The sequence below is a fragment of the Paenibacillus sp. S28 genome (assembly GCF_016624415.1).
Lineage (GTDB): Bacteria > Bacillota > Bacilli > Paenibacillales > Paenibacillaceae > Paenibacillus_AQ > Paenibacillus_AQ favisporus.
The window spans coordinates 1-57,671 of the sequence record NZ_JACVTM010000017.1 but is presented as its reverse complement, the minus strand read 5'-3'; the positions used below and the strand labels follow the sequence as shown (position 1 = coordinate 57,671).

Below are 57,671 nucleotides of genomic sequence, written 5' to 3'. Positions count from 1 at the left end.
GTGTGACTGCCTTGGCGGGCGGGATGACGATCAAGCAGTCGCTGTCTTTGATCGTCACCATGACGCTCGATTCGTCCACCGCTGCCGGAACGGCATACACCAATCCATCGCGGACTTCCATTCTTCCGCGAACGTAGCGGGTAAAGGCGTTCACTTTGGTATAGTCGACGTCCAAGACGGCTGACCATTCCGTAAGGTAGGCATTCTTTCTTCCCATCATGCCCTGAATGGTCGGCCGAACGAACAGCTCGAAGCCGACGAAGCAGGCGCCGGGATTGCCGGACAGTGCAAAGAGCAGCTTGCCGTCCTTCACGGCCGCTGTCGTGACGCTGCCGGGACGCATGGCGATTTTGTTATACAGCATCTCCACCCCGCCGCCGCGGACGAGATCGCCCATAATGTCGTAGTCTCCGACCGACACACCGCCGCTGGTCACGACTGCATCGTATTCCCGCAGCGCCTCCTCGACCCGTGCTTGTGCCAGCTGCAAATCGTCCATAATGGCTTCCAGAATAAAGGGCTCGCCCCCCGCTTCCCGCACCTGGGCCGCGAGCATGTACGTGTTGCTGTTGCGGATTTTCCCCGGCTGCAGCGGCTCTTCGACGGACAGCAGCTCCGACCCCGTCGAGAAAATCGCGATCCGCGGCTTGCGGTACACCGGGACACGATGAATGCCGAACGTCGCCAGCACCGAGATTTCCCCGGCCGAAATACGGGTCCCCGGGCTAAGCAGCAGCTGTCCTTCCTGAACCTCCAGGCCGATTGGGGTAATGTTTTGCCCCTTATGGATTTTTCGCTTCAGTCCAACCCGAGCCGTTCCGTCCTCTTCCCGCTGCTCTGTCATCTCCAGCATGACGACGGCGTCCGCGCCGTCCGGCACTTCGGCGCCCGTCATGATCCGCGCAGCCGTCCCCGGCCGGATCACTTGGCTGGACACGCTGCCGCAAGGAATCTCATCGATGACTTCCAGCCAGACCGGATCGTCCGAGCTGCAAGAAGCGGTGTCGGCTGAACATATCGCGTACCCGTCCATTCCGGAGCGGCGGAACCGCGGAAACGGATGCGGGGCGGTAACGGGCTCGGCCAGAAAGCGCCCGACGCTCTCCGCCAGCGGTACCGTTTCTACAGCGCCTGCCTCGACATACCCGGCGATCAGCCTTTGGGCATCCTTGACCTGCATCGGTTTCCGGTGAAATTTATCGTAATCGGTTCGTGTCTGATCCATTATGTATCATCCTTCCGTTGCTGAATGTCTCCTCTGTCTATCATGACACAAAAAAACGCACGAATCCATGCTTCGTGCGTTTTCGTCTGCCGTGAACACGGCATCAGGATATTCGCTTGCAGCCAGCCGTCACCTGCGCCTTGTGATCTTGCCCGATCCGACGCGGGTTTTCGGCTTCGTGTACGACCGCTTCGGTGCATCAAACAGGCCGGAGCCGCTGCTGCCGCCCCTTGAAATGCTGCCCCTGCTCGGAGTCTTGGTATCCTTCTTCCGGTCAAAAATGCTGCCTCCGGAACCGACGCTCGGATTCGTGTCGCTGTTTTTGCCGCGGCGGAGAATCGAGCCCTTCTTCTCAACCGTCAGCGGCGGCGCCACTTTTTTATCGTTGGTCGTCGGCTTGTGGTAGGTTCCCTGCTTCGGCTGATAAATGTCTCTGCTCGTATACCCCCGGTAAGAGCCACCCCCGCCGAACGAATCAAAGAGTTGTCCGATGAGCGCGGCCGTCAGATATCCCTGAAGGAAGCTTGAATCGTAATTCCGCTGCACATACTGCTGCGAGTCGATTTCGATCAGCGTATCGCTTGGCTTGGCGGTATCTTTCTGCAGATGGTACCATTCGTTACCATACACCAGGAACATCCGGTCGGCATCTTCCGGCGACATCTGGTCGGGCTTCTTCTCGTCCGTCAGCTCCTTCGCAACCTCGGGAACCGTCTTGTCCGCGGCCCGGTACACATACGACGTAGCGTTACCGTCGCGGTTCACCGACTCCAGCGGATATGTCTCCTTGACGTTTGGCGAGCCGATGCCGCATCCGGTCAGCAGAGACAGCACAAGGCTGGCGACAAGCAGAAGCTTCAGGCCGAGAAACCTGTTTCTCTTCTTACCCATCATGTGCCCCACCTCTAATTGGCCCGGATGACTTTCACATCACCTGGGATTACTTTCTCTCCTTCATACAGCATAAAACGTCCGTTCTGCCACTCGATCCGCAGCAGATGATAATCGTCGGATTGGTACTGCCATACGTGCTGCTCTCCCCCTTGCGTAAACGGGGTTTTGCCTTGAATCAACACATGACCGATGTATTCTTCTTCCATATAGTAAACCCGGTCGTCCAGTTCGATTTCGGTTGGTACTTCGGCAGGGTTGTCAAGCCGGCCGTCGATGGGAGCGTACAATTCATACTCCAAGGTCTCGCGCTCTTCAATATGAAGGTAAGCGATCGTGTTCCCGTCCCGGAGCGTGAGCAGAACGGCGTTTCTTCCGCGGTTGTGCACGCGTCCGATGACTTCGTATGTGACCAGCGATACCTCGCAAATATCTCCCGGCATCAGCGCCAGCATGCTTTTCTCCGGTTTCGGCGGTTCCGGCTTGGCAAACAGGTTGCCGATTCTTTTAAATACACTCATATGCTATAACTCCTTAGGTAATCAAACTTTAATATATATTGGGGTCGTGCTACAGGCAGGCGGTAATGATGAGGGCGCCTACCAAATGGATCGTACCGGCAAACAGGCCATAACCCACTTTGCCCTGCTGTGTACCTGTATCCAGGTCAAGCTTTGCCCACCATCTCATCAAGACGCGCACGATCGCTTCCAGCACGAGTAAGATCAAGAAGGAGACGATCGATACGACAAGCGCTTCCAGCAGGTTATTCGAGGTCCGAATCGAAACGGACAGAATGTAACCCTGGGACAGCAGCTTGATGACCAGGCGCGAGGTGACCGCCATGTTGCCCGCCTTCACTTCTTCAAAATCTTTGTACTTGGTAAACAGCGAATCCACAAACATCAAAATAAAGAGCAGGATCGCCCCGGAACCTGTCCATACCAGAATCCCTTTAATGATATTAAAATCCATCCACCTTAGCCTCCACATCTTCTCAACGTCTCACTCATACATAATAAAAGCGAAGGAGAAATATGACAAATGTTCCCCTTCGCTATTCATCATACCCGGTTTATGGCAGATTATTTGTTATCGTACTGCTTCATGAGCGCTGCCAGCTCATCTTCGACCTCTTTATCCTTGCCGAGCTGTTCGAACTCGTCGTCGAGCGATTTGCCTTTGGCGGACATTTCGTTGCTGGCTTCGGCTTGCGCCTCCATCTGCAGCATCTTCTCTTCCATCCGCTTCATGCCGTTCGTCGCAGAATCGGTGCTGAAGCCGTTCATCGCCTTGTTGATTTCGGTTTGCGCTTTGGCCGCATTGTAGCGGGCTACCAGTGTCTCTCTTTTGTTCTTCATTTCGGTGAGCTGCTTGCGCATTTCCTCAAGCTTGGCACGGAGATTGTCGGCCGAAGCCTTGTTCTGGTCGTAGCTTGCTTTGTATTCGTTCATTTTCTGCTCAGCCGATTTTTTCTCTTCCAGCGCACGGCGGGCCAGCTCAACGTTCTGTGCCTGGGCTGCGGTGTGTGCCTGCTGGGTACGCTTCTCAACGAGCGCCTGCTGCTCTTCGTACAGCTGCTTGAATTTTTTCTCGATAGCGATTTGAGCGGCTACAGCCTTCTCCGCGTCTTCCAAATCTTCGGTCATATCGCGGATATATTGGTCCGTCATCTTGATCGGGTCTTCTGCCTTATCGATAATCGCATTAATATTGGACATTGTTAAATCGCGCAGTCTTTTGAAAATAGCCATGGTTTCTTGTTCCTCCTGAAAGGTTAATGTGTTCTTCTTGATACTCTTTTACGCAGCAGTTTTAGGACCGTTTCAAAAATCGCCAAAATTTTTTTCGGGTTTGTTCATCTTCCATAATATAGCAGCAATGAGCCTTCATTCAAGGCTATGTTTACCGTTTAAAAAAACGCGGGAGCCGATCCAACCGATCTGACTCCAGCGTTTTGTTGTGAATGCTTGATTAGCTTTATCTCCGCAGTGCCTCGTTAAAATGCGCGCAAGTACTGTTTCGGGATCTTCTGTTCTCCGTTCAGCTCTTGAGCCGCATGGAGCGCCCAGTAAGGATCCTTCAGCATGCCTCTGCCGACTGCGACCAGATCCGCCTTTCCTTCCAGCACCACCTGCTGCGCTTCCTCGTAATTTTCCAAGCGGCCGACAGCGATTACCGGCACATCCAGCTTTGCCTTCATTTGCTCCGCCAATTCCACCTGGTACCCCGAGCCGGCCTTCGGTCCGCCGTTCGATCCGATATGACCTTCACCGCCGGAGGAAATATGAAATACGTCCACGCCCGCATCCCGGTATCGTTGGCAGATTTCCGCGCAGTAATCGACGTCATAACCGCCGTCCACGTACTCCTTGGCTGACACTCTCATCAGAACAGGCATGTCTTCAGGGACCGCCTTCTTGACGGCTTTAACGACTTCTTCTCCGAACAAAGCCAGGTCTTTTCCATACGCATCGTCTCTTCGGTTGGTCAGCGGAGAATGGAACTGATGGATTAAATAGCCGTGAGCGCCGTGTATCTCCACCGTATCAAAGCCAGCCTCCACCGCGCGCCGGGCCGCTTCCCCATAGGCGGTAACTAAACTCTGGACCTCTTCGGTGGACAAAGCTCTCGGAATTTTATATTTTTCGTCAAAGCGGATGGCCGATGGAGCTACAGGCGGGTTCGCGTCTTCCGCCTTGCGGCCGGCATGGCCCAACTGGATGCCGATCCTTGTGCCATAGGCGTGCACTTCGTCGACGATTTTGCGGTAAGCAGGGATCTGCCCGTCATCCCATATTCCCGTATCCCGGTTCGTAATCCGTCCGTCGGGATGAACCCCCGTCATCTCTACGATAATCAATCCGGCTCCGCCGACTGCGCGGGATACATAATGGACATAATGCCAATTGTTAGGAATCCCGTCCTCAGCCTGTACCGAATATTGGCACATCGGAGGCATAACAATCCGGTTTTTCAGAGATAATCCTTTAAGTACATAAGGTGTAAATAGATCTGCCATTGCTTCGTGTCTCCTTTATGTTGTATGTGATTAAGCCTATATGACAACAGGGTTATATGATTGCAGCGCCGCCGCTCATTGTCCATACCTCGCGGTTACGGCCAACGTGCAGCGACCGTAATCCATCAGTTCTATTATACACGCTTTGCCGAACGATATGAAAATGTGGCCCAGCATCTGATTTAAAGCAACATAATTGCATCAACTTATGGACATAACAAGGATAATCATGTTTTCGCTGTTTGTCCGCGGTGGAAAGGAGTCGAGACGGATGAAAAAGAAGCTGTTATGCACATTGCTGTCTTCCCTGCTGATTTTGTTGTTGATCTGTCCTTGGCAGTCCGGGCGGCTGGCAGCCGCCGCTCAAGGCGGTGAACCCCCGAAACATCCGTCAGGTTCCGAACCTGCACGGGAAACCAGCAGCCGGGAGGCGAAAGAAAAGCGGAAGGAACAGCAGATCCTTACGCTCGGCCAGCTGATCAAAAAATATCCCGAAACGTTCAAAATTCACGGTCCGCGCGTCAAAGAGGTGGCCCTAACCTTTGATGACGTGCCGGATCCCAGGTTTACTCCTCAGATCCTGGATGTGCTCAAAGCCCATCATATTAAAGCCACCTTTTTTGTGATGGGCAGCCGGGCGAAGAAGCATCCCGAGCTGGTCGAGCGCATCGTCCGTGAAGGACATGTGATCGGAAACCACTCCTATAATCATCCCGTGTTTCACAAATTGGAGATGGACGAATATGTAGCCGAGATTAAGCGGACGGAGAACACGCTTTACGGCATCGTCGGTTATAAGCCCAAGCTGATCAGGCCGCCTTATGGAGACATCACGGAACGCCAACTGCGCTGGGCCAAGCAGCAGGGCTACAAAATCGTAAACTGGAACGTCGATTCGCTGGATTGGAAAGGAATCGGCAAGGAAGCGGTCAAGCGCAACGTGCTGTCCACCGTTGGGCAAGGCTCGATCATTCTTCAGCATGCGGGAGGCGGAACCACGTCCAATCTCAGCGGTACGATCGATGCCCTTCCGGACATTATTCGGACCTTGAAAAATAAAGGCTATTCATTCGTCACGCTGCCGAGGTTACTTCACGTTCCAAAAGACAAGTAACGCGCTGAGGGTACAAAAAAAACCGGCTTGAGTACAAAAGCCGGTTTTTCCGTGTTATTATGAATAGCATTGACTATTTAATGAAGTACAGCTCAACGTCCTGGAATCCGAAGGCACTGACGCTTTCCGGGCTGCCAGGCACGAAAATGTCGATGCGTTTCCCCTTAATCGCGCTGCCGGTATCCTTAGCTGTCGCTACGAAGGCTTTCTTCGGGAGGCCCGGGAAGCTGTGACCGGTAACGAGCACTTTCGTTCCCAATGGAATAACGGACGGGTCAACCGCGATCGTGCCCAGCTTCAGCGGGTTGCCGAAGTAATCCACTGCGCCCCACTTGCCGTTTTCGCTAGCTGCGGAAGAGTATGCCGTAGCTCGGACGTCCAGCGTTTTGGAGTAATCGAAGGTTTTACCCCATGCTTCCACGACTTTGTCATCGCCGTTGACGTTCAGGGAAGCAGCCGTGATGATGGAGCCGCTGTCCTCTGCGGCAAATGCCTTGGCTGTGCTTGCTCCGGGAACGTTTAATTTCAGGCCCGGATAAATATTGGTTGCTTGTACATTCGGATTTGCATTCATCAGTTGATTCAAATTAACGCCATATTGTTTAGATAGTGTATAGAAGGTGTCTCCATCCTTCGCTACATGGACCGAGTCCGCAAACGTGGGTACCGCCTGTACCGCCAGAGAAATGCCGATGATGGCTGCAAGTGTCTTGATTCCTTTAAGTCTTTTCATGGTTCCTCCTTAAGTCGTGATGCCTGCGAAGTTAGCTGTCGGATTCGGATTGAGGAGACAACCCTACGCCCTGTTGGTGCGATTCACCCCAAGCGTACTATGTACACAAATTACATCCCCCGCACTTTACCTTAAAAGTTTCGGCTCAACAAATATATCACAATTTTGTAACCTGTGCGCATGAAAATGTTACCAATACAAAAGCCTCGAAATATCAGGCTTTATATAGAGTTGTTAGCTGACTTAATCAAGGGAGCAACCGCTCAATTCCTTTCAAAAAAGTTACAACATCTTCATTCATTTTAACGATTTATTCATGAAAAGGTACAAAAAAAGCCCTGGATGAGTATTATTCTCGTCCAGGGCTTTATCATTTGTAGATGCAGGCTCTTGGTCAAAGGACCTTGCTCAGAAAATCTTTCGTGCGGCTGTTTTGCGGGTTACCGAACACTTCTGCAGGCGTCCCCTGCTCGACAATTTGTCCGCCGTCCATAAAGACGATCCGGTCGCCGACTTCCCGGGCAAATCCCATTTCATGGGTTACGATGACCATCGTCATGCCGCCCTCTGCGAGCTTCTTCATGACCTCCAGCACTTCGCCGACCATTTCCGGGTCCAGCGCCGAAGTCGGCTCGTCAAAGAGCATGACGTGGGGCTGCATGGCCAGCGCCCGCGCGATGGCGATCCGCTGCTTCTGCCCGCCTGACAGCTGGGACGGATACGCATCCTTCTTGTCGGATAATCCGACCGTGCGCAGCAGGTCAAGGGCAATCCGTTCCGCCTCGGCCGGCGGCTGCTTTTTCACCTTAACCGGCGCCAGCATGAGGTTCTGCAGCACCGATTTATGCGGGAACAGGTTGAAATGCTGGAACACCATGCCCATTTTTTCGCGTGTGGCATTGATGTTGTGACGTTTGTCCGTAATTGGCTCACCTTCAAACGTGATCTGTCCCCCTGTAGGAGTTTCGAGCAGATTCAAACAGCGGAGAAAGGTACTTTTTCCCGAGCCGCTGGGGCCGATCACGACGACGACCTCGCCTTTGGCGATGTCGATGTCGATCCCTTTCAGAATCTCCAGCTTGCCGAACGATTTGCGCAAATCTTTAACGCTGATCATCGGTATTCAGCCTCCTTTCAAATGCCCCCAGCAGCTTGGACAAGGTAAACGTCATAATGAAGTAGATGGCTGCAATGACCAGCAGCGGACTGAGGTAATCATACGTAATCCCTTGGATAGCCCCCGACTGGTACATCAAGTCGGTGACGCCGATAAACGATACGATGGATGATTCCTTGATAATCGTAATAAACTCGTTACCGATGGCCGGCAGCACGCTTTTTACAGCTTGGGGCAGCACGATGTACCGCATCGTCATGCTGCGCGTCATTCCCAGGGAACGGGCCGCTTCCGACTGGCCCCGGTCCACCCCTTGGATTCCGGCACGGAACACTTCCGCAAGGTACGCGGAGCTGTTAATGGACAACGTAATTGCACCGGACTCGATCGGCGTAAATTTGACCCCGAAGGCCACGAGGCCATAGTGAATAATAAACAGCTGAACAACCATCGGGGTACCGCGGAGAACTTCCACCCACACCGAACCGATCATCTTCGGCAGCCAAAAGCGGGACATCCGCATCAAGGATATAATAATGCCCAGCACGAAGCCGCATATGACGCCGATGGCCGCCAGGAGCAGTGTATACTGGATACCTGTCGCAAAATACGTCCGGTAATCCCAAAAAACGGAGAACATATTCATAAAGACCCAAGAACCTCCTTTGTCATCATACCTGCCTGTCCCATCCTTTCCCTGTATACAACAGATCGGGACATATTTGAAACAAGGTACCCATCATTGAACAGAAAAAATAGCGAATTCGCTTCGCTATTTTTTCCGATGTATAAAATGAGAACAGACAGCTTAACCTCTATTTCTGTGCAGCCAAATCGCTCGCTTCGGCAACGTACTGCTCAATCTTGTTTTCGGATTTCAGACGGTCCAGCGTTTTGTTGATTTGGTTCACGAGCTCAGTGTTACCTTTTTTGATCCCGATCGCGTAGCCGTCTTCCTTATAATCAGGAACCGCATCCGCAATTACCAGACCTTTGACGTTCTTGATGTATGCTTCGGCAACCGGCTTCTCCATGATGGAGGCATCCACGCGGCTCGAATTCAGCTGCAGCACGATGTCGGAAATTTTGCCCAGACCGGTGATCTTCGCGCCCGGAATCGTCTTGGCGATGTCCTCCTGGATCGAACCCTTCTGAATGCCGAGCGAAACTCCTTCCAGAGCTTTCATCGTGCTGTATTTGTCTTTGTCAGCCTCTCTGACGACAACGGCCTGCTCCGCCTTATAGTAGTTGTTCGAAAAATCGATTTGTTTCTTGCGTCCTTCGTTTGGTGTAAGGCCCGAAATGACAAAATCTACGCGGCCGGTGGACAGCTCGCCGAGAAGCGCATCAAAGCTCATGTCCTTGACTTCAAGCTGCGCCCCCATGTCTTTGGCGATTTCCTTAGCGATTTCGATATCGAAGCCGACGATTTGGTCCTTGCCGTTCACCATTTTATGAAATTCGTACGGCGGGAAGTCCGCGCTTGTTCCAAGCACGATTGTCTTGCCGCTGGCCGGCTGTTCGCCCGCTGCCGTGCCGCCTTCAGTCGAAGGTTTGCTACCACATCCGGCAAGCAGGGAGCCTACCAGCAGAATGCATGCCGTTAGAATACCCCATTTTTTCATATCTATCTCTCCTGTCCATTTCAATGATACTTATTGTTGTTCAAAGGCATGATCCGTATCCGGCCCAGCCCGAAAAACCACGGTTCTAATCATACAATAAAAATGCATGATTATGCAATGACATTTTCATACAGTGGTCAATACATTTCAAAATAGCCAGGATAAGGCGGATTACAGCTTTTTAATTCCATTTATTCCTAGTTCTATGGTTTCTTTTTGTCACCTCCCCCTCTTTTTCGGAATAAATATGTATTTACCGTTTCAAAGCCCGTCTCCTTCCTAATATGGATGCATAAATCCCTTCAAAAACCTGCACCCTTTGAAAGAAAAGCTTCTTATTATGTAATTACACGCAATGGGGACTCCTACGCAAAAAGTTCACCGAAACGTCAGATTAAGGCGGCAGCCATGGTTCATCATTCCGGGAATGAGGTATTAAATAGCTAGATATTTAGTGGAGGTGTAGTCATGCTGCTGGAAGCTTTATACCATGTCCCCCGGGACAAATGGGCCTATGCATACGATCCGAAGACGATACATCTGCGTGTCCGCACCAAACGAAACGACGTGGATACGGTAGTTGCGATGACCGGAGACAAATACGACTGGGATTCGACCTATTTTGAAATTACGATGGAAAAAGCCGCGACCGACGATATGTTCGATTATTGGGAGGCTGCCGTGCTGCCTAAATACAAGCGTCTTAGCTATGCGTTCCGGATCACTTCCGGCAAAGAAACGATTTACATGCTCGACAACGGGCTGTACCGAAATTGTCCGGCGCCGACGGGCGGCTATTACGAATTTTCTTACATACATGAGATCGACGTGTTTAAGGTGCCGGATTGGGCAAAGGATGCTATTTTTTACCAAATTATGCCCGAACGTTTTGCGAACGGGGATCCAAGCAATGATCCGAAAGGGACACAGCCTTGGGGAGGACAGCCGACAACGGACAATTTCTTCGGCGGCGACCTGCAGGGCGTCCTGGATCATCTGGACGACCTACTCGATCTGGGAATTAATGCGATATATTTCACACCTTTGTTTACGTCGCCGTCGAACCATAAATACGACATCGTCGATTATAGGCAGGTTGATCCGCATTTTGGGGATAACGAGCTGCTCAAGCAGGTCGTGGAAGCCTGTCACAGCAAAGGGATCCGCGTCATGCTCGATGCCGTGTTCAACCACTGCAGCGAACAGTTTCCACCGTTCCAGGACGTCCTTAAGCATGGGGAAAAGTCCAAATATGCCGATTGGTTTCATATCAACCAGTTTCCGGCACGGGTTGAGAACGGGATCGCCACGTATGACACGTTCGGCTTCTTCGGCAATATGCCGAAGTTCAACACGGCCAATCCCGAGGTGAAGCAGTATTTGCTGGACGTTGCCGAGTACTGGATCAAGGAAATCAAGCTGGACGGCTGGAGGCTGGACGTGGCGAACGAGGTCGACCACCATTTTTGGCGGGACTTCCGCATGGTCGTCAAAAACGCCAATCCGGATGCATATATCGTCGGGGAAGTGTGGAGCGATTCCCTGGCCTGGCTGGTAGGAGATCAGTTCGACTCTGTCATGAACTACCCTTTTGCCGACAAGGTGCTGGAGTTTTTCAACGGCGGCATGGACGGGCTGACGTTCGCCAACAAAATGGGCACCATCCTAATGCGCTATCCGCAGCAGACGAACGAAGTGGTGTTCAACATGCTGTGCAGCCATGACACACCGCGCCTCTTGACACGTGTCGGGCACGATAAGCGCCGGATGAAGCTGGCGGTCGTCTTCCTGTTCACGTTCATGGGGACGCCATGCATCTTCTACGGCGACGAGGTGGGCCTCACCGGAGGCGGCGATCCGGACTGCCGTAAATGCATGGAGTGGGATCCGAAGAAGCAGGACCGCGAGCTGTACGATTTTTACAAGCTGCTCATCGGTCTTCGCAAAAAAAACAAAGCGCTTCGCGAAGGCCGCTTCCGCTTTTTGAAGGCGGAACCGGGCAATCCCAACATTATTTACGAGCGCATGGACAGCCGGGTTCATTTCACCATCTGGATGAACAACACCGACAAGCCGCAAGTGCTGTCCCACCCGATGGTTACGAACGACTGGAAGGACGCCTTATCGGGCGACAAGGTGCCTACCCAGAACGGAACGATGAATGTCAGTCTGGACCCTTACGGGTACCGGATTTTGTACCGAAATCTCACCAAATAAATCGGTTTCTTCATAACGAAAAGCCTTCCGGAGTTCCGGAAGGCTTTTTCCAAATGGATTCTTGGCAGCTGTGGATATTACCACGGAGCCGGCCTGGACCAGCTCCTTGTGCTCAAACGGTGACGCGTTCATAAATGTCCATATATTCCTTGGCGGACATGTTCCAGCTGTAATCCCCGGCAAAGGCGTTCTTCACGATTTTGCTCCAATGCTCCGGCTGCTGGTAAAACGCTGCCGCGCGGTGGATCGTATGCATCATGTCGTGGGCGTTGAACGCCGTGAAGCTGAAACCGTTGCCCTCGCCCGTAAACTCGTTGTAAGACTGCACGGTGTCGTTCAGCCCCCCGGTCTCGCGAACGATCGGGATGCTGCCGTACCGCAGCGCCAGCAGCTGGCTGATGCCGCATGGCTCGAACTTCGACGGCATGAGGAACATGTCGCTGCCTGCATATATTTTGCGTGACAGGGCGTCGCTGAACGTAATCTGCGCCGACATGTTGTCCGGATGCCGCCCTGCCGCTTCGCGGAACCAATGCTCGTAGGCGGAGTCGCCCGTGCCGAGCAAGACGAACTGGAAGTCGTCGTGATCCAGCATTTCGTCCAGCACCCGCGTCACGAGGTCCAGCCCCTTGGACTCCACCAGCCGGGTTACCATTGCAATCAGTGGCACGTCCGGCTTAACCGGCAAGCCGAGCTCCTGCTGAAGCCCCGCTTTGTTTTCCCTCTTTTTCGCCAGGTTCGACCGGTATTTTACGTAGAGGCTCGCATCGTTAGCTGGATTGTAGCTCTTCGTGTCTACTCCGTTCACGATCCCGCTCAGCCGGTCACCGAGCGAATACAGCAGCCCTTCCAACCCATATCCGTAGTGGGCCGTCTGAATCTCCCTGGCGTAGGTCGGACTCACTGTCGTCACGTGATCGGCGTAGACGATCCCGCCTTTCATAAAGTTGACGTTTCCGTAAAACTCAAGGCCTTCTGGCGTAAAATATTGGTGCCCCAGCTCCAGCAGTTCGCCAAGTACCTCGTAAGGATAAATTCCCTGGTACAGCAAATTATGTATCGTAAACACGGTACGGATGTGCTGGTAGTACTCGTTATGGCGGTAGTGCGCCTGCAGCAACACCGGAATTAGCGCCGTATGCCAGTCATGGCAGTGGAGCACGTCCGGCTCGGAACCGATCAGCGGAAGCACTTCAAGCACGGCCCGGTTGAAAAAGGCAAAGCGTTCGCCGTCGTCCATGTATCCGTACACGCTGTCCCGTCCGAAATAGTATTCGTTATCGAGAAAATATACCGGAATGCCGTCGTACACGAGCTTTTCGATGCCGCAGTATTGATTTCTCCAGCCGACCGGCACTTTTATTTCCGTGAGATGCTGCATTTCATCCCTAAATTGCTGTGGTATCCCTTTATGTTTGGGCAAAATGACCTGCACATCCGCGCCGCTTCGCTTGAGCGCTTTGGGCAGGGCGCCAATTACATCGGCAAGTCCCCCTGTTTTAATAAACGGTGTCGATTCCGCTGCTGCAAATATGACTTTCATCTCTCCTGCCTCCTATTCATTGATCCGCGGGCCGTTCTTCCGTCACCGGTTTCCTTCCGGTGCCTCTGCCCGATCTTTTCTTTGTCTCTGCAGTAGGCATTTCTAACCCTTCCTTGGCTTTGGACGCCGACACCCGGGTGGTTTCACCGGATTTGCCGGACTTTGCCGCGGCACTTCGCTTGCTTGGCTTACTCTCTTTACCCGAAACCGCCTTTTTCGTACGGGGTTGCTCCCTTTTATATATCAGCATACTGAGCGGCGGCAGCGTTAATTCCAGACTGCACGTTTGTTCATGCCAAGCGATCTTCTCCGTCTGAACGGGTTCGGCGCTAAACTCGCCGCTTCCACCATATTGGGAATCCTCGCTGCAGAACACAGGCACGTACGTGCCGGCCTTGGCAATCCCGATCCGGTAATGCTCGCGCCGCACCGGTTGAAAATTAATAATGACGACAAGGGTGTCACCGGCTTTCTTCCCTTTTCTGAGGTACGAAATGACGCTTTGCGTGTTGTCATGCGGCGTGATCCATTGGTACCCTTCAAGCTCATGATCCCGCTCCCACAGCGCCGGTTCGTTCAGATACAGCCGGTTTAATTCCGCGGTATACCGCTGCATGTTGCGGTGGCTCTCGTAATCCAGCAGCAGCCAGTCGAGCTGCTCCTGGTCCTTCCATTCGATAAACTGGCCAAACTCCCCGCCCATGAACAACAGCTTTTTCCCGGGATGGGTCATCTGGTACCCAAGCAGCAGCCGAAGCCCGGCGAACTTCTGCCCGTAATCCCCAGGCATTTTGCTGAGCAGCGATTTTTTGCCGTGAACAACTTCATCATGGGATAAAGGCAGCGCATAATTCTCAGAATAAGCATAAGCAATCGGGAATGTCAGCAGATGATGCCGCCCGGGCCGCTGTTCAAACGGCGTTTCCACATAATCCAGCGTGTCGTTCATCCAGCCCATGTTCCATTTGTAATTAAAGCCGAGCCCGCCTTCGTGTACGGGTGCGGTAACCCCGGGCCAAGCGCTGGATTCTTCGGCCATCATCAGCGTATTTGGGAAATAGCTGAACACCACGGTGTTCAGCTGCTGCAGGAAAGCGATCGCCTCGGTGTTCTCGAGACCACCGTTCTCGTTGCGCTGGAACTGTCCTTCCTGCTTCTCGAAATCAAGCCGCAGCATGCTGGTGACCGCGTCGACCCGGAGCCCGTCAATGTGGAACATATCCAGCCAGAACAACGCGTTGGAAATCAGAAACGAGCGGACCTCCGGTTTGCCGAAGTCGAAGCTGAGCGTGCCCCAGCCGGGTTTTTCAGCCTTATAGGCATCGCTGTATTCAAACAGCGGTGTCCCGTCAAACCGGCGGAGTCCGTGGGCGTCCTTAGCGAAATGGGATGGCACCCAGTCCAGGATGACGCCGATATCGGCCTGGTGCAGGGCGTCCACTAAATACATAAAGTCATGCGGCGTCCCATAGCGGCTCGTCACGGCGAAATAGCCGGTTCCCTGATATCCCCAAGATAAATCGTATGGATGCTCCGCAAGCGGCATAAACTCGACATGGGTATAGTGCATTTCCTTCAAATAAGGAATGAGAAGATCAGCCATTTCCCGGTATGTATAAAAAGTCCCGTCCTCTTTCTGCCGCCACGTACCGAAATGGATCTCATATATATTCAGCGGCTTGCGGTAAGGTGCTTTTCTCTTCCTACGCCAGGGGCCGTCATTCCATACATATCCGGCAAGATCCGTGACCACCGACGCGGTAGCAGGGCGAAGCTCCGACCGAAACGCATAAGGATCGGCCTTCAGGAACCGTTCTCCGCCAGGTCCGGTCATGTCATATTTGTAAAAAGTACCTGAACGGATTCCGGGGAAAAAGCGAGTCCAAAAACCTGAATCGGGTATCTTATATAACGAATCCTTTTCTCCGTTCCAGTTGTTCCAGTCTGCCGCCAAGCCTACAGCCTGGGCATGGGGCGCCCAGACGGTGAACCGGACGCCTTCCTCGCCTTCTTCCACAGCAGGATGAGCGCCCAACATCCTGTGACTGTGATAGGAGGTCCCTTCATGAAACAAATAGATGTCTTCCGCAGACAGCGGCTGACCCGGCGCCTTATTCATGTTCTCCAAATGATCACCTGCTTTAGGAATATAGTGCATGTAAACCATTACCCCATTGTAGCCAAAATGAAAATAAAAATGACCGCTGAAAAATAAAATTGTAATTTTTCAGTGATATTTCAATATAATCGTTTCAGATGGGCGATAGTCGTTTATTTATGTACTACATTGACAATTTTGAATGGGAGGAAACGACATGAAGAGAAAAGAATGCATCGCCATGTTGCTTGCCGGAGGTGAAGGGCGCAGATTATCACCTCTGACATCGAAACTGGCAAAGCCCGCTGTTCCGTTCGGCGGTCGTTACCGTATTATCGATTTTCCTCTCAGTAACTGCGTAAACTCAGGCATTGACACCATCGGTGTGCTGACGCAGTACGAGGCAGAATCGCTTCATCTGCATATCGGGGAAGGCGAACCATGGGGCCTCCAAAAAAATGGAGAGGACGGAATCACCCTGCTGCCTTCTTACAACACAGGATCCTCAGAATACTTAGGAACTGCTGATGCCATTTATAAAAATATCGAATATATTGACCGTCACCAACCGGAGCATGTACTGGTTTTGTCCGGTGACCATATTTACCACATGGATTATAAACAAATGCTTCAATTTCACCAAAAGAACGGCGCCAAAGCCACCATCTCTGTCATGGAGGTGCCTTGGGAGGAAGCCAGCCGTTTCGGGGTCATGAGCGTGGACGAATCGCTTCGTATCTCGGACTTTGCCGAGAAACCGGCCGAACCCGAAAGTAACCTGGCATCCATGGGCATCTATTTGTTTGAATGGGAGTACCTCCGCAGACATTTGATGGAGGACGCCGCGAATGATGCCTCAAGCCATGACTTCGGCAAGGATATTATTCCGAAGATGCTGGCGGATCAGGATGAACTGTTCGCCTATCGCTTTGACGGGTATTGGAGAGATGTCGGCACTGTTGCCAGCCTTTGGGAAGCACACATGGACCTCTTGTCCGACGATCTAGACTGGAAGCTGCATAACAGTGAATGGCCAATGTACACCCGTCCATGGCGTACGAAGCTAGGGTCGACACGGAACCGCAGCGTGATGGCGACCAACTGCCTGATCTCGGAAACGTGCACGTTGGACGGCATAGCACATCAATCCGTGATGTTCTGTGGTGTCGAAGTCGGCAAAATGTCCGAGATTAAGGACAGCGTCGTGATGCCGAACGTCCGGATCGGACGCAACGTGCAGATTGAGCATGCCATTATTGGCGAAGGAGCGATCATTAAAGACGGCGCCGTCATCAAAGGAACGCCGGGTCAGGTAACGGTAGTCGGCCCTTACGAAACCGTTATGCCGAAACCAAGCATTCGTACCCAGCCTTCCCGACTCCTGCAGGATGTATACGAAAAAACCGGACGCCTGCGTGCCGAAGGCTTATCCTCTTAATACAATATGTGTGAATATACAAAGAGCGAACTCCTTTTTTCCGGGAGTTCGCTCTTTGATGTGTATGAACTTCATGAAAGTTTCTCGTCTGCGGGAGGCAGCTCGGGTGTACCGTCCGTTTGAGCGGTATTCTCCGGCAGCCGAGGCAGGGACACGACGATCGTCGTCCCCTCCCCCAACGTGCTCTGGATGAGCAAAATTCCTTTATGAAGCTCAACCAGCTGCTGGGAGATGGCAAGCCCAAGACCGGTGCCGCCGTTGAGCGGATCCACCTGAAAGAACCGGTCGCGCACTTTGACCAAGTGATCCTCGCTGATCCCGATTCCCGTATCCCTCACTTCGGTTACGACATTGTCGCCTTCGAAGTACACGACCAGATCAATTGCCGAATGCTCATGCGAAAATTTGATCGCATTGTCCACCAGGTTCAGGAACACCTGCTTCAAGCGGTTCGCGTCCCCGGCCACGAGCGGTCTGTCCTCGGACTTCAGCCGGAGCTCAATTTGCCTGCTCTCCGCCTTCGTCCACAGGTTCAGCATGATTTCCTGGAGCAGTTCTTTGATGTCGACACGGCCAATCGCAATCTTCATCTCATTCTGCTGCAGTTTGGAGAAGTCGAGGATTTCCTCAACGAGGCCGATCAGGCGCTCGGTCTCCTTCGTAATGATCTCCATGCCGATCCGGGTCTCCTCGGGGTCATAGCCTCCCGAATTGATCGTTTCGCTCCACCCTTTAATACTCGTCAGCGGCGTCCGCAGTTCGTGCGAAATCGACGAAATGAAATCGTCCTTGACCTGATTGCTTCGAACGATCTCCTGGGCCATATAGTTCAGCGTGGATGCCAGCTCGCCAAGCTCGTACTTGTAGTCGCCCTTGATCCGCTGGTTGAACTTGCCGCGGGCCATCTCGGCGGAGACGGCCGTAATCGTGTTCAGAGGCTGCACGATTGAGTTGGCCAGACCCATACTGAATACGAGCACGATGGCGAGTACAGCCGCTCCTACACCCGTGGCCAGCATGGTTAGATTAAACAATTTATCGTTGACCGTTTCCAACGAAGTGACATAACGGACGATATAGCCATCCTGCCCGCTGCTCTGCTCCAGCTTCGACACGGCCATGACATTCTCGCCGGTGCTGGCCTGACGCCCGACCCAACGGCCGACGTTGCCGGACAGCGCCTGGGAAATATCGGCCGTCTTCACAGACATATCGGGCTGAAACTCGGAAGAGTTGATCAGCACGTTACCCTGGGTATCCAGAATTTGCACGTTGGCCGAGTTCAGATCGTAGTAGGTCAGCATGGAAGCCAGGTCGCGGTTCCCGTCAAGTCCCGGGTTGATCCGCTGGTAATAATAATCCTCCACATTGTCGATATGGTTTTTAATATGACTATAAATGCTGTCATAGTAATACGTTCGTATGGCTAATAAAAAAATGACTTCCGCCAGCAGAAGCGCCGAGAACACTACGATAAAGTAGTGCAGGACAATCTGCCTGCGTATGCCTTTCTTGATCATTGTCCCTGACCCTTCCATTTATAACCGTGGCCCCATACAGTCTGTAAAAACTCGGGGTCCGACGGATTCTCCTCGATTTTTTGGCGGAGACGGCGGATATTCACGTCCACGATCTTAGGATCACCCATATATTCTTTGCCCCATACATGATCGAGCAGTACGTCCCTGCTGAGAGGTGTATTTTCTTTTTCGAGGAAAAATTGGATCAGCGAAAATTCCGTCGGCGTCAGTTCGATCGCATGCCCATTCTTCTTGAACTGCTTGGAGATCAGGTCCAGGCTGAACGGACCGGAGTGAAAGCTGACCTTCGCCGTCGTTTCGCGGTGAACGTTCACCCGGCGCAGCAGCGATTGAATCCGTGCGATTAATTCGGTCGGACTGAACGGCTTGCTCACATGGTCGTCCGCCCCGACGGACAGAGCGTACACCTTGTCCTGCTCCTGCACTTTCGCTGTCAAAAAGATAATACCGATCCGTTCGTTCGTTTCCCGGATACGGCGGCATACCTCAAAACCGTCGATCCCCGGAACCATAACGTCCAGCAGTGCGATATCGATATCGGGATTGGACGTCAGTTTATCGAGCGCCTCGTTCCCGTTTGCCGCCTCAAGCACATCGAAGCCGTTGCGTTTCAAGTTGATCACAATAAAACTGCGGATGGAATCCTCGTCTTCCAAAATTAAAACTTTACTCACTGATCTTTTCCTTCCTTTCAATCGGGGGTACCTCGTTCTTCAGCTGCTTCTTGCTGTTATCGATATCAAAGTCCCCGTATTTCTTGTAGCCGATCACCTTGTCGTTCGTCCGGTACAGGTACTTCCATTCATCATGCTGTTTATCCCACTCGGCCAGGGTGAAAAATTTGATCTCGGCCACCGTTTTGCCGGTATCAACCATCACGAAGCGCAAATACTGGTTCTTGATGGACTTGGTGTCCACCGTCACCTTGTTGTGCCACTCCGGCGGGAAGAAGCCCAGCTCGAAGCCGTTCTGTAAATCACGATATTGCTCGGCGACGAATTTTAGTCCTTGTTTGCCGTCCCACTGCGAATATACGAAGAAGTTCGGAATTTCATCCGGCTTGAAATAGTTCCAGCCGATCGGCGGCTCTACGGATCCGATTTCGATGATCCCGTCGTTGTTCACGTCGCCGCTCTTGACCGGCAGATCCTTGAATGTGGTGTCCTGATTGCCTCCGAACACGGACTTCAGCTTCCCGTCCTCCATCACGATGATGTTGGAATAAGAGGCGTCTCCCCCGCCGATCGAGGTGTCGATCACAATGCCTTCCTTGGCTTTACCTTCTGGATCCTTATAGACATTACCTGCGACAATATTGTAATAATTCGAAACGTACGGATCCATATCCAGCTTGTCAATTTCAACATAGCTGCCTTCTTCATACTGGTATGTTGCCACGAACGCCTGATCATTCTGCTTCAGGCTAATAATCGTCAGGTCGTTCTTTTTGTCCCCGTTCAGGTCCATAATGACGAAATTGGTGTAATCCTGCATCAGGTCTTTCTTGATGCTGCCCTCCGTGTACGTATAGACGTACAAACGGTTCACAGGGTTTTCGTCCCTTCTGGAATATCCGGCGATAATATCCGGTTTGCCGTCATTGTTCAGGTCCTTGAACTGAAGAGATTCCAGTACCCTGCCCTCTCCGTCGAAAGATGTTACCTTCGTCCACGTTCCGTTGACCAGCTTGAAAATCATGCAGTGGATGACCACCTGCTGATCCGGCGTTTCGTAGAATACGACCGCTTCGTTGACCTTATCTCCGTCCAGATCGACGAAATGGATCAGGTTTGTGTCGGTTTCTTCCCTCGAGCGGATGAGATCCGCTCCATCGGGAAGCTGCGCGTGGATGATCGAGCTCAGCGTCTCTTTATCCGCAGACAGCATCGGCGTCTTCATCAAGCTGACCGGGTCGCTGATAAACGTGCAGCCGCCCAGTACAAACGTCAGCAGGACCGCAGCTGCTGCACGTATCCAGTTTGTCTTCAACAAATGCATTGCATCACTCTTTTCTATACCAAGCCCGCAAGCGGGCGCAAAGTCTAAATCATATTCTTTTCCCTCATCGTCAGACGGCGGCCGCGGATGTCGAATGCGACCTCCCCGCCAGACAACCCGACGATACGGGTGGCAAATTTCTCGGCGAGCTCAATCGGAAGCACGGAAATGACGGTGACGCGCTCCTCCTCGCACAGATTTTTCAGCGTTTCCATGACGCTTTCCGCCGATTTCGGGTCCAGCCCGACCACCGGCTCATCGGCGAGAATAACCTTGGCCCCATGAACCAAAGCTCTTGCGATGGCTATGCGCTGCTTTTCACCGCCGCTCAGCGTGCCTGCCTTCATACGGGCTTTATCCAAGAGACCCATCTGCTCGATGACGTCCATCGCGCCCATATAATCGTCCGAGCGGACCATCCCCGTCACCATGCGCCAAAGCGGCGTCTGACTGGCTTGGCCGATCAGCACGTTCTTCAGTCCTGTCCGGTTCGGATAGAGCTGGGGATTCTGCTCTAAGTATGCCCATTCGCGTCTAATTTTTCGTTTTCCGCCGAGAGGTTCCTTCAGCACATCCTGGCCGTCGATGACAAACGTCCCTCCGTCCCATTTTTCCTTCAGTGCCAGGCACCGCAGCAGCATGCTCTTGCCGCTTCCGCTGGCACCGACAACGGCGATAAGCTCGCCCTTCTGGATATCGAGGGATACCCCTTTGAGTATCGGAATTCTGTCCACACCGACTGACTTGGTTAAATGCTGAATTCGTATCATGACATTTCTCCTCTTGTCCTGTGATCTCTATCTCTTCTTGGGTTTGAACAATACGTTTCTATTATATCGATTATATAGAGTTTTCGCACATTATTGAACCTTTTGGGAAAAACTATTCTATAGCGGCTCCTGACTGCGTCCCCCCGAAGTTCGAAAGGCGGTGCCGACGGCGCCGAATAAGGCGAAGGCGAGGCCCATCACGATGAACACGCCTCCGTTCCACCCATACTGCATCAGGGTCCCCCCGATGTTCGGCCCGGCGATGCTGCCTATATTAAAATGAAAGGATGCGACGACATTCGCTGCGGGAAGCAGCGCCTTCGGGAGAATATCCGCAGCGTAAGCCAGGCCAAGCGAAAAAAACGAGCCGACCATGCCCCCCGCCAGGCACAGGAGCAGAACGAGCCAGGCTGTCGCCGTTCCTGCCAGCGGCACGGCCATAAAGGCTGCGCCGCCGATGAGGCCGCAGGCGATGAGCACGTTTCTGCGGCCGAAGCGGTCGCTCAGCATGCCGAGCGGCAGCTGCAGAATCAATCCGCCAATGCCGATGAATGGAAGCAGGAATGCGATCTGGGACTCGCCCATCCCTGTTCTTAGCCCGTAGACCGGAAAATTGCTGTTAATCCCGGCTTCCATGTACCCGTACAGCAATGCGGGAAGAAGGGCGTACCAGGCGAGTGCATAGCTTCGGCGGAAGCGCCGCGGAGGCTGCACCTCCCCTTCCGTCCGCTCCGGGCGGAAATCGGGCAGCTTCGCCCAGACCAGCACAAGCACGAGCAGCATCAGCAGCGCCAGCACGATGAAGGGCACTGCATTTCCGAACTTCAGGAGCTGGATCCCCAGCGGCCCGAAGCTGAATCCAAGGCCATACGACATGCCGTACAGCGAAAGGTTTCGGCCCCGGTATTCGGCCGGCGTGACCATCAGCACCCATAATTGGGCAGCATAATGAACGGCGCTGTCTCCGATGCCGACGAGCAGCCTTAAGACAAACCACACTTTCACGCTCGGCACAAGCGGAAACAATATGACGGAGACGAGCACGAGCACAAGGCCGGCGCTCACCAGCTTCTTAAAGCCAAGCGCGCCCAGCGTCCGCTCAGCGACAAGCGTCATGGCGAATGATCCGACGTACAGGGCGGCTGCGTTTAATCCGTTGACGGAAGACGATACGCCCATTTGCTCCAAAAATATGGACAGGACCGGCAGCAGCAGCCCCTGACTGAGCCCTGCCGCAACGATCACGGTGATCAGAATGAGGTAATGAATAGATAATCCGCGATTGCTGTCGTTCTGTGTTGACAATGAAAATATCCTCCTTGAGTGCAAATCCGTTCAAACTCCCTGAACATTATAGTGGACAACCCTGCTATCAACAAGCCATAATGGAATGAGCGCACAGATTTCATAGGAGGTTATTGGTTTCATGAACTATGAAGTAAAGGTTGACGTTTCACCGATTTACGAGCTGCTCAGCAGCTTTATGGTGTACATTTCGAAGAAATGGATTCGCAACCTCGACATCGGGCCCGAATGGATCGGTGAAGTGAGCGGCAAGCTTCCACCTGAAGTGACGTCCGCCTTAGGCCCGGCCGCAGCTTGGCCATTCGACGATTACGACGTGCTGTATGCCTGGGCGATTCACCGCGCAAACGGCGATACCGTCCGCGCCTTTTTGGATTGCCTGCATGAAACGCCGGCAGAGGTGCTGTACCAAGCCGCCTCCCCCTACCTGCCTTCTTTAACTGTAAAGGAAGCTGAACGAATTCGTGATTCATATACACCGCTGCTCGAGTTATGGTATGAGCATTATTTCAAGCATGAGGAACCCGCCATTATCCCGCTGATCGAAGAGGATGCGGAGGAGAAACGCATGCTGCTGACCAAGATGGATCCCCAAAGCCTGGTGGAGTATGCTTCCGGCGGGCTGGTGGTTGAAGATGTTCCCGGGCTGGAGACCATCGTGTTATTCCCGACCGTGCACAACCGCCCGATCAACGCCTACTGCTTTTACCGGAAAATGATGCTGATCCAGTATCCTGTCGACGTACCTGAAGAACAGGAGGATGAGCCGCCGACCTGCCTGCTGCGCATGACGCATGCGCTGGCTGATCCGAAGCGGCTGCGCCTGCTGCGGTATGCGGCGGAGAAGCCGCGTTCCCTGGACGATATGATGCGGGATTTGAACCAGACCCAGGAGCTGCTTAAGCACCATTTGATGATCCTCAGGGTAGCCGGTCTGCTGCGCATCCATTTGGGTTCCTACAACACCGAGAAATTCAGCATTCGTCCGGACGGAGCGGCGGAACTTCAGATGTTTCTGGAGTCCTACATCCGTCTTTAAGGAGTGACCTAAATTGAAAGCACCAGAACAGCATATTCTGTTCGATCTGGATGACACGCTGATCCACTGCAACAAATATTTCGGCATCGTCCTCGGGGAGTTTTTTGAATGGGTACAACAATGGTTTGAGCCCCACCAGATTAAGACAGAAGAGATCCGCAGCAAGCAAATCGAAATCGATGTCGCCGCAGTCAGCCAAGCCGGCTTCAGCAGCGGCATCTTCCCTAAATCGCTGATCGAAACGTACCGCTTCTTCAGCCGCAAGTTTAACCGCCCTGTCCAGCCTGACGAAGAAAAACAGCTGATGGAGCTCGGCTTGAGCGTGTACGAGCAGGAAGTGGAGCCCTATCCGGGCATGGTAGAGACGCTGGAGTCGCTGAAATCACAGGGACATCACCTGTATCTGTATACCGGCGGGGAAACGGCGATACAACAGCGGAAGATTGACCAGATGAAGCTGAGCCAGTACTTTGACGACCGGATCTATATTACGCAGCACAAAAACGAAGCGACGCTGGAGAACATCCTGAAGCAGGGCGGCTTCTACCGCCCTTCCACCTGGATGATCGGCAACTCCCTGCGCACCGATGTTATGCCGGCATTATCGGCAGGAATCCACAGCATCTATATCAAACAGCAGAACGAATGGATTTATAACATGGTGGAGCTGCAGAAGAAGCCGGACAGCTCCCTTTACACGGTCACAAGCATCGAGGAAGTTCCGGAGGTTATCCACAGCAAGAGCATCGTAACTTCCTCGAACGCCTTGAGACAGTGAATGTGCCGCCTCTATAAAAAAAGGCAAAAAAAGAGCGGGCCCGCCAGGGTCCGTTCTTTTTGGTTTGATTTAAGTCGAACGCTCGATGCTCAGCTTACCGGAACTTCGATCCTGCAGCACGATCCGCGCTTTATACGGTTCCCCGGTTCCGCTGAAGGACAGCAGCTGCGTACGGCCGGAAGCCAGCAGCGATTTCAGCATGTTGGCGCTGATTTTTTTGCCGGAGAACTCCTTCCAGATCACAAAGCCGCAGCCGTCTTTGAACGCGGTACAGCCGTAACCCTTTTTGCCTTCGATAATCTGGCCGTGGCAGCCCGGCCGCGGACATGGGCCATGTGTCAACCGTTCCCCCGGCGGTGCGGGGGCCGCGGCAGCAGCGGCGGTTTCCGTACGGGCCGTTCGCGAAGCGGATCCTGCCCCCCGCTTGCCCCTCCCTGTTGCCGACCTTGAACGCGATTTGCCTCGGCCCTGTTCCTGTTCTGTACCGAAGAGCGAAGATGGTGCCGCCTGCTGGACGCCAACCTTTTCGATAATGGAGACCGTAAATTTGCGGACATTGTCCATAAATTTGGCGGAAGCCGCCTCGCCCTTAGATATTTGATAAAGGCGCCGCTCCCACTGCCCGGTCATCTCGGGAGAAGTCAGCAGCTCGACGCCTGCCTGGCGAATGAGCTCGACCGCCGTCCGGCCCTTCTGGGTAATCGTAATCTTCTTGCCCTGCATAGCGATATACCCGACATTCTTCAGCCGTTCGATCGTCGCCGCCCGGGTGGCCGGCGTGCCGAGACCGCTATCCTTCATCGCGTCCCGCAGCTCGTCGTTTTCAATCGTCCGGCCAGCGCTTTCCATCGCCTTCAGCAGAGTTCCCTCCGTATAGCTCTTTGGCGGCTGCGTAGCTTTCTCTTTGGCTTCGCTCTTGCCGCATTTCACCGGCTTCTCGGGATCCAGATCGAAAGACCGGTCATTCCACTCCAGATTTTCTTCCTCTTCCTCCTGCTTTGCGGATTTCGTTTTCTTCCCGCTCTTATCGGTGCTCGGCATCAGCACCTTCCATCCCAGCGACAGCAGCTCCTTCACGTTCGTTTTAAACAGGTCCCCCTCCACCTCGGTCAGCACCGTATGCTGCTTGTACAAGGCGGGCGGATAGAACTGGGACAAAAACCGCAGAATGATCAGGTCGTACAGCTGCTGCTCCTCCTTGCCAAGCTGGCCGGGCCGCTTAAGCGTCGGCAGGATGGCATGGTGATCCTCGACCTTCTCCGGATTGCAGATCGCCTTGTTGTTCTTGTGTACCAGGGATGCGTTGGCCCCTTCAGCCTGTTCCTGATATGAAGTGGATTTCAGCATATGCAGCGCCTTATGCATCCCTTCAATATTTTGCTCATTGACGTAATTCGAGCTGGTCCGCGGATATGAAATCACCTTATGCCGTTCATACAATGCCTGCGCGATGTCCAGCGTCTTCTTGGCGGAGAAGCCGAACTTGGCGTTTGCGTCCCGCTGCAGCAGCGTAAGGTCATACAGCTTAAAAGGAAACTCCTTCGTATCTTTGACTTCGTATTTGGCGATTTTGCCTTCCTTCCCTTTGACCCTGGCGGCAATCGCCTCGGCCTTCTCCTTGGAGGTCAGCCGGTCTCCCTGCCACGTTCCCGTGTACTCCAGCGCCTCTTGGCGAAAATGAGCCTTAACCTCGTAATACGTCAGCGATTCAAACGACTCGATTTCCTTCTGCCGGTCATAAATGAGCGCCAGCACGGGCGTCTGAACCCGCCCGACGGACAGCAGGGTGTTATGCTTGGTCGTAAACGCTCGGGTCGCGTTCATGCCGATAAGCCAGTCGGCCTCGCTGCGGGCCCTGGCGGCCTGCGTCAAATTTTCGAATTCCTCGGCGGCCCGCAGCTCCCTGAAGCCCTGGGCGATGCTCTCTGCGGTCAGGTCCGAAATCCATAGCCGCCGGACGGGCTGCTTCAGCTTCAGCTGCTGCTGAATCAGCGCAAAGATGTACTGCCCCTCCCGTCCCGCATCGCAGGCATTAACGATCCGGTCGCAGCGTTTTGCCAGCTCCCCGATCGTTTTCAGCTGATCTTTCGTTTTATAATGCGGCACGATTTTGAATTGGTCGGGCATGATCGGCAGATCACGAAAGTTCCATTTCTTGTACCGGTCATCATAGGCATCCGGCTCTGCCAAACCGACGAGATGTCCGATGGCCCAGGTAATGATATACTGCTCCCCCTCCAGATAGGAGCGGGCATTCTTCGCCCTCGGCTCAATGACCGCGGCAATGTTGCGCCCCATATCCGGTTTTTCTGCTATGACTAGAGTTTTCAACAATCATTCGCTCCCCGCATGGAAAAAGGCCGAGAATAGCTGCTCCCGGCCGGTTTATTCATGGATAACTTCCACGTTCTGATAGAATTGACTCTAAATTATGATAGCATACGAGAGGCCCGTTTTTCAATGCAAGCGGGAAAGCCCTTGGAGAGTCATCTCTTGGCGGCGGGGCCTTCCGCTCCATGGATCGGGGAGGGTTACAACCAAAGCGTTGCCAGTCCCTGACGATGTTTTCTTTGGTTTCGGTCACTTGCTTTTTTTGCGGTAAAGCTGAAATGCAAGCGGCATAAACACGGCAATAATACATCCCAAGCTTATCAGCGTGGTAGTCAGGGCAGCCGTACCCGCCGTACCGTGCATCAATGCCCGGGCGGATGTGGAAGCCAGGCTGACGGGGTTGTAAGCAACGACCGGACCCAGCCAATCCGGCATGGTGGACGTATCGGCAAACACGTTGCTCGTAAACATGAGCGGATACAGCACGAGATAGGACATCGTCGTGAGCGATTCGGTTTTCCGTACGGTCAGTCCCAGGCAGGCAAAAATCCAGCTGAAACTGAAAGCATAGAGCATCACGAGCAGCATTGACAGCAGCACTCCAGACCATCCCGCTTCCGGACGGAATCCGAGCAGCATTCCGAGCCCTAACGTCGTAATGAGCCCCACGGCGAAGGAAATGAGGTTGATGGCCATCGTGCCGATGATCGCAGCGGGCTGCCAGAACGGCAGCGTTCGGAATCGGTTGAAGACACCGCGTTCGATATCTGTTTTGAGATTGATGCCGATGTACACCGTCATGGTGGTGACGGTATAGACCATCATGCCCGGCAGCAGATACTGCAGGTAATTTCCCGTTGATCCTGAGATGGCCCCGCCGAACAAATACGTAAAGATCAGCAGAAAGACCGCCGGGAAAATGATCGAATCGATCGCTAAATAAGCCGCGTTGCCGCTCGTTTTCCGCCATGAGCGCCAAATAAAGGTAATTACCGCCTGCGGCACGCTCGGCCGCGGCGGACGCTCCCTCAAGTTCAGGGCGGCCACCATGTTGGACTGTGGTTCGCTCATCGGTTCTCCTCCTTCAGAGTTTCTGCTTGAGCGCTCCTGCCGGTCAGCGTGAGAAAAACCTCGTCAAGACTAGGCTCTCCAAGCGAATATTGGTGCGTATAAATACCTGCCTCACTGAGTTCTGTCAGCGCCAGCGCAGCCTGCCGCGGATCGGAGACTTGAGCCGACAGTTCGGCGGGGTTCGTATGAAGCCTGGCTTCTGTTTGAAGTACACGCCGCAGGACCTGCTCGGCTTCCCCCCGCTGCTTCGGATCGGCCAGCCGGATTTGAATCGAGCCTGAACCGATCGAAGCTTTTAGTTCGGCGGGCGTCCCTTCGGCGATGACGGCGCCCTCGCCGATCACTGCCACGCGGTCCGCAAGCTGGTCCGCTTCCTCCAGATACTGGGTTGTCAGCATCACAGTTGTGCCATGATCCACCAGGGCTCGCACGATATCCCACACTTCGCTGCGGCTCCGCGGATCCAGACCGGTCGTCGGTTCGTCCAAAAACAGAAGGTTCGGGGCGACGAGCATCGCCGCCGCAATATCCAGCCTCCTCCGCATGCCCCCGGAATACTTACCGGCCGAACGCCCGGCCGCATCGGTCAGGCCAAATGCATCCAACAGCTGTTCGGCCCGGACTTTGGCCGTTTTGGCGGAATAACCCGCCAGCCTGCCGAAGAGGACCAGATTATCGCGGCCGCTCATCCCCTCGTCCACCGCGGCGAATTGCCCAGTGAGCCCGATCCTTCGGCGCACGGCATCGGCTTCCCTCACGACGTCGAGTCCAAAGATCCGGACCGAACCGGAATCCGGTGCGAGCAGCGTGGACAAAATGCCGATCAGCGTCGTCTTGCCTGCCCCGTTGGGGCCGAGTACGCCGTACACGGTTCCTTGCTCAACCCGCAGGTCCAATCCCTTCAGAACATCCTCCTTGCCGTAAGCTTTCCTTAGCCCGCGCACATCAACGGCTGCTTCTTGTTTCATGTTCTACCTCCTACCTAGCGCTTGAAATTCAACTTACACCCAAATTTTATAACACTCATGCAAATGGGAAGGCTGGCTTAAATTTTCATTTGAATTCACAGTAACCCTGCAACGGAACATTATCATGTCACTTAAAGCTTTTTGTGCAGTGTTTGCCGTCATGTTATCCTTGGGGGAGTGAAGATAATCCAAGCGCATAAGGGGGAAAGGGAAATGCGTTATTATAAGCCGATCGAAATCGCCAGGGAATTGTATATCAGCACAAGCGCCCTGCGCCACTATGAATCTTGGGGGGTAGTCCCCGAGCCGGAGCGGTCGGATAACGGCTACCGCCTGTACACCCAGCTGCACCTGGCTTATTTCCGCTGCCTGCGGGCTATGTTCTCAGGATTCGGCGTCGGGACTACCTCTGAAGTGCTTCGCTTGATTCAACAGCGTAACATGGACGGAGCCTTCTGGCTCGTCAATCAGGAGCAGGCTCGTCTGCAGCATGAAAAAACGGTTGCCGAACAGACCCTGGCTTTACTCCAGGATCCCGAACTGCCGCTTGTCTCGGGCAAACGTTTGAAGGGCCGCATGACGATCGGCGAAGCAGCTGAGCTTACGGATGTGCAGCCCTCGGCGATCCGGCATTGGGAAAAAGAAGGGCTGATCCAGCCGGAACGGGATCCCGAAAACGGGTACAGGCTGTTTACCCCCATGCATGTCCGGCAAATTTTGCTGATCCGCACATTAAGGAAGACGGTTTATGTGCTGGAAAACATGAAAGAAATTGTGCATGGCGTCGAGCAGCACAGCGTTGAAAAAGCGAAGAAGGTGACGCTGGAGGCGTTATCGAGTATCCATGACCGGAACCGGCGGCAGTTCTTCGGGGTTCACTTGCTGGTCGAGCTGTGCATCGAAGAAGGACTGATCGATCCGGTAGAATACATTAAAGGCTTGTGGTTTGATTATTTCCAAAAAGCCAAAGCGGAAAAAGCACCCGGCGAAGCTCCATGAAAAGGGAGCCCTCGCTTCGGATGCATTTTTTAACTTAACTATGTATCAGCAGCTCACCCTATGATAATCCCAGACCTTGGGAGAGCATGATGTTTTTAAAGAGGCAGGTTGAGCCTGCCCGTTTACCGTTTCAGCTCCAAATGCAGGAGCGGGAACGGCCGTCCGGAGCCGTCAAGCTCGGACCGTCCCGTCCGTACAAATCCATACCGCTGATAAAATGCGTATGCCCCGTCGTTCTGCTCGTTGACGTCGACCCGCAGCCGGCTTCCCTTCAGCTGCTCCGCATACCGGAGTAAACGGGTGCCGATGCCTTGTCCATGTCGGTCGGGATCGACGAACAGCATTTCCACCATACTGCCGTCCAGCCCGATGAAGCCCAAGGGGACGCCGCTGTCATCCTTTTCCACCCACACCTCCACGTGCTTCAGTGCCTGCTCGTCTACAATCTGGCGGTAAAACGCGATATCTGCCTCGGTTAAAAAAGCATGTGTCTCACGAACCGCCCGGTACCACAACTCTACCAAATAATCATGATCTTCTTCCAGATAAGCCGTTATTTGTCCCATCGATTTCTGCCTCCTTACATCGGTATTTGACCTGATACAGTAAAAACAACAGCCCCGCCAACAATGCGGAGCCGCTGTCCTATCATACCCGGGTCATGAGCCGACGATCTTATACCAGCACTGTCGAGCCCATCAAATATTTGTCCACTTCACGGGCAGCTTCGCGGCCTTCGTTAATGGCCCATACGACCAAGCTTTGGCCGCGGCGCATGTCGCCGGCTGCGAAAACTTTGTCCACGTTTGTGTTGTATTTACCCTTCCGCGCTTTTACGTTCGAGCGGCGGTCCGTTTCAAGGCCGAGCTGTTCGGTAATCGTCTGCTCCGGTCCGTCGAATCCGATGGCGATCAGCGCCATTTGCGCTTTGAATACCCGCTCCGTTCCCGGAATCGGCTGGTAGATTTTACGCCCTGTTTCGTCCACCATCCGCTGAATTTGAACGGTGTGCAGCTCTTGGAGGTTTCCTTCGTCATCACCCACAAATTTGGTGGTCATGATGGAAAATTCGCGCGGATCGCTGCCGAAGACCGCTTTCGCCTCTTCCTGGGCGTAATCCAGCGTGTATACGTTCGGGAACTGCGGCCAAGGGTTGTTGATCGGATCGCGCTCCAGTGGCGCCTTCTCATGCGTACCAAACTGCGTTACGCTTGCACAGCCATGACGGAGTGCTGTTGCGACGCAGTCCGAACCGGTGTCGCCGCCGCCGATCACGATGACGTCTTTCCCTTCTGCGGAAATGTAGTTCCCGTCGGCAAGACCCGAGTCCAGAAAGCTCTTGATCGTACCGTTCAAGTACGTCATGGCATAATGGACCCCGTTCAGATCGCTGCCTTCAATGTTGAATTCGCGCGGTTTGGTGGCTCCGCCGCACAACACGACGGCATCATAGTCGTCAACGAGCTGCTGTGCAGGAATGTCCTTGCCGATTTCGGTATTCGTAATAAACTGGATGCCTTCCGCTGCAAGCAGATCCACACGGCGCTGAACAACGGATTTGTCGAGCTTCATCGACGGGATGCCGTACATCAGCAGGCCGCCGATGCGGTCCGCACGCTCGTACACCGTCACGCTGTGGCCCGCTTTGTTCAGCTGTGCCGCCGCGGCCAGTCCTGCCGGGCCCGAGCCCACGACCGCCACGCGTTTGCCTGTACGTTTCTCCGGTGGGTTCGGCACAACCCATCCTTCTTCAAATCCTTTATCAATAATAGCCTGCTCGATCGTCTTGATCGTTACCGGCTGGCCGATCAGGCCGACGGTACAAGAGCCTTCGCATGGAGCAGGACAAATCCGGCCGGTAAACTCCGGAAAGTTGTTCGTTTTATGCAGGCGCTCCAGCGCTTCTCTCCACAAGCCGCGGTAGATGAGGTTGTTCCATTCCGGAATCAGATTGTTGACCGGGCAGCCCGAGGTGCCTCCAGCCATATCGATTCCCGTATGACAGTAAGGTGTTCCGCAATCCATACAGCGTGCGCCCTGGGTGCGCAGTTCTTCTTCGGACATATGTTTATGGAACTCTTCCCAATCCTTAATCCGCTCTGCAGGATCGCGATCCGCCGGAAGCTGGCGGCTGTACTCCATAAAGCCTGTTGGTGTTGACATGACGCATTTTCCCCCATCCGTTCTTTTCTATCTTGTTGAAAATTACTTCCTATCTATCACATTAACGACACGTAGATAGATTGAACCCGAGCCTGTGCATGTATTATCCCCTGACCACGGCGCAGCTTTCGAGTTAGAGCATGATATGCTCAAGTTCATTCTACATAGATATTTCAATTATAGTATCATTTGAAACTTTGAATATTAAATGGATTATCCGCATAATTATTTGTACTATTTCACATCGAGATCACATGTCATGATAACATGAATTTCGGTTAACTTTTGCGGATATAGGTGCAGAAACGGTAGGAATACGGGTTTTTCGCATCCGTGATCCCTTCGATCTCTTCTTGCAGAATCCAGTCTCCGAAGTCTACTTCAGGGAAATAGGTGTCGCCTTCAAACGTCTCGTCGATCCGGGTGACGATCAGGCAGTCCGCTACCGGAAGCAGCTTATAGTAAATCTCCGCTCCTCCGATCACCATGATCTCTTTATTCTTGCCGAGCTCAACCGCTTCTTCTATCGTATGAATGATCTGGGCTCCCTGTGCCTCGTAATCCGGATCGCGGGTCAGGACGACGTTGTCGCGTCCAGGCAGCGGTTTACCGCCGAAGGATTCCCACGTTTTGCGGCCCATGAGGACCGTTTTGCCCATCGTCTTTTCCTTGAAAAAAGCCATATCCCGCGGAAGCCGCCAAGGAAGCTTGTTGTCCCGCCCTATTACTCCGTTTGAGCCCATGGCCCAGATAAACGTCATTGTCATGGTCAAAAAGCTCCCTTCAACATAAAATGAAAGCCGGCTAGATGGCGACCGGCGCCTTAATGCCTGGATGATGCTGATAATTCACGAACTCGAAGTCCTCGAACTTATAGTCGAAAATCGATTCGGGCTTCCGTTTGATCACAAGCTGAGGCAGCTCGAATGGCTCACGCTCCAGCTGGGTTTTGACCTGTTCCAAATGGTTTGAATAAATATGCACATCGCCGCCGGACCAAATGAATTCGCCGACTTCGAGCCCACATTGCTGGGCTACCATGTGCGTTAGCAGCGCGTAGCTGGCAATATTAAACGGCAGTCCGAGGAACGTGTCGACCGAACGCATCGTCAGCATGCAGGACAATTTGCCCCCGGCCACATAGAATTGGAATACGAAATGGCAAGGAGGAAGCTTCATGTTCTCAATCTCCGCCACGTTCCATGCGCTCACGATATGTCTGCGGGAATCCGGATTCCGCTTGATCGATTCGATCACATTCGCAATCTGGTCAATATGGGTGCCGTCCGGTGCCTCCCAGTTCCGCCACTGAGAGCCGTACACCGGTCCCAAATCCCCGTTCTCGTCAGCCCACTCGTCCCATATGGAAACGCCGTTTTCCTTCAGGTACCGGATATTCGTATCGCCGCTCAAAAACCACAGCAGCTCATGGACGACCGATTTCAAATGGATGCGCTTCGTCGTCACGAGCGGGAAGCCCTGGGACAGATCGAACCGCAGCTGTCGTCCGAAGACGGAAATCGTGCCGGTTCCGGTCCGGTCCTCCTTGGGGGTACCGTGTTCCAGTATGTCCTGCAGCAGCTCCAAATAGTTTCGCACTTTGTATCCATCCTCTCAATGCCGAATGTCTATATATCTGTTGATTGTGTATATTCTAGTTTACCATGTGGGGGCATGGTTGATAAACACCTAAAAAAGTCCATCCCCAGTGACCAGAATCCGTCCGCTTGCCGCATACCGGAACTAACTACAAAAAAACGGTTCCCAGGGTCTTCCCCCAAGAACCGTCCCATGCCAAAGCCTTGTTACCGTTACATCATCTCGAGATTTTTCATATGACAGACGCAGCGTTACCCTTTAACGGCTCCAATCGCCACGCTCCCGATGATCTGCTTGGAAAAGACCGCAAACACGATGATGATCGGCACAATGGAAATCGCCACACCCAGGTACAACAGGCCGTAGTCCATCCCGTAATAACCCTGCACGAGCGCGACCAGAACCGGCAGCGGGTATTTGCTCTGCGAGAAGAACAGGACGAGCGGACCGAGGAAGTTGTTCCAGGAACCGATGAACGTAAAGATGCCGAGTGCGGAAACCGCAGGACCCAGAATCGGCAGGATGATCTGGTTGAACGTCCGAAACTCACCCGCACCGTCGACCCGCGACGATTCGATGATCTCGTCCGGAATGCTTCCGTCGATAAACTGCTTGATGAAAAAGACGTTAAAGGCGTTCGCTGCCGCCGGCAGAATGATAGCCGCGTAGCTGTCGAGCAGGCCGAATGTGCTGAACAGCCGGTATACCCCGATCAGGGCCAGCTGCCCGGGCACCATCATCGTGGCCAGCAGGGCGAAGAACAGCTGCTTGTTGCCTTTAAACCGGAATTTGGCGAAGCCGTAGGCCGTCAGCGCCCCGATGTACAGGGACAGCACCGTCGTGGACCCAGCAATGAAAAAGCTGTTCATGAATCCCCGCCAAATATTGATTTTTGCGGCCATGTTGCTGTAATTCGCCCACAGATCCTTCCCCGGCAGAAAAATGAACGACGAGGCGATGTCGGCATTGCTGTGGCTGGAGTAGATCAGCATGAGATAAAACGGGATGATACAGATGACGGCAAACCCGATCAGAAAAATATACAGCAGCACCATGCCGGCGGACAGACGGCGTTTGGGCTTGGCGGCATACGGAAGTTCCCGCCGGATCGGTCTAATCGCTTCCATGTTATCGACTCCTTCCTCAAGCCTTCTTCCGGTTCGTCAGCACAAACGACAGGACGGAGAACAGAATGATAATGATGAACAGGCAAAACGCGATGGCGGCTCCGTAGCCAAACCGCGTGCTCTGAAAAGCGACGTTGTACAGGTACATGATGCTGGTCATGGATGCGCGGTCCGGCGCTCCCGTGCCATTGGTGAGAGTAAAGGGCTGATCGAAGATCTGCATCCCGCCGATGATCGAGGTGATGACCTGGAACAAAATGATCGGTTTCAGCATCGGAACCGTGATGTGCAGGAAAATGTGCTTTTTCGTGGCCCCGTCGATTTGGGCGGCCTCGGTCAGCGAAGGATCGATTCCCTGCAGTCCGGCCAAATAAATGATCATGGAGTAGCCGAAGTATTGAAAGAACAAAATCGAGGACACGATCAGCCGCATGAACCAGGCGTTGTTCTTCCAGTTGATCGGATCGTGGATGATGCCGCTCTCGACGAGAAAGTGGTTCAGCCCGCCCGACTGCCAGTCGAAGATCAGGCTTACCAGCAGCCCCAGCGAAGCGGCGGTGACGATATGCGGGAAGAAGTAGACGGCTCGGAAGATGTTTCTTCCCTTGACGAACTTCTCGTTTAAAATAAAGGCAAGCACAAGCGAAACGGTCAGCTGAGGGATGACGGACACGCCCCAAATAAACAGCGTGTTGAGAAAGGTTTTGTAAAATATCGGGTCGTGGAATACCGCAACGTAGTTACCCAGCCCCACGAATTCCGGCGTCCGGATCCCGTCCCAGTTCGTAAAGCTGATATACAGCGAGTATAGAATCGGATACAATCCGAACAGCAGAAAGATGATAAAGAACGGTGCAATGAAAAAATAACCGTAATGGTCCTTCCGTATCGATTTGGCAAACATGGACGCACCTCCTGGTATAGGTTGTTCCAACGTTGTCGCAGCCGAATAATCAACCGCTAAGCGTCAATCCACCTCCAGCTCGGGGTACCTGAGCTTGACGTCCCGTTTAATTCTTTGGATGGCTTCTTCTTTCGTCTTCATCTTGTTGTTCAGGTACAGCTGCAGCACGTTTTTGTAAATGTCATTGTTGATCACCGTATCAAAAGGCGTCCGCTGATAGCTCGGCACGTTTTTCGCTTCCTCGGAAAAGAACTCGAAGTGCTTCTGGTTCCCCAGGTAAGCGGAAGTCAGCGTCGGAGCCAGCTGGTCGTCCACGACCCGATTGCTCGTAAAGTAGTCTTGGTCATGGGCCAGCTCGGTCAAAAACTCGTGGTCGAAATTGTAGAAGTGGATAAATTTCCACGCCAGATCCTTGTTTTTGCTTTTGCTGTACATGGCGATATACGTTCCCCCGGAGCTGAATGAGGCCGGGCCGTGCGCAAGTCCCCATTTTCCCGACGTATCCGGTGCATTCGCCTTGAACGTGTACTGCAGCGCCCAGCTCGCTCCCGGATAGAACATCACCTCGCCCTTTTGCATGGAAGCGGCATATCCGGCGCTCCCGTCGTCAAATTCGGCCAGCACATGCCGCTGCCGCGCTTCCCTCACCATATCGAGCACCTTCAGGTAAGCGTCGTTGATGACAAGCTTGTTGTCCTTGACCCATGGAATGCCTTCGTATGACACGGAAATGGCGTTCCAATTCGCCAGGGCGTGCACTTTGCCCCCGCTTTCTTTGGCAACCCTTTCGCCGATGTCGAAAATTTTGTCCCAAGAGTCAATCTGCTTGCTGACTTCTTCCGGATCGTCTGTGCCCAAATATTGTTTAGCCAAGTCCCGGCGGTAATAAATGCCTCCAGGTGTCGCCTGGTAACCCAGCGCTTTGACGTTCCCTTCAGAGTCCTTTTCGTTGGCTTGCACGAAGGGATACTGCTCAGGAATGAGCTTGTTTGCATCGTACGGAGCCGCAGACAGGTTCTCCAGGTAGGGAACGTCGATCAGCTCACGGATGTTCCCGTTTTCGAGCATGAACACGTCCGGTGCCTTGGAAGCCGTCTGCAAGGCGGATTTCAGCTTGGTGATGTAAAAGGTGCCGGGGATGTTGACGAAGTTCACCTTGACCCCGGGGTACTTCTTCTCAAACTTGTCAATGGCGTAATTCGCCTCATCGGTAAAGCTCCATACGGTTATTTCCTGGCTTGAGCCCGTTCCTTTGCCTGAGACCGTACACCCGGCCAGCAGGATGGACAAGCCCAGCAGACCCAGCATAAAGGTATATCCCCAATGATTTCTTCTCATGAGCACCCGTCCTTTGCTTTTCGCTTGATGTTGGTCAATCCCAGGATAACAACTAGTCCCCCCTCATCCACGATTAAAAAGGAAACGCTTACATCTAAGTTTGTTATCATTTTATGGGATTTTTGCCGGCCGGGCTCATCGGATATTGGCCTGGATTGTTCATTTATTGCGCAGTCCTGCCGCTTCGCTTGCGAAATTCGGAAGGCGTGCAGCCATTGTACTTTTTAAAAATGCGGTTAAACGAGTTCAGATTGTTAAATCCGTTCCGCACAGCGATCTGCAGAATCGATTCAGAGCCGCCAAGCAGCTCCCATTTAGCCTGTGCAATCCGGTATTGATTCAAGTAATCCATAACCGTCATGCCGCGGGCTTCCTTAAACAGCTTGCATAAATAAAATTTGTTAAAGTTCGTATGGTCGGCAATGTCATCCAGCTTCAGCGGCTGGTCGTAGTGCCTTTCCATGTACTCGCACACCGCCTCAATAAAGGCGAATTTTTTGCTCTCGGAGCAGGCGCCCCCTGGACAATCATCCTCCATTTGCCCCGGCTTGAGCCGGATCAAGCGAACGATCAGGTCGTACAGCCTTGCTTTCATGGACCATTTATAACCGGGCTGCCTGCCCGATTCTTCTTCAGCAATCGCTTTCATCATCAGCGCCAAATTTGCCTTCTGCACTTGATGTGCCGGAATGACGGTATTGTGCGAAACGAGCGACTTTAAGTTTTGCTCATCCGGGCCGCATGGGTTCGTTCCTGTTAAAAAATGCATGCGAAATACGATAATCAGCAGCTTGCCGGTACCGGGCAGAAAAGAATGGACTTCACCCGGCTTAATCATCAAAATCTCCCCTTTCTTCAGCTCACATAAGTGATGGTTCAGTTCGATGCGCGCACCGCTTTCGGCCACATATACAATTTCGACTTCTTCATGCCAATGCGGCGCAAAAAGAAACGTTTCTTCTGTCTGAACCACACGAATCGGAAAATCTTCGTCCATCAGTCCTCTTTCCAGAAATGAGGTCATCGTTCCCATAACATCCCCCACCTTCCCTAGAATGAAACGTTCTGCTCTTTCCATTGTAGCAAAATCCTCAACCGGTCAGCATCATCACCCAGATGATCCCAATAATTAGAAAAACAACATATCCCCTCTTATTATCATATGGGTGGATTGCAAAACAGCCCCTTCTAGGCTGGTTATTTCTGCCGTTAATGGATCCGGCACCTTTGGCGCTAACGCCTGAAATGACGAAGTCCCTTCAATAACAAAAAAAAGAAAGAGCCGCATGAGGCGGCTCTTTCCTTGAGTTACTTCTATATATGATGATAACTTAACGGCGTGGTGCGATCACGTGAATCGGATTGCCCAGCGCAAGCTCGGCAGTTTCCATAACGATTTCGCCCAGCGTTGGATGCGCATGGATCGTCAAAGCGATATCTTCCAGCGTGGCGCCCATTTCGATAGCGAGGCCCAGCTCAGCGATCAGGTTGGAAGCTTCCACCCCGGCGATGTGGCATCCCAGCACGAGCTGAGTTTCCTCGTCAAACACCAGCTTCACGAAGCCGTCCGCAGCATTGAGGGACAAGGCGCGTCCGTTGCCCGCAAACGGGAACTTCGCTGCTTTTGCTTTGTAGCCTTTTTCTTTTGCTTCTTTTTCAGTGTAGCCTACGCTCGCGCATTCAGGATCAACGAATGCTACGGCAGGGACGACTTTGTAGTCAACGACGGAAGGATGTCCGGCGATGGCTTCAGCCGCTACTTTACCTTCGTAGGAAGCTTTGTGTGCCAGCGCAGGGCCTTTAACGATGTCGCCGATTGCAAAGATATGCGGCTTGTTCGTACGTCCTTGATGATCGACTTTGATCAGGCCGCGGTCATCCAATTCGATACCGATCAGGTCGAGTCCGAGCTCTCCGTCGGTGTTTGGACGGCGACCAACCGTAACGAGCAGGTAGTCGGCAGTCACTTCTTTCGTTTCGCCGTTCACGGAGTATTTCACCGTAACTTCGCTGTCGGTTTGAGTTGCACTTTCCGCTTTGGCGTTAGTGATGATTTCCACGCCGGTTTTGGTCATGCTCTTCACAACGAGCTTCGTCATGTCCGGATCGAATCCGTTCAGGATGGAATCCAGTCCTTCGATGATCGTTACTTTTGTTCCGAATTTGGAGTACATTTGGCCAAGCTCGGCACCGATGTATCCACCGCCGATGACAACCATGCTCTTCGGAATTTCAGGCAGGCTCAGCGCTTCTGTCGAAGACAGGATACGGCCGCCGAACGGGAACGCTTTGAGCTCGATCGGACGGGAGCCTGTAGCGATGATGCAGTTTTTGAAACGGTAGCGAGGGGACTCGTGTTCGTTGAACACGCGCGCCTCGTTTTCGTTGATGAACATGCACTCGCCGTTGAAAATTTCAACCTTGTTGCCTTTGAGCAGGCCGGCAACGCCGCCGGTCAGCTTTTTCACAACGCCGTTTTTGAATTCCTGGGTTTTGCCAAAGTCCACTTTTACATTTTCAGCAGTTACGCCGAAAGATTCGCCGTGAACGGCAGACTCATATTGATGAGCGGCCGCAATCAGGGCTTTGGAAGGGATACATCCGCGGTTCAAGCACACGCCGCCCACTTCGGATTTATCCACAATCAGAACCTTTTGTCCTAGCTGTGCAGCACGGATGGCTGCCACGTAACCGCCGGGACCAGCACCAATCACTAATGTATCGATATCGAGAGAAGCGTCACCTACTACCATATCTTACACCTCCATAACCAGCAGCTCAGGGTTGCTGAGCAGTGATTTAATATAGTTCATAAAGTTTTGGGCTGTAGCACCATCGATGATGCGGTGGTCAAAGCTCAGGGACAGGGCCATAACTGGAGCTGCCACGATTTCGCCGTTCTTCACGACAGGTTTTTCGGTAATGCGTCCGGTACCCAGGATCGCCACTTCAGGGAAGTTGATGATCGGAGTAAAGAACATGCCACCGGCGGAACCGATATTGGTGATGGAGATCGTGCTGCCTTTCATTTCTGCCGGAGCCAGTTTGCCGTCACGGCCGCGTGCCGCGAGGTCGCGGATCGCGTCAGCGATCATCCAGATGCTCTTACGGTCGGCATCTTTGATGACCGGTACGATCAGACCGTTATCTGTATCGGTTGCGATACCGATGTTGTAGTACTTCTTGTAGACGATTTCGTTGTTTTCTTCGTCGATCGTCGCGTTCAAAGCAGGGAATTGCCGGCTGGCCGCCACAAGCGCTTTGACGATGAACGGCAGATAAGTGACCTTCGTGCCTTTCTTCTCGGCGATCGGTTTCATGCGGGTACGGAATGCCACCAGCTCGGTTACGTCCACTTCGTCCATGATCGTAACGTGCGGAGCTGTATACGCCGATTTCACCATGGCGTTAGCGATCGCTTTACGGATTCCTTTGAACGGTACGCGCTCTTCTTCAGCACGTGGATCCGCGGCTGCTGCTGCCGCTGCAGGTGCAGCTGCCTTCTCTTCAGCCTTAGCTGCTGCAGGCGCTGCTGCTTGACCGCCGCCATTCTTGAAGGCTTCGACGTCCTCTTTAGTCACTTTACCGTTGTTGCCTGTTCCGCTCACTTGCGTGATGTCAACGCCTTGCTCACGCGCAAACTTGCGCACGCTTGGCGTAGCCAGCACTTCTTTGTTCGGAGCTGCAGGAGCCGGAGCTTGGTCAGCGCCGCCTTCTTTGGCATCAGCAGGGCTGCTTGCCGCAGGGGAAGATGTTGTATCCGCGCTGCCTTTTGCTGCGTCTGCTTCTTGGGCGCCGTGATCGCCGGCAGGAGCTTCCTGCTCAGGCACTTCGCCTTCCGCATCGATAATGGCGACTACTTCGCCAACACGGCACACCTGTCCGTCCTTCGTGAATACTTCCTGTACTGTGCCGTTAACCGGACAAGGCACTTCTACAACCGCCTTGTCGTTCTGCACTTCCATAATGATGTCGTCGTCTGTTACTTTATCGCCGGGCTTGATATGCATTTTGATAATTTCGCCTTCATGCAAGCCCTCTCCCAGTTCGGGGAACCGATATTCAAATTTTGCCACGTTACTACCTCCCTATTGAATGACTGCGATTCTTAGAATTCCATGACTTTGTTGACTGCAGCGATGATTCGAGCCGGTGTAGGAAGCCATGTATCTTCGATTTGGGCAAAAGGATATACCGTGTCAGGTCCAGTTACGCGCAGTACTGGAGCTTCCAGGTGAAGAATCGCTTTTTCGTTGATTTGAGCAATGACCTCAGCCGCAACGCCGGAAGTTTTTTGAGCTTCCTGTACGACGATGGCACGGTTTGTTTTCTTGATCGATGCAACGATCGTATCGATATCCAAAGGATTCAGCGTACGCAGGTCGATGATTTCGGCTTTGATGCCTTTCGTTTTCTCAAGCTCTTCCGCTGCTTTCGTAGCGGTATGAACCATCATGCCGTAGGCGATAATCGTCACGTCGGAACCTTCGCGGACCACGTTAGCCTTACCCAGCTCAACGACGTAATCCTCTTCAGGAACTTCGGCGCGGAACGCGTGGTACAGGTTCAAGTGCTCCATGAAGAACACCGGATCGTTGTCACGGATCGCCGCAATCATCAGGCCTTTGGCGTCGTAAGGGTTCGACGGCACTACCACTTTAATACCCGGTGTTTGAACGGCCAAACCTTCCAGGGAATCGGTGTGAAGTTCAGCTGCTTTAACCCCGCCGCCAAAAGGTGTGCGGAATACGATCGGCGCGTTGTAGCGTCCGCCGGAACGGAAACGCATGCGGGCCGCCTGTACAAACATTTGGTCGAGCGCTTCAAAGATAAAGCCGACAAACTGGATTTCGGCTACCGGACGGAAGCCTTGGATCCCGAGGCCTACAGCCAGGCCGCCGATCGCGGATTCAGCCAGAGGCGTGTCAAAGACGCGTTCCTCTCCGAATTCTTTTTGCAGCCCTTCCGTCGCACGGAATACGCCGCCGACATTACCTACGTCCTCACCAAACACAATCACGTTCGGGTCACGCTTGAGTTCCACGCGCAGCGCATCGCGGATTGCTTCCTTCATATTCATTTGTGCCATTGCTTCATTTCCTCCTTAAACATTCGTTAAACTACGCAAAACGGATCAAACGATTTATTGGAAATCGGCCTTTTGTTCTTCCAAATGTTTCGGTGTTTGTTCGAACATGCTGTCGATCAGGCCGGGAACGGTCATTTTTTGAGTCTGTTCCGCTTTTTTGATCTCTTCGTTTACTTTCGCTTTGGCTTCCTCTTTCACGCGGGCCGTGTCTTCTTCCGACCACAGGCCTTTCTTCTCCAGGTACTTGCCGAGGCGCGTAATCGGATCCTTCGCGTTCCATTCGCCTTCTTCGTCCTTCGTGCGGTATTTGGTTGCATCGTCGGACAAGGAGTGCGGACGGTACCGGTAAGTTACGCCTTCGATCAAAGTTGCGCCTTCCCCGCTCCGCGCGAGCTCAGCAGCTTCTTGAACAGCACTAATAACGGCAAGCACGTCCATACCGTCGACTTTTACGCCGCGGATACCAGCTGCAACCGCTTTGTGCGCGATCGATAAGGATGCCGTTTGTTTTGCGAAAGGAGTCGTAATGGCGTAGCCGTTGTTTTGTACGAAGAAAATGACAGGAAGTTTGAAGCGTCCGGCATAGTTCAGGCCTTCGTAGAAGTCGCCCTCGGAAGATCCGCCGTCACCTGTGTACGTAATGACCACTTGCTTCTGCTTCTTCAGCTTGTAGCCCATGGCAATACCCATCGCGTGCAAAATTTGCGCACCGATAATAATTTGTGGCATCAAGACGTTAACGCCCTCAGGAATGCGGCCGCCTTCTTGATGTCCGCGGGAGTACAGGAATGCTTGGTATAGCGGAAGTCCGTGCCATACGATCTGCGGCATGTCGCGGTAGCCCGGGCAGATAAAGTCATCTTTCTCCAGCGCGAATTCACTGCCGACCATCGTCGCTTCCTGACCGGAAACCGGTGCGTAGAAGCCGAGACGGCCCTGACGTCCAAGGTTAACAGCACGGTCATCCCAAGTACGTGTAAATACCATACGGTACATAATTTCTTTTAACTGATCATCAGTAAGTTTAGGCATTTTCGCTTCATTAACAATTTCACCGTCCGGAGAAAGCACGGAAAGCGCTTCGACTTCCTCGGTGTATACTTCATAAGGAACCTTGCTCATTCTCTTCACCTCAACAAAAAAATTTGAATATCAAGTTCCGCTGTTATAGAATTATTATACACCTGTTTTATTCGTTTCGTCAAAGCTATTGCGGATTAAATTTCAAAATATTTGCGCTTTGTATGTATAACAGGCGAATGTATTTTGTATAACAGGCAGAGTGCTTTGACTGAAACAGGTACAAAATCGGCAAACATGGGTTATAGTAACTTATTGTTTTCCCGATTGCAAAAATTAACCGCACGAAAGGTGATCATGAATGACGGATTCAAAATACTTGAAACGAACCATTCACAAGGAACAACTGGAGAGCCGCTTTTTGAATGAAAGCCGTAACCTGCGCGTTTATCTGCCGCCCGGCTACCACGAGGTCGTCAGCTATCCGGTCGTCTACTGCCAGGATGGAGAGGAATTTTTTAATTTCGGCCGGATCGCGACCATCGCCAATCAGCTGATTCTGGACGATCTCGCCGAACCCTTCATCGTCGTAGGCGTCGAGGTCGACACCTCCGTGCGAACCGAAGAATACGCGCCGTTCGGCAGCCGGTTCGAGGCCTACACCCGGTGCTTTGCCGAAGAAATTATTCCCTTCATCGAGCAAAAATATCCCGTGCGGCAAGACCCCGGGCAGCGCGTGCTGGCCGGCGACTCGCTGGGAGGATGCGTTTCGCTCCACCTGGCTATGAACTATCCGGAGATGTTTCACCGGATTATCAGCTTGTCCGGCGCTTACTATACGGACACCCAGGAAATCGTAGCCGAAAACGATGACTTGTCCTGGCTCGATGTCTACATGATCGTCGGCCTGCAGGAAACCCATTTCGAGAGCGACCTTGGAGTCTACAACTTCGTCGAGATTAACCGAAGCATGAAAGAACTGCTGTTGGACCGCGGCGCAACCGTTCGGTATACCGAGAAAGATGGCAAGCATATTTGGGGCTTCTGGCAAAAAGAACTGCCGGATGCACTGCTCTATTTTCTTCGCGCCTGACCCATTACCCTCTATTGAACAGCACAAAGGTGAACATGTTCCGGTATGAATGCTAATGCAGCAGCCACAGCTCAGCCGACGTTCACCTTTTTTTATCCCCGCAAGTGGTTACGCTTTCAATTCCAGCCTGAAAAAACGGCAGTGCGCCTGCCGCTTTCCTTTTTGATCATTGCCTCGTTCGGGCGTGTCTTTTCTATTATAGCTTTTCTTGGCATATTTTGTCCAAAAGTACCTGGCAGCCCGCGTCCATCAATTCGTAAACCTGCTCGAAATTCCCCGTATAATAAGGGTCCGGCACTTCGCGAAGCTCATGATCCGGCAGCAGGTCCATGAACTTCAGGACGGTCGCCTGTTCTCCCCCCGGAAGCTTGCGCAGGTTCGCCGCGTTGCTGTCATCCATGCAGACGATATAGTCGAAGGTTTCGAAATCGCTGCTCGCGACCTGCCTCGCCTTCATTCCCGCATAACTGATCTTGTACTGATCCAGCATCCGCCGGGTTCCTTCATGCGGAATCTTGCCGAGGTGCCAGTCACCCGTGCCTGCGGAATCCACGTTGATCTTTCCTTCCAGCCCTGCCTCGCCCACTTTATGTCTCAAGATCGCCTCAGCCATCGGTGAGCGGCAAATGTTGCCCAAACAAACAAATAAAACGGAAATCATGTAAGTCTCGTCCTCCTAGCTTTATGCTGATTCCTTGTGCCGTTCGTCTCGGATGACGGGCTGTAGGGCAGATGGCTGCAGCGAACGCCGCGGGAGCTTCCATTTATAAAAAACAGACAGCATCCGGAACACCACCACCGCCGCAAACAAAACGATCACTTCCAGTGTAGTCTGGATCCAATGCAGTCCGATGGCTACCCCGGCCAGCATCGCCCACACGGCATATATCTCATCTCGAAGCACAAGCGGCTTCCTTCCGGCGAGCAGGTCCCGGATAATTCCTCCCCCAATGCCCGTCAACACGGCGGCAACAACGACCGCGCTGAGCGGATGATGCATGTTGGCTGCATACAATGCGCCTTGGATCGCGAAGGCTGACAATCCCACCGCATCCAGCAGCGCCTCCGCCCTCTTCCAATGCCTGATCCAGTTTACAGGCAGCAGGAAAGCGACGATCACCGCCACGACCGCCAATTTGATCAGCAGTCCCTGGCTCCAAAGCGTCGTCACCGGCACACCGATCAGTACATTGCGGATGACCCCGCCGCCGAAAGCAGTCACCAGGCCGAGAACCAAGATTCCCAAAATGTCGTACTCTTCCTCCATGGCTACGAGCGCACCGGACATGGCGAAAGCGATGGTTCCGATCATGCTGAATAGTTCAAAAACGTGCATGTCCACTTTCTTTCTGACCTCTCCCTAACATATGCTGTCATCCATTGTAGCCGCTGTCGGCCGAATTGTGCAACCATCTATTCTGATTTATACTAGAATAACTTCCAAGCCCTTTCGATAAACAGCGAATTAAAGGGCTTGCCAAGAGCCGTCAATGCGACAATCGGAGGTAAACAGGATGGAACAGAAACGGGTATTGATCTTTTCCGGAGGCGATCTGCACAAGCAGTACTTGAAGGAAATCAGGCCTTCCGACTTTTTGATCGGTGCCGACCGTGGAGCGTTATTTTTAATAGAAAACAATTATAAGCCTGATCTGGCTGTAGGCGATTTTGACTCCATATCTCCGGCCGATTTGCAAAAGGTTAGAAGCGGCAGCAAGCAGCTCATCGATTGCGATCCCATCGACAAGGATTTGACCGATACGGAGCTTGCGCTGGACCTTGCCATCAAAGAACAGCCGGATATCATTCTGCTGATGGGGGTAACAGGGTCGAGGCTCGACCACACGTTAGCCAATATCCAGATGATGAACCGGGTATTGCAGCACCATATCTCCTGCGCCCTGCTGGACCGTAACAATTATATGACACTCACCGGCTCTTCCATTGAGGTCCAGGAGAGAGGGTACAAGTATGTTTCCCTGCTGCCCATGACCCCCGAAGTGACCGGAATTACATTAACAGGATTTCAATACCCCTTGGACAACGCCACGCTTAAAATGGGAGAATCCCTCGGCATCAGCAACCAATTAACCGATTCCCAAGGCACAATCACCGTGGAAGGCGGACTCCTTCTGGTCATCCAAAGCAATGATTAAAATAGCAGCAGCTTTTGTTTGACAACAATTTTGTAACCGAAATGAAATGTTGCAAAAAACGATGAAAACCCTTGTTTATCAAGGGTTTTTTTATTTGCTACAAGGATGGGTAGATGTATTTCTTAATTTTTTGTAACTTTTAATCGTTTTTTAATAAAAGCCCATTTCTCTTACAGCCACAACGTTTTGTTACACATCATCCAGAATTTAGGTTGTTTCAAAGCTGTTATACTCGGAGACGAGCTTGAGAGAAAACGAAATTTGGAGGTAATACAACATGAACAAACAACTGATCCAAAAAGTAGTAACCGTAGGGTTATGTGCATCTATAGGTTTTGGTGGAATGATCGCAACGAGCGCACAGGTAACGGAAGCCTCTGCAGCTAATACTCAAGTTGCAACGACATCGACAACTACTGGACAAAAAGTCGTAAATTACGGAAAACAATATATGGGTACTCCATACAAGTTCGGTGCTTCGACCAGCACAACAAGAAATTTTGACTGCTCTTCTTTTATGAAGCATATCTTTAAGAAGTACGGTGTAAACTTGCCGCGTACTTCTGTGGCGCAATCCAAAGTCGGAAAAGCCGTATCGAAAGCAAACCTGAAGCCCGGAGATCTTGTGTTCTTCTCCAGCGGCAGCAGAGCCAACGGACATAACGTAACTCACGTGGCGGTATATGCCGGCAACGGTAAAATTCTGCACACGTACGGTTCTCCCGGCGTAACGATTTCCGATCTGAACTCCGGCAACTGGAAGAGAACTTATCTGAAAGCACGCCGCGTACTGTAGGTTATAATAGACATCAACGTGGAAGGCTGGTAGTCCTGTAGGACTATTGGCCTTCTTTTATTATATAACCCACTCCGCGCACGGTGTGAATCAGTTTTTGCTTAAATCCGCGGTCAACCTTTTTCCTCAAATGCCGGATATATACATCCACGACATTGGTCACCATATGAAATTCGAATTCCCATACATACTTCAAGATGTCCTCACGGCTGCACACTTGGTTCACGTGCCTGGCCAGGTACAGCAGCAGGTCATATTCTTTTGCGGTCAGTTCAATAGGGATTCCACCGCGCGTTACCGTCCGGCTCTTGGGTTCGATATCCAGGTCGGCAATCGTGACCGTCTGTCCGTACTGTTCTTCGATCAGCCCGAACAGCGACAGCAAATTGCGGATCCGGGCCAGCAGTTCGTCGGTGTCGGCAGGCTTTTTCAGCACGTCGTTGGCGCCTGCACGGAAAAGCCTGGACACAGGAAGGTCCATATCGGACTGCGTCAAAACGACGGCAGGGAACCGCCGGCCCTTCTGCTCACGCTGGACGGTGCGAATGAGCCGGGTTAAAGGCACAGCGGAACCGGTCAAATCCATGAGCAGCAGGTCGACCGGATGGCTGCGCGCGTATTGAGCAGCTTCTTCTTCGTCCCCGGCAATATATATTTCGAACCGCTCTTCCAGAAGAGCATCAACGACCTCACTGTCCATCGCCAGTCCCATAGCCAGGATGCTTTCGTGCATGTCAGCCCACCGACTTTTTTAGTATTGATAATGTGCGGTCAGAACCGCTTGCTCCGGCGAGCACGCCGATTGTTTCCTTTTAGGGTGGCCACAAAATAAAAAACCATTCCGGAATACGGAATGGTCTGAATTTGAAAATGATGCCTTTTACCCAAAATACCGATGATACAGCGACCTGGCCTCGGGAATATCCTTGGTGCCGTGCACCAGCACCCTCCCGTCGGCAAAGATGACCATCCGCTTCGATTCCAATTGAAATGATACCAGAAAAGGGTTGGCGTCGACGATACCCTCTCCAAGCTTGGCCAGCCTGTCGGCTGTTTCCGCCAAATCAAGGGACCGCTTGCTTCCTGGACGGATCTGAACGGTGTCGCGCCCGCAGAGCACGTCGGTTTTCTCCAGATTTGAGGCTGACAGGTAGGGGTACGTCCGCTGATGTCCACAGGTCGGGCAATCCTCCATTTTCGCATGGTCTACGCCGATCGTGATCCACTCGTTGCGCCAAAGGTCAAAGGACACCAGTTTGTTCGATAGCGCCTCGGGATGCCCGCTTAATAGCTTCATAGCCTCCGTAGTCTGGTGGGCCGTCACCATCTGTACAGCCTGTGGAATGATGCCCGCTGTGTCGCAGGTGTCTCCACCGAGCGGGACAGTGCCCAGCAAGCAGTTCAGACAGGGCGTCTTGCCGGGGAGAATGGTGTAGGTGATGCCATAGCTGCCGACACAGCCCCCATATATCCAGGGAAGGTCATGCTTGTGGGCGAGATCGTTGATCAGTAGACGGGTATCGAAATTATCGGTACCGTCCATGATCAGATCCACTCCGCGGACCAGCTCCTCCAGTTCATCGACGCGTACGTCCATAATATGGCTGTCGATGACAATCTCCGAATTGATCGCCTCCAGGCGCTGCTTGGCCGCTACCGCCTTCGGCAGCCGCCGCTGGGCGTCTTCCTCGGAAAACAGCTGCTGCCGCTGAAGATTGCTCCATTCCACGTAATCCCTGTCGGCGATCGTGAGATGGCCCACCCCGGAACGGGCCAGCGTCTCGGCGATCGAAGTGCCGAGCGCCCCCGCGCCAATAATGAGAACGTGGCTGCCCGCCAGCCTCTGCTGGCCTTCCCTGCCCAAAGGGGCAAACCGCTCCTGCCGGGAGTAACGGTCTCCTGTATGTTGCATCGCTCATCATTCCTTTCATAAAAAGCCGCAATCCCGAAGGAAAGCGGCTATGATATGCTTTTGGTTATTGTTTGCTGCGAGTGCTCGATATTTACAAGGCAGTTAAGCCCGCTGTGCGGACCACTCTTCTACGTTCCAAATTTTGGTGACCCAATCCTCATAAAAATCCGGTTCGTGGGAAACGAGCAGCACCGTCCCCTTAAATTCCTGAAGGGCGCGCTTCAGCTCGGCTTTGGCCACGACGTCAAGATGGTTTGTCGGCTCGTCAAAAAGGATCCAGTTCGCTTCACGCATCATCAGCTTGCACAATCGGACCTTTGCCTGCTCGCCGCCGCTGAGCATATTGAGCGGACGCGTAATGTGCTCGTTCTTCAGGCCGCAGCGGGCCAAGTGAGCACGGACTTCGTGCTGGTTCAAAGACGAGAACTCATTCCATACGTCGTCAATCGGCGTGATGTTGCCGGGGCGGACTTCCTGCTCAAAGTAGGCCGGATACAGAAAATCGCCAAGGTACGTTTTGCCGCTGATCGGCGGGATTTTACCCATGATCGTCTTCAGGAGCGTCGATTTGCCGACGCCGTTGCAGCCGACGATAGCGATTTTTTCTCCGCGTTCAATCGTCATGCTCATTTTGGGAAGCAGGGCGTGGGTATAACCGATCTCGAAATCGATCCCTTCAAACACCGTCTTGCCGCTGGCCCGTGCCTCTTTAAAGTTAAACACCGGCTTGGCCGCTTCTTCCGGACGATCGATCCGCTCGATGCGCTCCAGCTGCTTCTCCCGGCTCTTCGCCCGGCCGGAGGTCGAATAACGCGCCTTATTCCGCTGGATAAAGTCTTCCTGCTTCTTGATAAATTCCTGCTGCTTCTCATAGGCGTCGATGTGCTGATTTTTTGAAATATCCGCCATCTCCAAAAACTTCTCGTAATTGGCCGAATACCGGGTCAGTTTAGCGAATTCCAGATGGTAAATCACATCGACGACCTGGTTCATGAATTCCGTGTCGTGGGAGATCAAGATAAAGGCATGCGGATAATCTTTCAGATACTGGGTCAGCCACTCGATATGCTCCACGTCCAAATAGTTGGTTGGCTCGTCGAGAAGAAGAACGGTCGGTTTCTCGAGCAGCAGCTTGGCCAGCAGCACCTTGGTGCGCTGACCACCGCTGAGGGCGGCCACGTCCCGGTCCAGCCCAATCGCATTAAGGCCAAGACCGTTTGCCATCTCTTCCACTTTGACGTCGAGCATGTAGAAATCGCCGATATCCAGCTGTTCCTGAATATCGCCCATCTGCTCAAGCAGCAGCTCCAGCTCTTCGGGAGACGCATCGGCCATTTTCTCGGTGATCTCCATCATCTCTTTTTCCAGCTCCAGCAGCGGCAGGAAGGCATCCTTAAGCACATCGCGGATCGTCTTGCCCGGCGTCAGCTTCGTATGCTGGTCCAGATAGCCGTAGCGGACCTTCGGCGTCCATTCCACCTTGCCGTTGTCCTTCAGCAGCTGTCCCGTCAAAATATTCATCAAGGTTGACTTTCCGACACCGTTAGCACCGACGAGTCCTACATGTTCGCCGGCCAGGAGACGGAAGGATACGTTTTTAAACAACGTGCGATCCCCGAAATTGTGGGAGACGTTTTCGACTGTCAATAAGCTCATAGCTGCTTTTTGCGCTCCTATCTATGATAAAAATTCAATTTTAGCATCAAGTCATTGAAATGACATTCAAGACATCATTTTATCATAAGAAGGAGCCAGCCGTAAAACAGAAATCCACGAAATCATTGTTTCTTAATTGAAGAAACCATTACGGCTCGAAAGCCCGTGTGCACGGTTTCTCAAAATAGCCGTTTGCAGCCGCTTCTTTGGCGCTCGTAAAGGTCTCCGCAGCGTCCAAATCATCGGCACAATCACCTCTGGAATAATAACGGATACCTGTTCGGTGATCCACCCCCGCCTTGATAACGGTCGACTTGACCAATCTCCCGCTGCCCAGCGCGTAATTGTTCAATGCTTGCTCGCCGATAGGGATGCCTTGGATAAACGCCAAGATGCCAATATCGTCGATCGAGTTATTCCACTCCTCCTGTGAAATGAGCGGAAGCGTAAATACGTAGGATGCGCCGTTTCGGACTGCCTTTTCATTATGCCTGTTAATGACATTGGCCAGGTCGTCCTCGACCGCCTGAACGATGGTCGTTCTTCTTACCTGCTCATACCGGACCCCATCTTGCAGCAAAGGAATGGACGAAGTCGGTCCGAGCTCCCTTTGAAGTCCCCTGATCCAAGTGCCCGAGCCGGCTTGATAAGCTTCTACGACATTATCGAGCGTAAAATGGACCAGATTGCCTGCCCGGTCGCTGTAACTATACGGCTTTTTCGGAAGCCATAGATGCTTGGCATATGCCATGCCGTCAGCTCCCTTATATTCCTCCATCGCGTACACCCAGTATCCGTCGTAATCGATCACAACTACGGCCGGAATGTAACGGTCCAGCACCTCCTGGGCAGCCGCGTCTTCTTCGATCCCCAAATTGGCATACAGTGTATAGTAAAACGTATCAAGGGCCAGCTCCTTATCCGCTTTAAAAAATTTCGCCGAGCCGTAGCCTGACTCAAACTCCTGCCGCTCATTGACGTTCAGCATGCTCCCCGCGTCCTGAGCCGCTGTTCTCAAGGCTGTAACGTACTTCAGCTCGGTAAAACGAACATTCCGCTGATCCTGAACATGGTAACCCACGATCAAAAAGACCGGAAAGAATATGACGATGAATACGAGGCAAAAATCAGTAATCTTCATTAAGTACCATGCCTCCATACGGAAAAGCGATCACTGCGGCCTCACCGGTCAATGCCCCTGTAACGAAATCGAACATCACCGTTCCCGCCGTCCGGTTCACATTTTTGACCGTAACTTTAAAAAAGTCTCCGGCCGTGAGCTTGTAGACTCTCGATTCATCGTCTTTGGGAACCGTAGTGTTGGGAAATATATGATTCATAATGTCAGAGGTATAATATCCGTCATAAACGGTACTGAACTTGTTTTGAAACGTACCCGGATCAGCCGCGTCGATATATTCAGGATGATATTTCTTGTGAAGATGCTCCATCTGCACGTCGAACTCGTTACCCGTCGTCTGAATTTCTTCCAGAAATTGCTCATACATCACCGGACTGATATAGCCCTTGTTCCTTACGGCATCCACGAACTGCGTCACTGCATTATAGACGACGATGCGGGACAGGTCGTCCTGCCGCTGCGAAGCTTCCGCTGCCGGATAAATATACATGACGACCACGGCCAGCAGCACCGCCGCAAACTTCGAGATGGCGTTACTCATGGCTGGTCTCCTCCCTATTCTCCGACTTCGCAAAATAGATGCCTGTCAGGACGCCGGAGCCGTCCCACTCATAAGCAACGGAGTAGAGCGCGCCGGTCTCGATCATTGAGAAATCAAACCCATCCTCCCCTGGACCTCCGGGAACAATTGCACCGTCTACCGAAATCCGGACACCCGGATCGTTAAGCCCCATCATACTGAACACAACTTGAGAGCCGCTTACCCAATTCGCATGCGATGCTTCCAAAACGGGCTGTACGCTTCTCAACTGTCCCTGGGCGGCGCTCCCTGCCCCGTTCACGGCACGGTTCAGTTCTCCCGTTAAGCCTAGAGCGATGATGCAGGCGCTGATAAACAAAATGAAGGCTATACTGACGGAAATCATGCTTTCTGCATGCTGATTCATAACCTAAGCCACTCCTTCACCGTCACTGCCTACTGCTCAAATATAAGTCCCCGTACCACATTGGAGCTGTCCTTCACGATGCTTGCCTTAAACTTTCCGCTTGGATTGACATACTCATTGCTGGACTCGTTGGCGGTTTGCGTCAAGTTTCCTACACGCTGCCCTGTATTGATCACCGAACCGTAATTGTCGCTCGCAATATCGGCGCTGATGTTGAGCTGATTGCCGTACCACTGACCCTGCCTGTTTTTGCCCGTTTTCACCAAAATGCCGAATTGGTCCTTATCCTTGAACTTTCGCAGTGCATTCGTCACCTGGGAACCGCTGATGCTTGTTCCGTCGTAAACCGTAAACGAAGCCTGGGACAGCTCGGTCTGGATGTCCGAGAAATTGTTTTGCGCGGTTTTTGTAGCTTCCTGCGCCGATATAAACAGGATGACGACAATCGTAATGAGTGCGATCGTCAGAAAAATGCCTGCGGCTACTTTTAATGCACTGGACGCGTTGTTCATAGGTTTACATCTCCTTATATTTTTTGAATTTGCTCGTAGTAGATGTTCATCTGCATGAAGCTCATCGCAATCAGCGGGATGACCAAATAGATGAAAATCAAGGAGTACATGGGTGCAAAGCCGATCAGCCTGCCAAGACCCGCTTTTGTATCAATGATCCGCTCATAATCCTGTTTTCGCTGCTCAAAATAAAAGGACATCTCGCCTTCCAAATCGTCGAAAGCCTGGCTGATCGGTATTTTCTCCACGGAAAGGAGCAGCTTGTCCACGATTCTTTGAAACTCGGTGAACCGCACCTCCTCCTTCAATTGCTGGAGAGCCATTTCCCCTCCGTGGTCATAATGGATGAGACACTTCTGAATCGGAATTTTGAATATGACGGCAAAACGGTCCATCCACTCCAAAATTTCCTCCACCGAAATCCGGTCCATCTCCCTCAGCATCGAAATGACGGTCTGGTACTGGTAGACTTCATGCCGCATGTCCATATAGCGGAGCTTTCTCTGGAACAGAAGCAGCCAGAAAGGCCATTCGTATCCAAGCATGCCGGCGAAGAGGCACAACACAAGCTCCCACCATTTAAAATACTCGTTGTGATAAGCCTGAAGCTTGCCGAGGATCCGGTTAGCCGAGTCTACAAGCTCGTCTTTGCCGAGACCTTTGCTTTCAGCCTGCTGCAGCTGTTCGGCAATCTCCGCATAGGTAGCTTCCGGCGACATGTTCACCCTTCTCATGACCTCTAGGTCCCGGCTGCTGAGACGCTTGGCTTCCTCTTGCTGGGTGATGGTCGTCTGCCCGAAGAAGCTGTCCTGAACCACCGGATCGTACATAATGTGATGCCTGGACATCTGATGAAGATACAATGTCATCGTCAGCGTAACCGCAAACACGATGAGGCTGTAGACGACCCGCCGGATGTAAAACCATTCATAGGTCAGCTCGGTTCCGGTTTCCTTCATCAAGCGGACCACTTTGGAATAATCAGCGCTTCCCGGATGGGGGGCGGCCCATGCGGCCATTACCCGGAATAACGGAACACGCGAGATTGCTTTCTCCCATGGGCGGCTGTTTCTTCCCGCCCGGTATGTAGTTTCATCATTCTGCTGAAGCTTTTGCAGCAAAACAAACGAAAGGATAATCACGATATATATGAGAATTTTGGCCGCATACCCAAGCTTGCTCATATAAAACTCATCCATCGCCGGAAAGCTGCTTCTGGCCCATCGCTCGATCGGTTTGGTAAAAAACAGGGGAACTAACGCGATCACGTTGAGGCCTTTTAACAGATAATCGAGCTTGCTTCGCCGCAAAATTTCCAGATGGATTTCCTTCGTCAGCCCGCTAAGTCCCTGCAAATAGATGGAGCCATGCTCCTTCACCTTGTCTCCAAATTCCATGATCATGTAGGAAATACCGGCAAATGCTTTTAAAAAGCGGTTGGGTGCAGCTTCATAGTACTTCTCCAATTCTTCAGAAGGGTTGTTGCTGATCAGCGCCTCGGCAATTTTTCGGGTATGAAGGCCTGCCTCGTCCTCTGCCGATTCAGCCGCCTCCTGCAGCGCTTCATCTACCATCCCGTGCTGATGATACCGGTGGCGGATGTCCGAGAACAGATCGAGCATTTGGACGAGCAGCCGGCGCTCCAGCCGGTTAACCACCATGTCGATCAACAGGCTGTTGATCACCACCGCAGTAAGCAGAACCAGCAGAAGGAAACTTAAGCTGGGGTTCAGCAGAAACAGCACCGCAACTGAAATGCCCAGTGTCCCCAGTATGGAAAGCGTAACCTTCATGACCTCATGGCGGAGATAAAATTCCTCATACGCATGAACGCCGCTTACCCGTTTCCTTACTTTTCGGATATAGGCTGAAAGAAGCGGTACAGAACAACCTACGATATAAGCGGTTTGAAGAAATTGCTGCCATCGTTTGCGCAGCATCAATTCATCCTTCGGACGCGCAGGATCGCTCAGCAGCTCCAGCCGGTTCCGCCGCGCCCTGTTATTCAGCCACATCATGACGGCATTGACTACCGCAAACAACGCCAGAGAAATGATCAGGACCAGGAACAGCAGACGCCTAACTCCCATATCCATTCCCCCAGTTCGTCTGAGTAAAATCCTTGAACATGACCGCATCTTCCACACTCATCTGCTCGGCCATTTCCCTGAAGTTCCTCTCGGAAATGGGTTCTGCGGCCACATATCCTCCGTCGCGAAACTCGATGATGTTCCGGGAGGAAAAGGAGCTCTGGTCATGAACGCGGCGGTAATATTCCGCCTGCATTTCCATGAAGTGGCCTAGCATCTTCCTGATGCTCCCGTGGGTGCCCCCTTCAATCATGCCCAGCGGCTCCTTCTCCTTGGGGATGCATTCGGTAATCCGTTCGATGTACCGTTTGCCGGCAGCATCCCGTTTCAAATGAATGTCAAAGTTGATGACTTGAACCACCTGCTGTTCAGCAACGGCCTCATGGTGAAACACGCCGCTCTTCAGCAGGGAATTCCGCAGGGAGAAGATCAAATCGCGAAACGTCTTGGCGTGATGCGTAAATACGGTAAACAAGCTGGCGACCTGGGACATTTGGATCATCCAGGAGGAAACCCCGTCGCTGGCCACCTCGCCCAATATATTGACCGTGCCGTCCGTCTTTTTCTGAAGGTCCAATCCTTCCTGACCGGTAATGCGATCTGTCTCCCGGAACGATAAAATGTTCCTGCGGCTGTAGATCTTCCGGAGGTGGAGCTCGAACGCCATTTCCTGCACCCGGAGTGTATAGGTCGGGTAGATATGCTCGATCATCGCCATCAGCAGCGTCGTTTTACCCGAGCCCTGGGCCCCCGTGATGGCCGTAATTCGGCTCCCTTTCATGAGATAGCGCAGCATTTGGATCGGAAGCTGGGCGTTGTCCCCGGTGACCAGCTGCTCCAGCGTCGCGCTGCGGATGTCAAACTTACGGACGAAAAAAGCCCATGACTCCGAAAACGGCGGCCTAACCACCACGACGCGCGACCCGTCCTTCATTTCGTTTACTTTGTAGCCGTTTGCTTCCGAGAGCTGGCCGGGGTGATTGTATTTATAAATGTTCTGGCAGACACGCTTCAGCTCAAGCTCTGTCCCGAAGGACAGACAGGCCATATGAATCGTTTTGCCCCTGTAAAATATCCACACACTTTCGGTCATTCTGGCTTTACGTTCCGGCTGAACCGAAGCTTGCAGCATACGCAGCGGGTCCAGTCCATAGGAGGCGGCGAATGACTCATCAGCCAAAATACCGCTCACACCGCCGCTGACGCCGTCAATCCGCTGATCCCGGAGCTCATCGATGACCGAAAACCCTTTAAACTGCTGGTAAATACGCTGAACGACAATCTCCAGCTTCTCCGAAAACGTTAGACTTCGGGATTCATTGGCATACATTTGTTCCACATCGCTGGCGGTTACAGCATAAACTGGCTCATCGCCATAACCAGGAAGCACGCGCAGTTCGGCTAGACCGTGCAATTCGAGCATCATCGACAGCGCGTCCTGGCCATACTGCAGTTTGTATAAATAAAAGATGATTTCGAATTGATCCTGTACGTTCAAAAGCCTCGGATCCGCAAACGGAATCGCCTGGTCTATGTTGCCCTCCGTCACGCCATAACTTTTGACCAGCAAATCGGCCATAAACTGCTTCACGTATTGCTTTTCATGAACATCTCCGGAAATGCAGTTCTTAAGCGCTTTGCGCAGCTCACTGCGCTGATTCAGCCTGCGTTTATATTCTTCTTCATGCAGTCCCAGGTCGGTTAGTTGACTGTGGGTCAGCTCATGAAGGGTCTGTTTGACGAAGGATGTCATCGCTTCGATCGTAAATTCAACGCCGGTTGTTCCGGCTACAGGGGGCCGTTTGCGCAGATCAAGCCATCTCAAGTAAATGAAAAGAGCTGCAAATAATAGAATGATTGCCATAAACAAAATGTTGAACAGCGATCCGGAAAACATTCAAGCTCCCCTTCCCACCATCTTCAAAGCGGGTATTTCAAGCATATTAATCAGGTCTTTTGCCAGCTGCCTTATGCTGCCGTAGAAGTGTGCCGATGGATGCCGCTCGTTTAGATTGCGGCTGCGCTGCATATAGTTCATGACACCATGCATGTTCCACGCATCCATGAAATCCGTATTGTAAGGAACACCATGAAGAATGCCCTTATACCCGAACCTGCGTTTAATGTTGTGAAGCGTGCAGTGGGATTCTTTGTCGTAGCGCCCAAGGACAAGGATAACCGGCTTATCCTTTAACTGGTCGGGATAGTGTCTCCCGCTGAAAAAGTGTTCCAATCCCTGAACACTCTGCGTCAGGCTGACGACGATCAAATCCGCCTGCTCTAGCATCGCCCCGTCCCCCGGATC

The 57,671-nt window shown here is 52.7% G+C and carries 50 protein-coding genes, 2 pseudogenes and 1 riboswitch (1 of these 53 running past the window's edge); of the genes and pseudogenes, 9 read left to right on the top strand and 43 right to left on the bottom strand.

Going from position 1 to position 57,671, the window contains the following annotated elements; all coding sequences use genetic code 11:
* The 6 genes from IAE55_RS28085 to IAE55_RS28060 form a co-directional block, all read right to left on the bottom strand.
* Positions 1-1,225: the 5' portion of a molybdopterin molybdotransferase MoeA gene (locus tag IAE55_RS28085; protein ID WP_200634470.1), read on the bottom strand. It extends 50 nt beyond the left edge of the window; only the first 1,225 of its 1,275 coding nucleotides appear in the window; the start codon lies at positions 1,223-1,225; its stop codon lies beyond the left edge, outside the window.
* Positions 1,226-1,354: 129 nt separating this feature from the next.
* Positions 1,355-2,116, bottom strand: coding sequence for a DUF4247 domain-containing protein (locus IAE55_RS28080; RefSeq protein ID WP_200634502.1), 762 nt, complete (start codon positions 2,114-2,116; stop codon positions 1,355-1,357).
* 14 nt (positions 2,117-2,130) lie between these two features.
* Positions 2,131-2,637, bottom strand: coding sequence for a DUF4178 domain-containing protein (locus IAE55_RS28075; protein ID WP_116229915.1), 507 nt, complete (start codon positions 2,635-2,637; stop codon positions 2,131-2,133).
* A 49-nt stretch (positions 2,638-2,686) separates the two neighbouring features.
* Positions 2,687-3,091, bottom strand: a complete 405-nt coding sequence (locus tag IAE55_RS28070; protein WP_076171403.1) for a DUF350 domain-containing protein — start codon at positions 3,089-3,091, stop codon at positions 2,687-2,689.
* A 110-nt stretch (positions 3,092-3,201) separates the two neighbouring features.
* The gene (locus IAE55_RS28065; protein ID WP_145158840.1) at positions 3,202-3,870 is read right to left on the bottom strand and encodes a PspA/IM30 family protein; all 669 of its coding nucleotides are present in this window, start codon (positions 3,868-3,870) and stop codon (positions 3,202-3,204) included.
* 245 nt (positions 3,871-4,115) lie between these two features.
* Positions 4,116-5,138, bottom strand: coding sequence for an NADH:flavin oxidoreductase/NADH oxidase (locus IAE55_RS28060; RefSeq protein WP_200634469.1), 1,023 nt, complete (start codon positions 5,136-5,138; stop codon positions 4,116-4,118).
* 271 nt (positions 5,139-5,409) lie between these two features.
* Between IAE55_RS28060 and IAE55_RS28055 the strand changes: the two genes are divergently transcribed.
* Positions 5,410-6,252 (top strand): polysaccharide deacetylase family protein, encoded by an 843-nt coding sequence (locus IAE55_RS28055; RefSeq protein ID WP_200634468.1) that lies wholly within the window; start codon positions 5,410-5,412, stop codon positions 6,250-6,252.
* A gap of 73 nt (positions 6,253-6,325) precedes the next feature.
* On the opposite strand, the gene IAE55_RS28050 is transcribed toward IAE55_RS28055, so the two are convergent.
* The 3 genes and pseudogenes from IAE55_RS28050 to IAE55_RS34415 all read right to left on the bottom strand — a co-directional run bounded on the left by IAE55_RS28050 (position 6,326) and on the right by IAE55_RS34415 (position 9,727).
* A complete protein-coding gene (locus IAE55_RS28050; RefSeq protein ID WP_145158834.1) occupies positions 6,326-6,985 on the bottom strand; it encodes a 3D domain-containing protein in 660 nt (219 codons plus the stop codon).
* 3 nt (positions 6,986-6,988) lie between these two features.
* Positions 6,989-7,141, bottom strand: a riboswitch (cyclic di-AMP (ydaO/yuaA leader).
* Between the two features lie 238 nt (positions 7,142-7,379).
* On the bottom strand, positions 7,380-8,102 hold the full coding sequence (locus IAE55_RS28045; protein ID WP_076171392.1) for an amino acid ABC transporter ATP-binding protein: 723 nt from the start codon (positions 8,100-8,102) through the stop codon (positions 7,380-7,382).
* Positions 8,089-9,727: pseudogene (locus tag IAE55_RS34415) on the bottom strand (ABC transporter permease subunit). Before IAE55_RS34415 ends, IAE55_RS28045 begins: the two are co-directional and overlap by 14 nt.
* Positions 9,728-10,195: 468 nt before the next feature.
* Here IAE55_RS34415 and IAE55_RS28030 point away from each other — a divergent pair.
* Entirely contained in the window at positions 10,196-11,944 is a 1,749-nt protein-coding gene (locus tag IAE55_RS28030; RefSeq protein ID WP_200634466.1) for an alpha-glycosidase, read from the top strand.
* A gap of 112 nt (positions 11,945-12,056) precedes the next feature.
* Here the strand turns inward: IAE55_RS28030 and glgA are convergent, their stop codons facing one another.
* On the bottom strand, positions 12,057-13,487 hold the full coding sequence (glgA, locus tag IAE55_RS28025) for a glycogen synthase GlgA (protein ID WP_145158824.1): 1,431 nt from the start codon (positions 13,485-13,487) through the stop codon (positions 12,057-12,059).
* 16 nt (positions 13,488-13,503) lie between these two features.
* Positions 13,504-15,606 (bottom strand): 1,4-alpha-glucan branching protein GlgB, encoded by a 2,103-nt coding sequence (glgB, locus tag IAE55_RS28020; RefSeq protein ID WP_200634501.1) that lies wholly within the window; start codon positions 15,604-15,606, stop codon positions 13,504-13,506.
* Positions 15,607-15,802: 196 nt separating this feature from the next.
* Here glgB and IAE55_RS28015 point away from each other — a divergent pair, with 196 nt between their 5' ends.
* On the top strand, positions 15,803-17,023 hold the full coding sequence (locus tag IAE55_RS28015) for a glucose-1-phosphate adenylyltransferase (protein ID WP_145158822.1): 1,221 nt from the start codon (positions 15,803-15,805) through the stop codon (positions 17,021-17,023).
* Between the two features lie 71 nt (positions 17,024-17,094).
* On the opposite strand, the gene IAE55_RS28010 is transcribed toward IAE55_RS28015, so the two are convergent.
* From IAE55_RS28010 to IAE55_RS27990, 5 genes are all read right to left on the bottom strand, one after another.
* The gene (locus IAE55_RS28010) at positions 17,095-18,543 is read right to left on the bottom strand and encodes a sensor histidine kinase (protein WP_200634465.1); all 1,449 of its coding nucleotides are present in this window, start codon (positions 18,541-18,543) and stop codon (positions 17,095-17,097) included.
* The gene (locus tag IAE55_RS28005) at positions 18,540-19,238 is read right to left on the bottom strand and encodes a response regulator transcription factor (RefSeq protein WP_076171376.1); all 699 of its coding nucleotides are present in this window, start codon (positions 19,236-19,238) and stop codon (positions 18,540-18,542) included. The genes IAE55_RS28010 and IAE55_RS28005 overlap by 4 nt, the downstream gene beginning before the upstream one ends.
* Positions 19,231-20,562 (bottom strand): FG-GAP repeat domain-containing protein, encoded by a 1,332-nt coding sequence (locus tag IAE55_RS28000; protein ID WP_076171373.1) that lies wholly within the window; start codon positions 20,560-20,562, stop codon positions 19,231-19,233. Before IAE55_RS28000 ends, IAE55_RS28005 begins: the two co-directional genes overlap by 8 nt.
* 44 nt (positions 20,563-20,606) lie before the next feature.
* Positions 20,607-21,332: a phosphonate ABC transporter ATP-binding protein gene (locus tag IAE55_RS27995; protein ID WP_076171370.1), complete on the bottom strand. Its 726-nt coding sequence runs from the start codon at positions 21,330-21,332 to the stop codon at positions 20,607-20,609.
* 117 nt (positions 21,333-21,449) lie between these two features.
* The gene (locus tag IAE55_RS27990; RefSeq protein ID WP_200634464.1) at positions 21,450-22,637 is read right to left on the bottom strand and encodes an MFS transporter; all 1,188 of its coding nucleotides are present in this window, start codon (positions 22,635-22,637) and stop codon (positions 21,450-21,452) included.
* A gap of 121 nt (positions 22,638-22,758) precedes the next feature.
* Here IAE55_RS27990 and IAE55_RS27985 point away from each other — a divergent pair, with 121 nt between their 5' ends.
* Together IAE55_RS27985 and IAE55_RS27980 are read left to right on the top strand one after the other, a co-directional pair.
* The gene (locus IAE55_RS27985; RefSeq protein WP_145158816.1) at positions 22,759-23,676 is read left to right on the top strand and encodes an ArsR/SmtB family transcription factor; all 918 of its coding nucleotides are present in this window, start codon (positions 22,759-22,761) and stop codon (positions 23,674-23,676) included.
* Between the two features lie 13 nt (positions 23,677-23,689).
* Positions 23,690-24,454 carry an HAD family hydrolase gene (locus IAE55_RS27980; RefSeq protein ID WP_200634463.1) on the top strand — a complete coding sequence of 255 codons (765 nt, stop codon included), beginning with the start codon at positions 23,690-23,692 and terminating at the stop codon, positions 24,452-24,454.
* 69 nt (positions 24,455-24,523) lie between these two features.
* Here IAE55_RS27980 and IAE55_RS27975 read toward each other — a convergent pair whose 3' ends face one another.
* From IAE55_RS27975 to IAE55_RS27965, 3 genes are all read right to left on the bottom strand, one after another.
* Complete coding sequence (locus IAE55_RS27975; protein WP_200634462.1) at positions 24,524-26,785, bottom strand: type IA DNA topoisomerase; 2,262 nt, start codon at positions 26,783-26,785, stop codon at positions 24,524-24,526.
* A 249-nt stretch (positions 26,786-27,034) separates the two neighbouring features.
* Positions 27,035-27,856: an ABC transporter permease gene (locus IAE55_RS27970; protein ID WP_200634461.1), complete on the bottom strand. Its 822-nt coding sequence runs from the start codon at positions 27,854-27,856 to the stop codon at positions 27,035-27,037.
* A complete protein-coding gene (locus IAE55_RS27965) occupies positions 27,853-28,824 on the bottom strand; it encodes an ATP-binding cassette domain-containing protein (RefSeq protein ID WP_145158810.1) in 972 nt (323 codons plus the stop codon). The genes IAE55_RS27970 and IAE55_RS27965 overlap by 4 nt, the downstream gene beginning before the upstream one ends.
* A 213-nt stretch (positions 28,825-29,037) precedes the next feature.
* On the opposite strand from IAE55_RS27965, the gene IAE55_RS27960 reads away from it, so the two are divergent.
* The gene (locus IAE55_RS27960) at positions 29,038-29,823 is read left to right on the top strand and encodes a TioE family transcriptional regulator (RefSeq protein WP_105442258.1); all 786 of its coding nucleotides are present in this window, start codon (positions 29,038-29,040) and stop codon (positions 29,821-29,823) included.
* Between the two features lie 122 nt (positions 29,824-29,945).
* Here the strand turns inward: IAE55_RS27960 and IAE55_RS27955 are convergent, their stop codons facing one another.
* The 12 genes from IAE55_RS27955 to pdhA form a co-directional block, all read right to left on the bottom strand.
* Positions 29,946-30,389 (bottom strand): GNAT family N-acetyltransferase, encoded by a 444-nt coding sequence (locus IAE55_RS27955; protein ID WP_105442257.1) that lies wholly within the window; start codon positions 30,387-30,389, stop codon positions 29,946-29,948.
* 109 nt (positions 30,390-30,498) lie between these two features.
* Positions 30,499-31,986 (bottom strand): glutamate synthase subunit beta, encoded by a 1,488-nt coding sequence (locus IAE55_RS27950; RefSeq protein ID WP_076171352.1) that lies wholly within the window; start codon positions 31,984-31,986, stop codon positions 30,499-30,501.
* A gap of 278 nt (positions 31,987-32,264) precedes the next feature.
* Entirely contained in the window at positions 32,265-32,753 is a 489-nt protein-coding gene (locus IAE55_RS27945; RefSeq protein WP_145158808.1) for a dihydrofolate reductase, read from the bottom strand.
* Positions 32,754-32,790: 37 nt separating this feature from the next.
* Positions 32,791-33,585: a thymidylate synthase gene (thyA, locus tag IAE55_RS27940; protein ID WP_076171348.1), complete on the bottom strand. Its 795-nt coding sequence runs from the start codon at positions 33,583-33,585 to the stop codon at positions 32,791-32,793.
* Between the two features lie 251 nt (positions 33,586-33,836).
* Positions 33,837-34,712 (bottom strand): carbohydrate ABC transporter permease, encoded by an 876-nt coding sequence (locus tag IAE55_RS27935; protein WP_200634460.1) that lies wholly within the window; start codon positions 34,710-34,712, stop codon positions 33,837-33,839.
* Positions 34,713-34,728: 16 nt separating this feature from the next.
* On the bottom strand, positions 34,729-35,616 hold the full coding sequence (locus IAE55_RS27930) for a carbohydrate ABC transporter permease (protein WP_105442255.1): 888 nt from the start codon (positions 35,614-35,616) through the stop codon (positions 34,729-34,731).
* A gap of 63 nt (positions 35,617-35,679) precedes the next feature.
* Complete coding sequence (locus tag IAE55_RS27925; protein ID WP_234489927.1) at positions 35,680-36,954, bottom strand: ABC transporter substrate-binding protein; 1,275 nt, start codon at positions 36,952-36,954, stop codon at positions 35,680-35,682.
* Positions 36,955-37,117: 163 nt separating this feature from the next.
* Complete coding sequence (locus IAE55_RS27920; RefSeq protein WP_200634459.1) at positions 37,118-37,987, bottom strand: AraC family transcriptional regulator; 870 nt, start codon at positions 37,985-37,987, stop codon at positions 37,118-37,120.
* A gap of 298 nt (positions 37,988-38,285) precedes the next feature.
* A complete protein-coding gene (gene lpdA / locus IAE55_RS27915; RefSeq protein ID WP_145158806.1) occupies positions 38,286-39,707 on the bottom strand; it encodes a dihydrolipoyl dehydrogenase in 1,422 nt (473 codons plus the stop codon).
* 3 nt (positions 39,708-39,710) lie between these two features.
* Positions 39,711-41,030 carry a dihydrolipoamide acetyltransferase family protein gene (locus IAE55_RS27910; protein ID WP_105442252.1) on the bottom strand — a complete coding sequence of 440 codons (1,320 nt, stop codon included), beginning with the start codon at positions 41,028-41,030 and terminating at the stop codon, positions 39,711-39,713.
* A 32-nt stretch (positions 41,031-41,062) separates the two neighbouring features.
* Positions 41,063-42,043: an alpha-ketoacid dehydrogenase subunit beta gene (locus IAE55_RS27905; protein ID WP_105442251.1), complete on the bottom strand. Its 981-nt coding sequence runs from the start codon at positions 42,041-42,043 to the stop codon at positions 41,063-41,065.
* A gap of 54 nt (positions 42,044-42,097) precedes the next feature.
* Complete coding sequence (gene pdhA / locus IAE55_RS27900; protein WP_145158804.1) at positions 42,098-43,165, bottom strand: pyruvate dehydrogenase (acetyl-transferring) E1 component subunit alpha; 1,068 nt, start codon at positions 43,163-43,165, stop codon at positions 42,098-42,100.
* 259 nt (positions 43,166-43,424) lie between these two features.
* On the opposite strand from pdhA, the gene IAE55_RS27895 reads away from it, so the two are divergent.
* Entirely contained in the window at positions 43,425-44,156 is a 732-nt protein-coding gene (locus IAE55_RS27895) for an alpha/beta hydrolase (protein ID WP_089547883.1), read from the top strand.
* A gap of 196 nt (positions 44,157-44,352) precedes the next feature.
* Here the strand turns inward: IAE55_RS27895 and IAE55_RS27890 are convergent, their stop codons facing one another.
* Positions 44,353-44,817 (bottom strand): low molecular weight protein-tyrosine-phosphatase, encoded by a 465-nt coding sequence (locus tag IAE55_RS27890; protein WP_152398132.1) that lies wholly within the window; start codon positions 44,815-44,817, stop codon positions 44,353-44,355.
* 21 nt (positions 44,818-44,838) lie between these two features.
* A complete protein-coding gene (locus IAE55_RS27885) occupies positions 44,839-45,492 on the bottom strand; it encodes a trimeric intracellular cation channel family protein (protein WP_105442395.1) in 654 nt (217 codons plus the stop codon).
* 178 nt (positions 45,493-45,670) lie between these two features.
* On the opposite strand from IAE55_RS27885, the gene IAE55_RS27880 reads away from it, so the two are divergent.
* Positions 45,671-46,312 carry a thiamine diphosphokinase gene (locus IAE55_RS27880; protein WP_200634458.1) on the top strand — a complete coding sequence of 214 codons (642 nt, stop codon included), beginning with the start codon at positions 45,671-45,673 and terminating at the stop codon, positions 46,310-46,312.
* Positions 46,313-46,589: 277 nt separating this feature from the next.
* A complete protein-coding gene (locus tag IAE55_RS27875) occupies positions 46,590-47,108 on the top strand; it encodes a C40 family peptidase (RefSeq protein ID WP_105442249.1) in 519 nt (172 codons plus the stop codon).
* 43 nt (positions 47,109-47,151) lie between these two features.
* Here the strand turns inward: IAE55_RS27875 and IAE55_RS27870 are convergent, their stop codons facing one another.
* From IAE55_RS27870 to IAE55_RS27825, 10 genes and pseudogenes are all read right to left on the bottom strand, one after another.
* Positions 47,152-47,841 carry a response regulator transcription factor gene (locus IAE55_RS27870; RefSeq protein WP_200634457.1) on the bottom strand — a complete coding sequence of 230 codons (690 nt, stop codon included), beginning with the start codon at positions 47,839-47,841 and terminating at the stop codon, positions 47,152-47,154.
* 147 nt (positions 47,842-47,988) lie between these two features.
* Complete coding sequence (locus IAE55_RS27865; protein ID WP_145158794.1) at positions 47,989-49,020, bottom strand: thiazole biosynthesis adenylyltransferase ThiF; 1,032 nt, start codon at positions 49,018-49,020, stop codon at positions 47,989-47,991.
* Positions 49,021-49,122: 102 nt separating this feature from the next.
* Positions 49,123-50,676, bottom strand: a complete 1,554-nt coding sequence (locus IAE55_RS27860; RefSeq protein WP_105442246.1) for an ABC-F family ATP-binding cassette domain-containing protein — start codon at positions 50,674-50,676, stop codon at positions 49,123-49,125.
* A gap of 148 nt (positions 50,677-50,824) precedes the next feature.
* The gene (locus IAE55_RS27855; protein ID WP_145158792.1) at positions 50,825-51,817 is read right to left on the bottom strand and encodes a hypothetical protein; all 993 of its coding nucleotides are present in this window, start codon (positions 51,815-51,817) and stop codon (positions 50,825-50,827) included.
* Positions 51,804-52,358, bottom strand: coding sequence for a hypothetical protein (locus IAE55_RS27850; RefSeq protein ID WP_200634456.1), 555 nt, complete (start codon positions 52,356-52,358; stop codon positions 51,804-51,806). Before IAE55_RS27850 ends, IAE55_RS27855 begins: the two co-directional genes overlap by 14 nt.
* Entirely contained in the window at positions 52,351-52,764 is a 414-nt protein-coding gene (locus IAE55_RS27845) for a hypothetical protein (RefSeq protein WP_200634455.1), read from the bottom strand. Before IAE55_RS27845 ends, IAE55_RS27850 begins: the two co-directional genes overlap by 8 nt.
* 29 nt (positions 52,765-52,793) lie before the next feature.
* Positions 52,794-53,276: an ABC transporter permease gene (locus IAE55_RS27840; RefSeq protein WP_116229876.1), complete on the bottom strand. Its 483-nt coding sequence runs from the start codon at positions 53,274-53,276 to the stop codon at positions 52,794-52,796.
* A 14-nt stretch (positions 53,277-53,290) separates the two neighbouring features.
* Positions 53,291-55,366: a hypothetical protein gene (locus IAE55_RS27835; protein WP_200634454.1), complete on the bottom strand. Its 2,076-nt coding sequence runs from the start codon at positions 55,364-55,366 to the stop codon at positions 53,291-53,293.
* Positions 55,356-57,263, bottom strand: a complete 1,908-nt coding sequence (locus IAE55_RS27830; RefSeq protein WP_200634453.1) for an ATPase, T2SS/T4P/T4SS family — start codon at positions 57,261-57,263, stop codon at positions 55,356-55,358. The genes IAE55_RS27835 and IAE55_RS27830 overlap by 11 nt, the downstream gene beginning before the upstream one ends.
* Positions 57,264-57,671: pseudogene (locus IAE55_RS27825) on the bottom strand (hypothetical protein); the annotation flags it as partial.

Coding starts and splice junctions, on each gene's coding strand:
- IAE55_RS27925 (WP_234489927.1), bottom strand. CDS start 36,954: ATGAGAAGAAATCATTGGGGATATACCTTTATGCTGGGTCTGCTGGGC.
- glgB (WP_200634501.1), bottom strand. CDS start 15,606: ATGAATAAGGCGCCGGGTCAGCCGCTGTCTGCGGAAGACATCTATTTG.
- lpdA (WP_145158806.1), bottom strand. CDS start 39,707: ATGGTAGTAGGTGACGCTTCTCTCGATATCGATACATTAGTGATTGGT.
- IAE55_RS28010 (WP_200634465.1), bottom strand. CDS start 18,543: ATGATCAAGAAAGGCATACGCAGGCAGATTGTCCTGCACTACTTTATC.
- IAE55_RS27930 (WP_105442255.1), bottom strand. CDS start 35,616: ATGTTTGCCAAATCGATACGGAAGGACCATTACGGTTATTTTTTCATT.
- IAE55_RS28080 (WP_200634502.1), bottom strand. CDS start 2,116: ATGGGTAAGAAGAGAAACAGGTTTCTCGGCCTGAAGCTTCTGCTTGTC.
- IAE55_RS27945 (WP_145158808.1), bottom strand. CDS start 32,753: ATGACAATGACGTTTATCTGGGCCATGGGCTCAAACGGAGTAATAGGG.
- IAE55_RS27955 (WP_105442257.1), bottom strand. CDS start 30,389: ATGGGACAAATAACGGCTTATCTGGAAGAAGATCATGATTATTTGGTA.
- IAE55_RS27870 (WP_200634457.1), bottom strand. CDS start 47,841: ATGCACGAAAGCATCCTGGCTATGGGACTGGCGATGGACAGTGAGGTC.
- IAE55_RS27920 (WP_200634459.1), bottom strand. CDS start 37,987: ATGGGAACGATGACCTCATTTCTGGAAAGAGGACTGATGGACGAAGAT.
- IAE55_RS27845 (WP_200634455.1), bottom strand. CDS start 52,764: ATGAATCAGCATGCAGAAAGCATGATTTCCGTCAGTATAGCCTTCATT.
- IAE55_RS27985 (WP_145158816.1), top strand. CDS start 22,759: ATGAACTATGAAGTAAAGGTTGACGTTTCACCGATTTACGAGCTGCTC.
- IAE55_RS28015 (WP_145158822.1), top strand. CDS start 15,803: ATGAAGAGAAAAGAATGCATCGCCATGTTGCTTGCCGGAGGTGAAGGG.
- IAE55_RS27970 (WP_200634461.1), bottom strand. CDS start 27,856: ATGAGCGAACCACAGTCCAACATGGTGGCCGCCCTGAACTTGAGGGAG.
- IAE55_RS27890 (WP_152398132.1), bottom strand. CDS start 44,817: ATGATTTCCGTTTTATTTGTTTGTTTGGGCAACATTTGCCGCTCACCG.
- IAE55_RS28060 (WP_200634469.1), bottom strand. CDS start 5,138: ATGGCAGATCTATTTACACCTTATGTACTTAAAGGATTATCTCTGAAA.
- IAE55_RS27965 (WP_145158810.1), bottom strand. CDS start 28,824: ATGAAACAAGAAGCAGCCGTTGATGTGCGCGGGCTAAGGAAAGCTTAC.
- IAE55_RS27865 (WP_145158794.1), bottom strand. CDS start 49,020: ATGCAACATACAGGAGACCGTTACTCCCGGCAGGAGCGGTTTGCCCCT.
- IAE55_RS28070 (WP_076171403.1), bottom strand. CDS start 3,091: ATGGATTTTAATATCATTAAAGGGATTCTGGTATGGACAGGTTCCGGG.
- IAE55_RS27935 (WP_200634460.1), bottom strand. CDS start 34,712: ATGGAAGCGATTAGACCGATCCGGCGGGAACTTCCGTATGCCGCCAAG.
- IAE55_RS27855 (WP_145158792.1), bottom strand. CDS start 51,817: ATGAAGATTACTGATTTTTGCCTCGTATTCATCGTCATATTCTTTCCG.
- IAE55_RS27830 (WP_200634453.1), bottom strand. CDS start 57,263: ATGTTTTCCGGATCGCTGTTCAACATTTTGTTTATGGCAATCATTCTA.
- IAE55_RS28030 (WP_200634466.1), top strand. CDS start 10,196: ATGCTGCTGGAAGCTTTATACCATGTCCCCCGGGACAAATGGGCCTAT.
- IAE55_RS27840 (WP_116229876.1), bottom strand. CDS start 53,276: ATGAACAACGCGTCCAGTGCATTAAAAGTAGCCGCAGGCATTTTTCTG.
- IAE55_RS27860 (WP_105442246.1), bottom strand. CDS start 50,676: ATGAGCTTATTGACAGTCGAAAACGTCTCCCACAATTTCGGGGATCGC.
- glgA (WP_145158824.1), bottom strand. CDS start 13,487: ATGAAAGTCATATTTGCAGCAGCGGAATCGACACCGTTTATTAAAACA.
- IAE55_RS27875 (WP_105442249.1), top strand. CDS start 46,590: ATGAACAAACAACTGATCCAAAAAGTAGTAACCGTAGGGTTATGTGCA.
- IAE55_RS28075 (WP_116229915.1), bottom strand. CDS start 2,637: ATGAGTGTATTTAAAAGAATCGGCAACCTGTTTGCCAAGCCGGAACCG.
- IAE55_RS28055 (WP_200634468.1), top strand. CDS start 5,410: ATGAAAAAGAAGCTGTTATGCACATTGCTGTCTTCCCTGCTGATTTTG.
- IAE55_RS28000 (WP_076171373.1), bottom strand. CDS start 20,562: ATGCATTTGTTGAAGACAAACTGGATACGTGCAGCAGCTGCGGTCCTG.
- IAE55_RS27950 (WP_076171352.1), bottom strand. CDS start 31,986: ATGTCAACACCAACAGGCTTTATGGAGTACAGCCGCCAGCTTCCGGCG.
- IAE55_RS27835 (WP_200634454.1), bottom strand. CDS start 55,366: ATGGGAGTTAGGCGTCTGCTGTTCCTGGTCCTGATCATTTCTCTGGCG.
- pdhA (WP_145158804.1), bottom strand. CDS start 43,165: ATGAGCAAGGTTCCTTATGAAGTATACACCGAGGAAGTCGAAGCGCTT.
- IAE55_RS27850 (WP_200634456.1), bottom strand. CDS start 52,358: ATGAGTAACGCCATCTCGAAGTTTGCGGCGGTGCTGCTGGCCGTGGTC.
- IAE55_RS28045 (WP_076171392.1), bottom strand. CDS start 8,102: ATGATCAGCGTTAAAGATTTGCGCAAATCGTTCGGCAAGCTGGAGATT.
- IAE55_RS27895 (WP_089547883.1), top strand. CDS start 43,425: ATGACGGATTCAAAATACTTGAAACGAACCATTCACAAGGAACAACTG.
- IAE55_RS27880 (WP_200634458.1), top strand. CDS start 45,671: ATGGAACAGAAACGGGTATTGATCTTTTCCGGAGGCGATCTGCACAAG.
- IAE55_RS27885 (WP_105442395.1), bottom strand. CDS start 45,492: ATGCACGTTTTTGAACTATTCAGCATGATCGGAACCATCGCTTTCGCC.
- IAE55_RS27905 (WP_105442251.1), bottom strand. CDS start 42,043: ATGGCACAAATGAATATGAAGGAAGCAATCCGCGATGCGCTGCGCGTG.
- IAE55_RS27960 (WP_105442258.1), top strand. CDS start 29,038: ATGCGTTATTATAAGCCGATCGAAATCGCCAGGGAATTGTATATCAGC.
- IAE55_RS28065 (WP_145158840.1), bottom strand. CDS start 3,870: ATGGCTATTTTCAAAAGACTGCGCGATTTAACAATGTCCAATATTAAT.
- IAE55_RS28050 (WP_145158834.1), bottom strand. CDS start 6,985: ATGAAAAGACTTAAAGGAATCAAGACACTTGCAGCCATCATCGGCATT.
- IAE55_RS27995 (WP_076171370.1), bottom strand. CDS start 21,332: ATGATACGAATTCAGCATTTAACCAAGTCAGTCGGTGTGGACAGAATT.